Origin of the sequence: Rhizobium zaerense, from assembly GCF_051810725.1 — a bacterium.
GTDB classification, from domain to species: Bacteria; Pseudomonadota; Alphaproteobacteria; order Rhizobiales; family Rhizobiaceae; genus Rhizobium; species Rhizobium leguminosarum_I.
In genome coordinates this window covers 1,130,032-1,186,060 of sequence record NZ_CM132690.1, presented here as the reverse complement: position 1 = coordinate 1,186,060, position 56,029 = coordinate 1,130,032, and the positions used below count along the sequence as shown (strand labels likewise).

Sequence of the window (56,029 nt, the reverse complement as noted above, 5' to 3'; positions counted from 1 at the left end):
CCGTTCCGATGGCATAGGTCGGGTCCTTGCCGACGAAATAATAGGAGGTGGTGTGGGCTGCTTCGACCGTACCGGCGGCGACGGCATCGACGGCCTGCAGGCCGGGGACGATTTCACCGGCAGCGAAGGGCTGGATCGTGAAATTGCCGTCTGTCGCGGCGGCAACATGCTTGGCAATATCCTCGGCGCCGCCATAGATCGTATCCAAGCTCTTCGGAAACGACGACGTCATGCGCCACGCGATCTTCGGATTCTCTTGCGCGATCGCAGGCGCTGCCAATGCCGTTGCGGCGACCGCACCGGCGCTGGCGGTTCCCGCCTTCTTGAAAAACGAACGACGATCCATCAAAAACCTCCCAAATAGATGACACTGCGCGGCCAATCTCACCCCTACCCGCAGCAAGGGCAAAGCTAAGCATGGCGCCAGCCGCGGTTCAAGCTTTAGTCTATTAGCCTTTGGCATCAAGACGGCAATAAGGCAACGTGCACGTATCCATCAGAATCAGCGGCTTAGCGGTAAACCGCAAAGGCGGGGTGCCTCTTCCGTCGCAATTTGGCCGCCTGATACAGCCAAGCGTTGACTTGGCGGCCGTTCAGGCGGAAGAAACGACGAGAAGAAAGATTTTGACCGGGGCTGATATGACGAAACCGATCGTTGCCATTCCTGCCGATATCCGCAGCTTCGACGGCGCGACCTGGCATGCCGTACAGCATCAATATCTGCGCGCCGCATTGAACGCATCCGGTGTCATGGCCTTCATGATCCCCGCTTTCGAGGAGGGCTACGATACCGACGCGATTCTCGACCGCGTCGACGGCCTTCTGGTTTCCGGTTCGGCCAGCAACGTGCATCCCTCGCACTACGGTGCCGAGGCGAATGACAAGGACGGCCCATTCGATCCCGCCCGCGACGCCACCAGCCTGCCGCTCATCCGCCGCGCCATCGACCGCGCCATCCCGCTGCTCGCCATCTGCCGCGGCATCCAGGAGCTGAATGTCGCCCTCGGCGGCTCGCTGGCAAGCGAGATCCAGGAACAGCCCGGCAACTGGGACCATCGCCGACCGGAAGGTGTCGACCGGGACGGCATGTACGCCATTCGCCAGACCGTCCATGTCAAGGAAGGCTCCTGCATCGCAGGCATTCTCGGCCCGGGCGAGATCCGCGTGAATTCACTGCATCGCCAGGCAATCGCCAGGACCGCCCCGGGCCTGCAGGTGGAAGCGATCGCCGAGGATGGCACGGTGGAGGCCGTTTCCGTCATCGACGCCAAGGCCTTTGCCGTCGGCGTGCAATGGCATCCGGAATATTGGGCTGAAACCGACAAGTCTTCGAACCAGTTGTTCGCCGCTTTCGGCGACGCCGTCCGCAGCTATGCCGCGGCCAAGCTACCGTTCATGTCAGCACAGGCGATCGCATGACGGCGCGGCGCCCGCGAAGCGCTATGCCTGTTACTCGGTAACTACCGTCCGCCTAGCCAACCCGCTTAAGCCTTCTGCGGTGTCTCTGGCACCGGTGTCAAAGCCGCACCCTTCTCGAACCAGGCGATGAGATTGTCGGCGACGAGATCGGCCATCGCATTGCGTGTCGGCACGGACGCGGAGGCGACGTGCGGCAGCAGTACGGCATTGGCCGGCTCAAACAGGTCGGCCGGCACCGTGGGCTCTTCATAGAAGACGTCCAGACCGGCAGCACCGAGCGCGCCGGAAGCAAGCGCGGCACTCAGCGCCTCCTCGTCCACCGTCCAGCCGCGGCCGACATTGACGAGGATGCCGTCAGGGCCGAGTGCTGCCAGAATATCGGCATCGATCGTCTTGTGCGTCTGCGCCGTCTTCGGAACGATGGCGATCAGCGTATCCACCGCTTCCGCCAGCCCCTTCAACGTCGAGTGATAATCGTAGGATACATCGGCATGGCGTGAACGCGTGTGATAACTGATCTTCACCTTGAACGGCTCCAGCCGCTTGGCGATTTCGAGCCCGATGCGGCCAAGGCCATAAAGCCCGACATGGCGGCCCTTGAGCGAGAAGCGCGACAGCGGATAGGCCGTGCCCGGCTTCCAGTTGCCCGCACGCAGCCAAGCTTCGGCCCGCGGCAATTCGCGAACCGTGTTCAGCAGCAGGCCGATCGCCGTATCGGCGACCTCGTCATTCAGCACATCAGGCGTATTGGTGACGACGATGCCTTTCTCTGCGGCGTGTTTCACATCGATGCCGTCATAACCGACCCCGAAATTGGCGATCACTTCAGCATGCGGCAGTTGCTCCATCCAGGCGCCCGGGAAGGAACCGGAAACGGCGACGCCGCGGATACGGCCGGCGGTCTCGCTGTCCAGCGCAAGCTTCTCCTCGCGTGCGACCGCAATAATCTCAAAACGATCCTTCAACCTTTCGAGAACACGCTCGTGTATCTTCCCAGGAACGAGAATGGCGATGCGGGACATGGCTTTTCCTCTTGGATGGCGGTCTTGATTCAGGCGCGGGGCCGATGGGGACTGGTGGACTGGCGGATGCGCATTTCCGGCTTGATCAGATGCATGCCGTCAGGCTCATGGCTGCCGGCAAGGCGATCGAGCAGCGCCCGGGCTGCCAGGCGCCCGACCTCGGCCTGACCGTTCCAGACAGTCGTCAGCGCCGGCGTAGCGATCGAGGCCTCCTCGAGATCGTCGTAGCCGGTGACGGAAATATCGCCTCCCGGCACGAGGCCGGCGCGCGCAATGCCGTTCATCAGGCCGATCGCCACGAGATCGTTCCAGCACACGGCTGCCGTCGGCTTCTGCGGTAGCGAAAGGAAATGCACTGCAGCCTCGAAACCGCCCTGTTTCGAGCGCGGACCGGGAATACGCAGGTTCGGATCAACTTCGATGCCGGCCTTGCGCAGCGAATTGACATAGCCCTGGTAGCGATCGCGGCCGGTGGATGTCTGGTCCGTGCCGCCGATCATGGCGATCGAGCGATGACCGAGGCCGATCAGGTGGTTGGTGGCGAGCGAAATGCCGTAGCTGTCGTCGCCGCGATAGGTCGGCAGGTCCTGCCCTTCCATCGAGCGGGCGACCAGGATCGCCGGCATGCCGTTCTCTTCCGCCAGCTGCACGTCCTCAGGCGGCGTACCGATCGCCGGCGACATGATGACGCCGTCACCGCCGAGCTGCAGCAGCGTCTCGATAAATGTGCGCTGCTTTTCGACATTGTCGTAATGGTTGGAAAGGATGAAGGTGTGGCGGCTGCGGTCGAGTTCGCTTTCGATCGCCTTCAGGATCTCGCCATAGAAGGGGTTCATGATGTCGTGCACGACGACGCCGATGATGCCGGAGCGCGAGGTACGGAGGCTGGCGGCACGGCGATTGTAGATATAGCCGAGCGCGCGCGCCTGTTCCTTGATCTTCTCCCTGGTATTGCCGGCAACGAGCGGACTGTCGCGTAAGGCAAGCGATACGGTCGCCGTTGAAATGCCGAGCGTTTCGGCGATTGTCGAAAGCTTGATCTTCTGGACCACGTGTCCTCCTCCAGGCAGCACGCAAGCGACAAGACCCCGCCGTCAAACCGGCGCGGCCCTTAAAATGTTTAATTAAAAGATTTAATCGGTGGAAGCAATTCGTCTTTCGGGGAAATTTCAGTCTTCGTCCGGTTCTTCGACAGGAATGGCTTCGGCTTGCAGATTGGCATCGATCGCCTTCAGCAGGCGGACCAGATTGCGGATTTCCTTCTCAGAGAACTCTTGCGTCGCCAGCCTGTCGCAGGCCGAAGCCGCCATCTCGATCCCCTGCACGCTGCCTCGGCCGAGGTCGGTGAGATAGACCTTGGTCAGGCGTGCATCCTCGGCATCGGGCTTGCGCTCGAGAAAGCCCTGCGCCTCCATGCGGCCGATCGTGCGCGTCATCGTCGGCGCCTTGACGCCGAGCTTCTGGGCAAGGCCGCCTGCCGTCATGCCGTCACTTTCGGCAAGCGAGAGGATGACACCATCCTGGCCGGCATAGAGGCCGCTTTCAAGCAGGTTGCGCGAGAGCACCGTCCGCATGGAACGCGCCGCCTGGGTCAGAGCCGGGGAGAGATCGACGAGCGTATACTCGGTCTGGTCCTTCTTCTTGGACTTGTTCTTTTTGCCGTCCTTGTGCTTCTTTCCCATAGCCATCCCTTTGATCTTTAAGCCCCGACGCCGCTGCGATATGACATTGCCCAGGATCTCGTCATAAACAAGAGGCAACGACCGGATGATGACACCTTCGCCGCGCTTCGAGGACAGCAGTCCGGCCTTTGCACCTGACGGGCGTCATCCGATCGCCGTGTTGCCGCTCGGTGCACATGAACAGCACGGCCCCCACCTGCCCTTCGAAACCGACACTCTGATTGCCGAAGGCATCGCCGGGCGATTGAAGATAGCCTTGCCCGCCGGCCTGCCGGTCACCTTCCTGCCCGCCGAATCCATCGGCTATTCCATAGAGCATATGGATGTTGAAGGAACGAAGACGCTTGCGTTCGACGAAGCTGTAATCCGCTGGCTCGGCATCGCCGAAGGTCTGGCGAAGCAGGGCATCCGCAAATTCGTGATGCTGAACGCCCATGGCGGCAATTCGCCGGTCATATCGGTCGTCGCGACCGAGGCGCGGGTCCGCTTTGCCATGCTGGCGGTGGCGACGAGCTGGACCCGTTTCGGCGTGCCGGATGGCGCGGTCACGCCGGAGGAAAAGGCGATCGGAATCCATGGCGGCGAAATCGAGACCTCGGTGATGCTGGCGTTTCATCCCGATAAGGTTGATATGGCGAAGGCGGCGGACTTCTCCTCGCGACAGACGGAATTCGCCGAGCGTTTCAAGCATCTGCGCGCCTACGGGCCGCACGCCTTCGGCTGGAAGATGTCGGACCTTAATGCCGAAGGTGTGGCAGGCAATGCCGCGGCCGCAACGGCAGAGAAAGGTGAGGCGCTGATTGCCCATGCGGTAAAAGGGCTGGTGGAATTGCTGAGCGATGTCGATGCATTCGACGTCACGCAACTCCGGTGAATACGGGTCATCTGCACTGGCCAGACAATGTGATCTTATAACATTATAAAACCCTTTGAACTGCCACGCTCAAGCCATTATATGAGACCAACCGTTCAAGCAGCCGATCCCAAGCCGCTCGGCCGCACGCCTAATCCTAGAGGTTCTCATGACCGACGCGATCTCCACCCTGAAGCCTATTCCCGTTACCGTGCTCACCGGTTATCTCGGCGCCGGCAAGACGACGTTGCTCAACCGCATTCTCTCCGAAAATCACGGCAAGAAATATGCGGTCATCGTCAACGAGTTCGGCGAAATCGGTATCGACAACGACCTGATCGTCGAGTCGGACGAAGAAATCTACGAGATGAACAATGGCTGTGTCTGTTGCACGGTGCGCGGCGACCTGATCCGCGTCGTCGAAGGCCTGATGCGCCGTCCCGGCCGCTTCGACGGCATCATCGTCGAAACGACGGGCCTTGCCGATCCGGTGCCGGTCGCCCAGACCTTCTTCATGGATGACGACGTGCGCGCCAAGACCGAGCTCGATGCCGTCGTCGCCCTCGTCGATGCCAAGCACCTGCCGCTGCGCTTGAAGGACAGCCGCGAGGCCGAAGACCAGATCGCCTTCGCCGACGTCGTCATCATCAACAAGAGCGACCTCGTGACCCCGGAAGAACTTGATGTAATCGAGGATATCGTCCGCGCCATCAACCCGGCCGCCCGCGTCTACAAGACCAGCCGCTCGGGCGTCGACCTCGCCCGCGTGCTCGATCAGGGCGCCTTCAACCTGGAACGCGCGCTCGAAAACGATCCGCATTTCCTTGAGCACGGCCACGATGACCATGTCTGCGGCCCCGATTGCGATCATGACCATCATGACCATGACCATGATCATCACGGTCATCACGACCATCATCACCGTGGCGCCCATAACCATGGCGCAATGTCGGCGATCCACGATGTAACGGTGCAGTCGGTGTCGCTGCGCGGCGGCGAGATGAATCCGGAGCGCTTCTTCCCGTGGATCCAGAAGATCACCCAGACGCAGGGGCCGAATATTCTGCGCCTCAAGGGCATCATCGCCTTCAAGGACGATCCCGAGCGTTACGTCGTTCAGGGCGTGCACATGATCATCGAGGGTGATCACCAGCGGCCCTGGAAGGAAGGCGAGAAGCACGAGAGCCGTCTCGTCTTTATCGGCCGCGAACTCGACCGCGAGAAGCTCGAAGCCTCCTTCAAGGCCTGCGGGGCAGCCGCCTGATGCCGACAGTTGCACCGCTTGATCTCGACGGCCACGTTCTGGCCGTCGAATTTTTAGGTGATGTTCCCTTCTTCGCAAGCGCAAACGGTACATTCCACCGGCTGGATGGCGGCGACAGGGTTTCCGAAGCCCACCAGGGCATGCTCACCGCCATCCGCGACCCCTACAGCGAGAGCCTGATCTCAGGCGGCGAGGATGGCAAGGTACTGCGCATTGCCGCCGACGGCAGCGTCAGCGAGATCGCGACCGCGCCGCGCAAGTGGATTTCGCAGGTCGCAGCCGGGCCTCAGGGTGCCGTTGCCTATTCCTACGGCAAGAGTGCGCTCGTGCGCCTGGCCGATGGCACGACCAAGGAATTCCCCGAGGAGCGCACGGTCGAAGGCCTTGCCTTTGCACCGAAGGGCCTGCGCATCGCAGCGGCGCGCTACAACGGCGTGTCGCTGCATTGGATCGGCATGAACGCCAAGCCGGTCGATCTGGAATGGAAGGGTGCGCATACCGGCGTCACCTTCTCGCCGGATGGTAATTTCCTCGTCACCTCGATGCAGGAAAACGCACTGCACGGCTGGAAGCTAGACATCAAGCCCGGGACCGAGGCCCGCCATATGCGCATGACCGGCTACCCCTCCAAGGTGAAATCACTCTCCTGGTCGGTCAAGGGCAAGTGGCTCGCGTCTTCAGGCGCGCCTGCGGCAATCGTCTGGCCCTTCCAGGGCAAGGACGGGCCGATGGGCAAGGCGCCGCTGGAGCTCGGCACTCGCGCCAATATCATGGCGACCGCGGTGAAATTCCATCCGCTCGAGGACATCCTCGCCATCGGCTTCATCGACGGCATGATTCTGGCCGTGCGCATCGCCGACAGCAAGGAAGCGCTGCTGCGCCGACCTGGTAAGGGCGCGATCACGGCGATGAGCTGGAGCAAAAACGGCAAGCTGCTCGCCTTCGGCTCCGAAGCCGGCGACTGCGGCGTCATCGATATTTCGGCCTGAGCCCCGCTGCCGGCAATGGACGACGCCCTGGCGAAACCTGAAATCGTGACGCTGACGACCGACCACATGCAAGCCGCAGCCGATATCAGACGTGTCGCCCTTTGGCAGCGGCTGCCCAGGCTGCCGAATGTGCATACGCCCGAGGAAGAGGAGCAGTACTGGCGCATGCATCTGCTGCCGAATTGCTCGATCCTCGGCGCAGCCATGGGCAACCGGCTCGTCGGTGTCATCGCCTATGGCGACAACTGGATAGAGCAGCTTTACGTTCTCCCCGATTTCCAGGGCATGGGCATCGGCTCTTCACTCCTCGGCTGCGCCAAGGAGGAGATGAACGAGATCAGGCTCTGGACGTTCCAGCGTAATGCGGGCGCTCGCGCTTTCTACGAACGGCACGGTTTTGCCGCCGAGGAGGAGACCGATGGCGCCGACAACGAAGAACGGGAGCCCGATGTGCTCTATCACTGGCGCCGGCTTCCGAAGCTGACACCGGACCTGCAACCGTCGGACGGCTAGACTGTAATCAGGGCTTGCCAAATGCCTTGCCCAGGCGAAACATGAAACGCACGCAGGACGCGCCTTGCGCGCCGCCCTGGCTGACGGAGGAAACGGGAATGTCGAAATCGACCGGCCTCGGTTTGACCGAGCAACAGCCGCGGCCTTTGGGCGATGCATCGGTCTGGACCGTGATCCGCGCCGAGGCGGCCGAGCTCGCCGCACGCGAGCCGATATTGCAGCGGCGGCTTGCCGCTGAGGTAACGGACACTGCCGGCAATGATGAGATCATCGCCCGCGTGCTGGCCGCGCGGCTCTCCGTTGCGCAGGTGGAGACGGGTGATCTGTTTGATCTCATCCGGTCCACATTGACCACAGACATCATGCGGAAGGTCGAGGCCGATCTCGTTGCCGTGCGCGAACGCGATCCGGCCTGCACCACATTTCTGCACGCGCTTCTCAACCTCAAGGGCTTTCATGCGCTGCAGACGCACCGCATCGCCCATGCGCTCTGGGTCGCCGGCCGTCCGGAGATCGCCAGCTGGCTCGCCAATCTCGTTTCGCTGGTCTTCGGCCCGGATATCCATCCGGCGGCGCGGATCGGCGCGTCCATCATGCTCGACCACGGTTCGGGCATCGTCATCGGCGAAACGGCTGTCATCGAGGATGAAGTTTCGATCCTGCAGAACGTAACGCTCGGCGGCACCGGCAAGGAGACTGGCGACCGCCACCCGAAGATCCGCCACGGCGTTATGATCGGCGCCGGCGCCAAGATCCTCGGCAATATCGAAATCGGCGCCTTCAGCAAAGTCGCCGCCGGCAGCGTCGTGCTGAAATCGGTGCCCGAGCATTGCACGGTCGCCGGCGTGCCAGCCGCCGTCGTACGCATCCATCGCGCCGATGAAATCCCGGCCGAGACGATGGACCAGAACATCTAGAGCGGGATTGTTTTATGTCCGTTCATATCCGGCTTCCTTGAAGTAGTTTTGGCACTCTTTCGGCGAGACGGTTTGAAGGGTGGCTGCCAGCGCGTCGTCGATGGCCTGTCGGGTTCGAGCCTGCGCCTTGCGCAGCTCGTGCTTGATCTTGGCGAAGAGTTTTTCGATCGGATTGAGATCGGGGGAATACTGCGGCAGGAAGAACAATCTGGCGCCGGCCTTGCGGATGGCGGCACGGATAGCGCCGGCCTTGTGCGAGCCGAGATTATCCATGACGACGATGTCGCCGGGTTTGAGCTCCGGTACCAGCACCCTCTCGACATAGATGCGAAAGCGTTCGCCATTGATCGGGCCGTCGATGATCCACGGTGCGCTGACGCGGTCGGCCCTGAGGGCTGCGACAAAAGTCATGGTATTCCAGTGGCCGAAGGGCGCATGGCCCAACAGCCGTTCGCCGCGCGGCGCCCAGCCCCTGAGCGGCGTCATATTCGTCTTCGTCCAGGTTTCGTCGATAAAGACAAGGCGAGATGGATCGATGCGATGGCGATGCTTCAGCCAGCGCGCCCGCCGGGCGGCAACATCGGGCCGCTCGCGCTCGCTGGCGACCAACGTCTTTTTTTATAACTCAGCCCTTCCTCATGCACGAAGGTCCGGACGGCGCTGTAATCCATTTTCAGGCCGCGCTCTCCGAGTTCCGCCACCAACCCGCGCAAGGTGAACGCCTGCATGTGGCAGCGATCGATCAACCAGACCCGATGTTTACCTGAGATCGCCCGTGGCTTGTGCCCGCCCATCTGGCCGGGAGCCGCGCTGCCCGTCTCACGCAAGCGCCGGACCCAGTCGATCGCGGTGCTGATGCCAATGCCGAAGCGCTTTGCCGCCGCTCGACACGACAGGCCCTCGCGCGTTACTGCGCCAACAACGCGTTCCCGAAGATCATCCGAAAAAGGTTTCGCCATCCAGACCGGCCTCCTGCACCGGCCAGAATGGTGAATCTGATTTGCACCAGAAAGGGAATCCCTGTTCCGATTCCGACTAAAACAATCCCGCTCTAGGATCGCTCCGAGATAAAGAGTTCGGCCCTTTTCGCTAAGCGGCCTGCTGATTTTCGCAGAAGGCTTCGGCCCGGTTGCGGCCTTCGCGCTTCGAACGATAGAGCGCCTCGTCTGCCTTCGGCATCAGTCGTTCAAATCTCCGCCGCTTTCCGCACGCGCGGCAACGCCGATGCTCAGCGTTGGAAAGACGGCCAGATCCGGCAGTTGCATGACGGCAGCGGCGAAAGTGAAACGGATGCGCTCGGCAATCGCCACCGCATCTTCGCAGGAAACATTTCTCAGTACCGCCAGGAATTCATCGCCACCTTGGCGGGCAAGCAGGTCGTCGGAGCGCATGATGCCTCTCGAAACGCTGGCGAAAAGCCGCAGCATGTTGTCGCCCGCGGCATCGCTTCGCTACGAATTTAACGATAGCGGGGTTTTTCTGCTGCATAATGCAGCAATTCAAGCGTTGCAGCGTCCTTTGCGCGTCTGCAAAGCCACGCGGCCTGTCTTCAGGCGGCCCGCACGGTGCCGATAATGTCCGCCAACAGACCGTGCAGCAAGTCCCTGTAGCCATTCCGGGCAGACGGGCCGCTCTCTTCCGAAGTCATGACGACGGTGAGATCGAGCGACGGCACGATGTAGAGCATCTGCCCGCCAAAACCCCAGGCGAAATGCACCTGCTCGCCGCCGATCAGTCGCGTGAACCAGCCATAGCCATATTCATCGCCCGCGAAGCGCGAGTTTGTGCGCGGCTGCCACGACTGGGAGATCCAGTCGGCAGGGACGATCTGGCGACCGTCGGCGGTCTTGCCGCCGTTGCGGTAGAGTTCGCCGAAGGCAAGCAGCGACCGGGCGCTCATCGCCATCTGATTGCCGCCGAGATAGATGCCCTGCGGGTCACGCTCCCATGCGCCGATGTGGAAACCCTCGACCGGGCCGAGCCATTCGCGCGCCAGCGCCAGGGTCGACCGGCCGCTGACCTTGGTCAAAATGGCCGAAAGCAGATGCGTGGATGCGGTGGAATAAAGCATCTCGCCACCGGGCTGATCGACGAAAGGCTGCGAGAGCGCAAAACGCACCCAGTTGCGCGAGGAGACCCAGCGGCCGTAGTTCGGCCCCGACATGCGATCGAGCCCAGCCTGCATGGAGAGAAGATTACCGATGGTGATGTCGTTGATGCGCGGGTCGGGCGTTGCAGGGAGATCGGCCTTCAAGATCGGTGCGATCTTCTGATCCGGCCCGTTGAGCAGACCTTTGTCGATGGCGATACCAACCAGCGCCGAAATGATCGACTTCGAAGCGGATTTGATATTGGTCGATTCCGACGGCGAATGACCATGGAACGCGCGTTCGCTGAGCACGCGTCCGTCGCGAGCGACGATCACCGTCTTGAGAGGCCCCATCGCAGGGTCGCTCGCCGCGTGATCGAGACGCGGACCAAGCGCGCCGACGGCGGAAGCCGTGCTCTGAGCAGTCGCCGGCCCCGTTGCGGCAAGCGGCAGGTAGAAGAAAAGCAGAAGGGAAAGAACGCGGATCATGCGGCGCAAGATAGGATATCGCCGCAATATGTTCGCGTGCCGGCGACCCATTTCACGCAATCGTGTTTCCGTGTGTCGGGGAGCTAGCGACCGCGCAGCTTCATCCGCCAGAAAGACAACCGCCGCAACCACACCAGACCCGCCTGCCTGCGTGATTAAACGGCGCGAATATTACCAGCCGGGGGAAGAATTCCCAACCTGGCCGGCCGGTCAGCGCAGCCTTACAGCGCCGCGCGTCTTTTCAAGCCGACCCGGCCCAATCCCGTTCTAGGCTGCGCGGCGAACCGGCGCACTGGCTAGCATACGTCCCGAGGGGACGATCATGCCGGCCGCGCCGTCAAGCCAGCCTTCGGTGAGCTCGAGCGCAAGAAAGCGCGAGCGTTCGAACGGACCCGGCATGACGAGATGGCGGGCCTTTTCGGCAAAGAAGCCGAAACGCTCGTAATAGGCCACATCGCCGACGAGCAGGACGGCGCCATGCCCGCGATTCTTCGCTTCAAGGATTGCCGCGCGCATCAACGCCGCACCGATGCCCTTGCCGCCATGCTGCGAGGCAACAGCGAGCGGCCCGAGCAGCAGTGCATTGATCGGCGTGCCTTCATCATTGACGCCGGCTTCGATGTTCCAGAGCCGCACCGTACCGATAACACGGCCGTCGCGATCGCGCGCGACGAGCGCAAGACCCTCGGCCGGAACGCGGTTGCGGCGGATCTTCTCCGACGACTTCTTGCGGCGACCCGCGCCCATGACGCGGTCGAGCAGATTTTCACGAGCAACGACATCCGAGGGATTTTCGGCGTCGATGGTGAAAGTGGTGGGCGCAAAGAATGCGCGGACAGAATCAAGAACAGCGGCCATCTTGGCCTCCCGTACCCAATACCGTTATCAGCGGCGATGAAGGAAAATTGTGAATTTGCCGCCCCGGCTGGTTACGGGGCCGGCGGAAACGACCTCAGATGACGTAGGCCTTCAGCGGGTCGAAACCGTTGAAAGCGACCGCCGAATAGGTCGTCGTATAGGCGCCGGTGCCTTCGATCAGGACCTCGTCGCCGATCGAAAGGGAGATCGGCAGCGGATAGAGGTTCTTCTCGTAGAGCACGTCGGCCGAATCGCAGGTCGGACCGGCAATGACGCAGGGCTCCATCTCGTCGCCGTCGTGTTCCGTGCGGATCGGATAGCGGATGGCTTCGTCCATCGTCTCGGCGAGACCGCCGAACTTGCCGATGTCGAGGAAAACCCAGCGGGCATCGTCATTGTCCGACTTCTTCGAAATCAGCACGACTTCCGCCTTGATGACACCGGCATTGCCGACCATGCCGCGGCCCGGCTCGATGATCGTCTGCGGAATCTGGTTGCCGAAATGCGTGCGCAGCGCCTGGTAAATCGACTTGCCGTAAGCTTCTGCGGACGGTACGTCACGCAGGTACTTGGTCGGGAAGCCGCCGCCCATGTTGACCATCTGCAGGTGGATGCCCTGCTTGGCGAGCGATACGAAGACGCGCTTGGCATCGGCAAGCGCCAGATCCCAGGCGTCGACCTTGGTCATCTGCGAACCGACATGAAACGAGACGCCATAGGACTGCAGGCCAAGCTGATGGGCGTAGACGAGAACGTCGACAGCCATCTGCGGAACGCAGCCGAACTTGCGCGACAGCGGCCATTCGGCGCCTTCGCCATCCGTGAGCACGCGGCAGAAGACACGGGCGCCGGGAGCGGCGCGCGAAATCTTCTCGACTTCCTCATGGCTGTCGACGGCAAAGAGGCTGACGCCGAGCGCATGCGCGCGGGCAACGTCACGCTCCTTCTTGATCGTGTTGCCATAGGAGATACGGGCGGCGGTCGCACCAGCGTCGAGCGCCATTTCGATTTCGGCAACGGATGCACAATCGAAATTGGAGCCGAGGCCTGCGAGCAGCTTCAGCACTTCCGGGGCCGGGTTGGCCTTGACGGCATAATAGATGGCGCTGTCCGGCATGGCGTGACGGAAGGCGTGGAAATTGTCGCGAACGACGTCGAGGTCAACCACAAGGCAGGGACCATCGGGACGTCGGGTTGCGAGAAAGTCGCGGATGCGCTGGGTGGTCATATCGATTCCCTCTTCCAATTCCAGAGCTCCGGCATGAACCGGAGGACAAAGGGCATACGATAGCTCGCATTGGAACCAGCCGGTGGAGACCCCGGAACCATAGCTAGCGCTCGATGCGCGAATAGTGAACCAACGCCGCGGTGCGGTGTAAGTTCGGCTTTGTCTGCCATGGATTGGAGGGAGAATCCCAACCGCACTTCCGGCAATGATGGTGTGCCTCTTCAGTAACCCCCGCTGATGGAAAGCAGGGAGAGAACAAAAAGGCCCGCACCGTCGTTGCTTCAGGCGTCCTCGCATTTTCCGGTTGGCCGGAATAGCGACTGGAGGGGTTAATTCCAGGTACCTTACCGATTTCCTCACCAATTCGAGGGTTCGGCGGACACCCATGGGCACGTGCGACTTTGGGCTGAGTGGGAAATAAGAATATTCGCCTTCATAATCAAGCGATTTTTTGATCCTTGGGCTAAAAAAATAATTGAACAAAACAAGCCAATTTGTTCAACATTCCGAAACAGCCCGAAGGGTGCCATGGATACCTTGACCCGCATACGCGCCTTCATCGATGTCGTCGAGGCCGAAGGCTTCTCCGCCGCCGCACGGCGCACCGGCCGCTCCAAGGCGCTGCTCTCCAAATATGTGCGTGAACTGGAGGATGAACTCGGCGCGCTGCTGCTCAACCGTACAACCCGGCAGTTCTCCATGACCGAAGCCGGCCACACCTATTATCGCACCGCTTCCGATATCCTCAAGGAGATCGACAACCTCGCCGATCTCGTGCGTGAGAACAATGCACAGCTAAAGGGACGGCTGCGCATCTCGGTGCCGCGCACCTTCGTCGATGCCGAGGTCGGCCAGTCGCTGATTGATTTCGCCAAGGAGAACCCGGATCTTACGCTGGAGATTGCCGCCGACGACCGGTTCGTCGATCTGATCGAGGAAAGCTTCGACGTGGCGATCCGCATCACTAAACTCGAGGATTCCGGCATGATCGCCCGCAAGATCTCGGATTTCCGCATCCATATCTGCGCTACCCCCGATTTTCTCGAGCGTTATCCCGATCTCGATCACCCGACGGCCCTTTCCAACGTCCCTTTCATCGTCGATACCAATGCGCGCACCCAGGCGAGCATCCGCTTCCACAACCCCGACAACACCTCGTTCGCCGTCGCCGTTTCCGGACCGATAGAGGTGAACAGCCCGCATGCGACGTTACGCGCGGCACTTGCCGGCATCGGCGTAGCCTTCATCCCGGATTTCATCGCCCGCAAGCCGATCGAGAGCGGCGAACTGGTCACGCTGTTCAACGATTACATCCCCACCGACCGCGGCATTTATGCCGTCTACCCGCACCGGCGCTACCTGCCGGCCAAGGTGAGGATCTTCGTCGATTACCTGCACAACTGGTTCAAGAAGCACCCATGATGCGACAACAGGTTCCATGTTGATCCACCTGGCTGAGACGATCGGACGGCGACGATCGGGGATCCACCAGTGAAGCCGGTCCCAATTCCGTCCCAATTTCTGGCAAGAAGTCAGGGTCACCGAACAGAGCAGCGGAATAAATGAAACATTCGACGATACTGATCGCCGCGCTTCTTTCGCTGGCGCCGGCCGCCGCCTTTGCCCATCCGCACATCTTCGTGGAAGCCCGCCTCGAAGTCGTGGCCGGCAAGGACGGCAGTGTCGAGGAACTGCGCAATGTCTGGCGCTTCGACGAGGTCTTTTCGTCCTCCGTCGTCATGGATTTCGACAAGAACACCGACCTGAAGCTGGAGCCGAACGAACTCGCTGAGGTCGGAAAGACGGTGAAGCAATCGCTTGCCGACTACGATTACTATATGAACCTGACGATCAACGGGAAGAATATCACCGTCCAGAAGCCCGACATCATCCATGTCGACTACAAGGATGGCCAGCTGCTGATGTTCTTCGCGGTAAAGCCGGTCGAGAAGATGCCGCTCAAGGGCAGGCTCACCTTCGGCGTCTATGACCCGACGCTCTACACCTCGATCGATTTTCCCACCGACACCGAGCTGGCGATCGTCGGAGACGGCTTCAAATCCTGCAAACATCAGGTGGTGCGGCCGGATGCCGACGAGGTGATCTCGCAAAACAAACAGTCGCTGACGGACGCTTTCTTCAACGATCCGACCGGCACCAACATGTCCAAACTCTTCGCCACCCGGCTGGAGGTTACATGCTGACGAAACGCCTGTCCCTCATCCTTTCCGCTGCAATCCTTGCGCTGGTAACGGCTGCAAGCCTCGCCCATGCGCAGTCGCCGCTCGGCATCGGCACTGCAGAGCCGAGCTTCCAACCGACCGGCGGGCCGCTCGCACCGCTTTTGCTCTATGTGAATTATGAACAGCAGACCTTCTATCGGGCACTGACCGGCGCCTTGAAGGCGATGCGCCAAGACCCATGGCAACTGGCATCGCTGATCGGCCTGTCCTTCGCCTACGGCGTCTTCCATGCCGCCGGCCCAGGCCACGGCAAGGCGGTCATCTCCTCCTACATGATCGCCAACGAGGTCGAGCTGAAGCGCGGCGTGGTGATTTCCTTCATTTCTGCCTTCATCCAGGGCTTGGTGGCGGTGGCGCTGGTCGGCGGCGCCTGGCTGGTGTTGCGCGGCACCGGCATCACGCTGACGGAGGCGACCCACGCAATGGAGATCTCAAGCTTCGTCATGGTCATCCTGTTCGGCGGCTGGCTGCTGTTTCGAAAACTGCGCTCGATGGCGGGCAATATGCCGCGCCGCCGGCTGATGGCGACGCCTGCCGGCCCGGTCAGCATGATGCTCGACTGGAAGGACAATGCCGTCGAACGCCAGGCCTATGCCTTCAACGGCAAGGCGCAGGCTGTGGAAGCCGGCCACACTTTCGTTCCCGGCATGGTCTGCGAGACTTGCGGCAATGCCCATGTGCCCGACCCGGCCCTGCTTGGCGGCGACAGATTCAGCGCCCGCGAGGCCTGGTCGGCTATCGTTGCCGTTGGTCTGCGCCCCTGCTCCGGCGCACTTCTGGTCATGACCTTCTCGCTCTTGAACGGGCTCTATCTCGGCGGCGTGCTTTCGGTCGCCGCCATGTCGCTCGGCACGGCGATCACCGTTTCCCTGCTTGCCACACTTGCCGTCACCGCCAAGAGTGCAGCCGTCCGTCTCTCCGGACGCGGCTCGACCGCCTCGATCTGGATCGGCAACGCCATCGAAATCCTCGGGGCCGTGCTCGTCATTCTGATGGGCGCCCTGCTGCTCGGGGCCTCGCTGCAGGGCTAGAGCAATTCCAGCAAAAGTGCGCAGCGGTTTTGCGTCCGGAATTGCGCAATGCTGGAGACTTACTTTCCCCGGCCGCGCTGATAGCGTGCCCGCAGCCAGAAGACCGCAAAAAACGCCATGATCAGGCAGACGCCGACGACGATCGCCAGCGTCGGCGAGAAATTGCCGATCCACAGCACGATGGTCGGCAGGAAATAGATGACGAGGGCGGCGCTGAGCAGGATGATGCCGGCGGCGGTCGCCTGCGAGCGGCTTTCCGGGCTCATACGAGCCTTTCCTTTTCGAGATCGGCGCGGATATCCTGCAGGCGACGGATCTGGTTGCCCTCGGCGTCGAAATTCTCCGGCGAAAGCCATGCTTCGAAGGCATCGTTGATCATCGGCCATTCGGCATCGATCATCGAGAACCAGGCGGTGTCGCGGTTGCGATGCTTGGAGATCATATGCTGGCGGAAGACCCCTTCGAAGCTGAAGCCGTAACGCGCGGCCGTCGTCTTGCTCGCCTCGTTGTTATTGTCGCATTTCCATTCGTAGCGGCGGTAGCCGAGATCCTCGAAGACGTGCTTGGCCATCAGGTAATGCGTCTCGGTCGACAGCGGCGACCGCTTCATCTCGGCCCCGTGCGCCACCCCTCCGATCTCGACGACGCCGTTTGCCGGGTCGGCGCGCATGTAATTCGCCATGCCGACAATCTTGCCGGTGGCGTTGTCGCGGAAGATGTGGGTGAGCCAGCCGGACTTGGTATTGACGGTTTCCAGCCAGTTAGCGAAATCGTCGATACCGGAGAAATCATCCTGTGCGAAATAGAGAAGCAGCGGGTTGATGCCCATGCCGCCGAGCCCGTCCCACAGCGCCTCGAGATGTTCCGCGCGCCGATAGGGCCCGACGGTAACGAAGCGGCCCTTCAGCGTGACCGGCTTCGGCGCCGGGCAGCCCTTGAAATTTGCAAGATCGCGCATGTTCACTCCTCTTTTCCGAAGAGTGGATAGGCCAGCCGCCCAGCAAAGGCAACCGGCCTAGATGTCACTGTGACAAGGTCGTCTTGGCCGACGACACCGTCGCCTCGATATGGTCGACCAGCTGGTCGGCAAGGCCGAGGCGGCCGGCAAGCAAATCGAGATAACCGCGCTCGGCGCGCGAATCCGGCTCGATGGTGAGCCGCGAGGCGGTGTAGAGCTCGACGCGCTGTTCTTCCGTCGTCGCGGCGGCAACGAGCGCATCGATATCCGTCGGCGAAGCGAGTTCATTCTCGATGAAGGCCGCAGCCTCGCCGCTGACGTCGGCGGCCTTGACCTTCTCCATGATGAGGGCGCGTTCGGCATCGTCGATATGGCCGTCGGCCTTGGCGGCGGCGATCATCGCGCGGATCAGCACCAGGACGAATTCATTGCTGCCGGCAGGCGACGTCGGCCCGAAACCGGATTCGGCAGGCGGCGGAAGGAGAACCGGATTATTTGCCGAGGGTGCATCCGAGGGGGCTGCGGGCGCCTGCCCCGCCTGGTAATTCTTGTAGGCCTGGTAGCCGAGGCCGGCAATGGCGGCAAGACCGCCAACCGCCAGCGCATTGCCGGCAAGACCACGACCGGTCTTGGTGCCGAGGAGCACCGCAGCAATGGCGCCGGTCGCCAGCGGATTGTTCCTGGCCGTCTGCATAGCATCGCCCGCCCTGTCGCGGACCGAGCCGCCGAGACCCGGCACCTGCGAACCCAAGAACTGGTCGAGAAGCTTCTTTGCGTCGAACATTCCTCGTCGTCTCCCTGTTTGAAGCTGGAGGAGAACATAGGTTTGCGACGGCTGAAATACAAATGCGACGTGCCGAGTTGCCACCCCCCTCTGCCCTGCCGGGCATCTCCCCCACGAGGAGGGAGATTGGCTGGGCGTGAGGGTTTCCTCAAACAATTGGCTCAAGCGGCGGATCGGGAGAAAGAGCTGGTCTCTTGCCGATCTCCCCCCTCGTGGGGGAGATGTCCGGCAGGACAGAGGGGGGTGTCCCCCCACCGAACAAAGGTTTAGGCCTTCAGCGCCGCCGCTTCTGCCGCGAGTTTGGTAATGCCAGCCCAGTCGCCGGCCGCGACCAGTTCTTTCGGCGCCACCCACGAGCCGCCGACGCAGATAACGTTCGGCAGCGAGAGATAATCATTGGCGTTCTTCAGCGAAATGCCGCCGGTCGGGCAGAACAGCGTGCCTGCAAGCGGTGAGGACAGCGCCTTGAGATAGGCGGCGCCACCGGCCTGCTCCGCTGGGAAGAACTTCAGCACCTGGTAGCCTTCCTCGCGCAGCGCCATGACTTCGCTGGCGGTCGCAGCCCCTGGAAGCAGCGGCACGTCGGAATCGGCGGCGGCATCGAGCAGTTCCTGCGTCGTACCCGGGCTAACGATGAACTTCGAACCGGCCGCGACGGCGGCTTCCCAATGAGCGACATTGAGGATCGTGCCGGCGCCGACTTCGGCGCCCTCGACCTCTGCGGCGACGGCGCGCACGGCCTCGAGTGCCGCCGGGGTGCGCATGGTGATCTCGATCGCCTTCAGACCGCCTGCGACGAGCGCGCGAGCCAGCGGCACCGCCGTCTTCGCATCGTCGACGATCAAGACCGGAACGACAGGCTGGAGTTTCAGGATGGAAAGGAGTTTCTCTGTTTTCTCGCCCATGGTCACGCGACCTCCTTGAAACGATTGAATTCGGACCCCGAATAACGCCCCTGCGGAACCTTGTCGAGATAAAACCGGACCGCATGCCGAGAAGGGTATGAAATGCGTGGAAATTGGGCTACCGTGCCGCAATCGTCACAAAAGGTTCACCGGTATGGCGAAAGAGATCGAGCGGAAGTTTCTTGTACGCAGCGATGGATGGCGTTCCGCCGTCGAGACGAAGTCTGTCCTCAGACAGGGTTACATCGCGTCGATGGACGATCGTTCCGTGCGGGTGCGCATCCTCGACGGCAGGAAAGCGAAACTGACGATCAAGATCGGCCGCAGCGCCATCACCCGTGACGAATTCGAATACGACATCCCGATCGCCGACGCCGAGGAGCTGTTGCAGGCAGCCATCGGCGTCGTCATCGAGAAGACGCGCCACCGCGTTCCACATGAGGGCTTCGTCTGGGAGGTTGACGTTTTTGCCGGCGAGCACCGCGGATTGGTGATCGCCGAGGTGGAGATGACGGCCGAGACCGACAGTCCGGCGCTGCCCACCTGGCTCGGCCGCGAGGTGACCGGCGATTTCCGATATTCCAATCAGGCCCTTGCCACAGAATACGGGCACGACAGGCATGGCCTATCGCATTCGGCCTGACGCCGATTTTACCGAGGCGTTTCGCAAGGTCGCCATCGAGCAGCTGGAACACGCCGTCACGGTTCTCGAGAAGCGGCCGGACGGCGCGCACGAGGCAATCCATTCCTTCCGCAAGAACCTGAAACGACTACGGTCGCTCTACCGCCTCGTGGCCCGCGAGGTTCCGGATTTCCAGACCCATGAAAATGCAAGGCTGCGCGATGCCGCACATTCGCTTTCGGCGATCCGCGACGCTGCCGCCCTGATCGGCACCGGGCAATATCTGCAGCACTCGGCACGCGGGAACGAGGAGAACGAGGCGCTCGGCCGCATCGTCAACATTCTCGAAGGACGCCGTGAATGGATGGCGGAAGCCGAAAGCGGCCTGGAACAGCGGCTGACGGAAACATCCGACGCTCTGAAGGAGGCGATCGCCGCACTGGATGAAGTCTCGTTCAATGGCGGCCATCGCAAGAATGCCCGCATGCTGGCGAAGAGCTGGCGCCGCACTGCGCGCAAGGCCAAAGCCGCGCTTGCGGCTTGCCACGGCGAGGCATCGGCCGATGATTTCCATACTTTGCGCAAACGCACCTACGACTATCGGCTCTACCATGCCCTTTTGCGTGACGTCTGGCCGGGCGCGATGAAGGCCAAACGCGATGCGGCCAAGGAGCTCGTCGAGGATCTCGGCCACATCCACGATCTCACCGTGCTCTCCGAACTGGTCGAGTCCGAACCGCAGCTCTTCACCCGCAATGATGATCTTGCGCATCTGCTCGACATCATCATCTTCCGCCAGCAGGAAGACCGACGGCAAGCGCTGATCAAAGCCGAAGCAGTCTTCGCCGACGATGCCGACGAGGAAGCCCAACGCATCGAGCTTCTCTGGCTGATGGCCGGGAGTTGAGAGGCGGCGAAACCGGAAGTGCTTCTGCGCTGCTCTGCATTTCCGATTGCTTCAGCATCTGAAGATTTCGCGAGGAAACCCGTTGACCTCAACCAAACTTGAGGTCCTAGCCTGCGGTGGTCGAACAAGCTAAGACTTGATCCGCGAGGAAAAAATGACCGCCGAAAATACCACGATGCCGAAGGTGCTCGGGCTCTACGAGACCCATCTGACCGTTGCCGATCTCAAGACCTCCGCGGATTTCTACCGCGATGTCGTCGGGCTCGAAACTGCCGCCTCATTCGAGGAGCGTAAAGTTGCTTTCCTCTGGGTGGACGACAGGAAGACCGGCATGCTCGGCCTTTGGGAAACAGGAACCGGACCGATGAAGATGCGGCTGCATATCGCCTTCCGCATGACCGCCAGCGGCGTGCTGCAAGCGCCCGCCATTCTCAGGGCAAAAGGTGTGGAACCTCTCGGCTTTGCCGGTGAACCGGTGACGGAACCGGTGGTTCTCGGCTGGATGCCGGCGCTGTCGATCTATTTCAAGGATCCGGACGGGCACTCGATCGAGTTCATCAACGTTCTCGACGACATCCCCGACCGGAGCTTCGGCGTGCGGCCGTTTTCCGCGTGGCAGGCGCGAGCGTAATCGGTCAGGGATCAAGGCCGCCGCTGGTGAAGGCAATTGCGCGGCCCGCCGATTTTCTGTATTTCCGGCCCATGACCGACAGCCTGACACACACCAGCCCGTTTCTCGTGGCCGCACTTTACCATTTCGTTTCCGTGCCGCGCTTTGCCAGCCTGCAAGCGCCGCTGCAGACGCTTTGCGAGGAGAACGGCGTCAAGGGAACGCTGCTTCTGGCGCATGAAGGCATTAACGGCACGATCGCAGGCCCGGATGCCGGCATTCACGCCGCGCTCGCCTTCCTGCGCGTCCAGCCGGAATTTTCGGGCCTGGAGCACAAGGAAAGCCGCGCCTCGAAAATGCCCTTCCTGCGCATGAAGGTGAAGCTCAAGAAGGAAATCGTCACCATGGGCGTCGAGGACATCGACCCCAACAAGGTGGTCGGCACCTATGTGGCGGCCAAGGACTGGAACGCTTTGATTTCCGATCCTGATACCATCGTCATCGACACCCGCAACGATTACGAGACGGCAATCGGCATCTTTCGCGGCGCGCTCGACCCGAAGACCAAGACTTTCCGTGAATTTCCCGATTGGGTGCGCAACAATACCAGCCTGCACAACAAGCCGAAGGTCGCCATGTACTGCACCGGCGGCATACGTTGCGAGAAGGCCACCGCTTTCATGAAGGCTGAGGGTTTCGACGAGGTCTATCATCTGAAGGGCGGCATCCTGAAATATCTCGAAGAAGTGCCGCAGGAGGAAAGTCTCTGGGACGGCGCCTGCTTCGTTTTCGACGAGCGCGTCTCCGTCGAGCACGGGCTGAAGCAAGGCGAACACCGGCTGTGCCACGCCTGCCGGAACCCGATCACCGCGGAAGAAATCACCTCCCCGCTTTACGAAGAGGGGGTTTCCTGCAGTCACTGCTATCATACGCGCACGGAAGAAGACCGGCTGCGTTACCGTCAGCGGCAGCACCAGATAGCCCTCGCGAAAAAGCGCGGCCAGCGACATATCGGCAGTTGAGCCGGGATTCTGTTGGGGTCAGCCTTGCTGTTTGAGGGTCGGGGCCGCCGGTCAGGCTGCGCCGATGCATCGCCGAGCTTCCGGCTGCGCTGCACGTTGCTCATTCAGCATCTCGGTGATGAGATCTGATGTCATAGGCTTTCCGAACCAATAGCCCTGCAGGCAGTCGCAGCCGAAAAGGCGCATGGCTATCGCCTGCTCCTCGGTCTCGATGCCTTCGGCCGTCACCGGAATATCGAGCGAGCGGGCGAGCGCCACCGTCGCCTGCAGCATCTCGCGCTGGCGTTTGTCGTTCACGCCCAAGACCAGCGAGCGGTCGATCTTGATGCGGTCGAAACCGAACTGCCTGAGATAACCGATCGAGGAGAAGCCGGAACCGAAATCGTCGAGCGCCACCTTGACCCCCAGCCCCTTCAACCGTTCGATCGACTGGCGGGTGCGCTGCGGGTTCTGGATCATGTAGCCTTCGGTGATCTCCAGCGTGATGCGACCGGCCTCGATCTCCGTCTGCTTCAGCACGTAGCGCACATAGTCGGTAAACGCGGGATTGCGGAACTGGCCGGGCGAGACGTTGACCGAGACGTTGAGGTTCGGCCATTGTTTGGCCGTCTCGCAGGCTTTGCGCAACACGAACAAGCCAAGCGATTCGATGAGGCCGCTGGTCTCGGCGATCGGGATGAACAGCTCAGGCGAGACGGGACCATGGCCCGGACGGTTCCAGCGCACCAATGCCTCGACGCCGGTCATCGCATGCGTCGCCGCATCGATCAGCGGCTGGTAGGCGAGCGTCAGGTCGCCGCTTTCGATAGCGATCCGGAGATCGAGTTCCAGCGCATTGCGCTGCTCCCGATCCGCATCCATCGACGGATCGTAGAGCATCATGCGCGCGCGGCCGGCCTCCTTCGCCTTGTACATGGCAAGGTCGGAGCGGCGCACCAGTTCCTCACGCCCAATCGCGCCGGAAGGCGACATGGCGATGCCGATGCTTGCCCCGACGACGACGACACGGCGACCGATCTCCAGCGGCTCGACAAGAAAATCGAGGATCTGCTCGGCCAACTGCAGAGCGGCGGCATTCTCGCTGTCGGAGAGAAAGGCGATCGCAAATTCGTCGCCGCCGATGCGGGCGAGAACCGCACCCTGCGGAATGAGCACAGCGAGCCCGGCCGCGACCGCCCGGATTAGCTGGTCGCCGGTGCCGTGGCCATAGCTGTCGTTGACCTCCTTGAAGCCATCGAGGTCGAGGTAGAGGAGCAGCACGTTGCGCTTGGTCTGGCGTGCCTCGACGACAAAACGATCGACGGCGAGCCCGAGGCCGTCGCGATTGGAAAGACCACTCAGTCTGTCGCGCAGCGCTTCCTTGCGAGCGCTGTTTTCCTCCGCTTTCAGGCGGCGGCCGGCAAGCCAGCCGATGACCAGCAGCACCACGAAGAACAATCCGACGAGGCCGAGCGCCTGGATGACCATCGGCCGCACTTGCGCATAGGCGATATCGCCGGGTGAACGCGAAGTCCAGACGAGCTTGCCGAGCGTTGCCCCCATCGGATCAACGATGGGTACGCGATAGTCGGCAGCAAAACTCGGCGGCGCCAGCCTCAGCCCGCCGATGACATAGGTCTGGCCGAGCGCGGTCACTCTGTCGTCATCGAGATGGCGGGCGAAAATAAGATAGCGGTGCTGGCCGGCGGGCGCATCCAGCGCACCGGACTTTTCCCGCACCAATGCCACGCCGACAGCGGCAATGCCCCGTTTGGTGGTAACGAAACCCACCGCTTGAGGACGATCGGCCGGGCCGACCGCCTTCACTCTGTCGAGCAGGATCCAGAGCGACGGCGCGAAGAAATCCGTGAGCGGCTCCTCCATCGGTTTGCCGTCGCGATAGGTCATGATCGCCTTCTTCTCGCCATCGACGACGATCGCCATGTCAAACAGCGAGCTATTGACCGACATCTCGCCGTAATTGCTCACCGTCCAGGCCATACCGTCCGGCGCGTAGACGTTGGCGGCGGCATCGTCCCAGGCGGCATAATCGTCCAGCGTCGCGCCGAGCTGATCCTCGAATGTCTTCACCGCGCCGATCGTCGTTTCGCGCGAGCGCTCGTCATCGAGGAGATTGGCGTTTTCGGTCACGCGTTCGAGCGCAGTCAGCACCATGACGGTGACGACGGCGACGATGACCGCGAAGGAGAAAAGCACGCCGGTAACGGTGATGTGACGGCCTATTCCCAATCCCTTGCTCTGCGACTTTCCGACTGTCTGCATTACGGCTCCCTGACCGTCGGACTTTGCCAGTCAACGGTTCAAAAACGTTTAAGCAACCGCCTGTTGCAGCTTTCTGACGCGCTATTTTTGTGCCTGCAGCCGTCGGAAGGCGCGCCCCTAACCCGGCGTGTGATTGCCCTTCGGAAATTGGGCCGCAAGTTCGCGGTACCATTTGCCGCTCTTCTTCACCGTGCGTACCTGGGTCTGATAGTCGACATGCACGAGGCCGAAGCGCATGCGATAGCCTTCCGCCCATTCGAAATTGTCCATCAGACTCCAGGCGAAGTAGCCGCGTAGGGGATAGCCGTCCTTGATGAGACCGGCAACGATGTCGAGGTGATCGCCGACATAGTCGAGGCGCATCGTGTCGTCGACCTCGCCGTCGACGACATCGGTGTTGTCGCAGGCGCCGTTCTCTGTGATGTAGCATTCCGGCAGTTCGTAGCGACGGTAGAGATCCTCTATCGAGAGTTTCAGGCCAGGCGCATAGATTTCCCAGCCGATATCAGTCTTGACGTCGCTTGCCGGCGCCGCTTCCACCGTCCAGGGGAAATCGCCCTTGCGTTCGGCGTCGTCGGTGACGCGCTCGGGCTTGTAGTAGTTCAGGCCCCACCAATCGAGTTTCTGGCTGATCAGCTTCAGGTCGCCATCCTCGACGACGGGCATGCGGTCGCCGAGCGCCTCGACGAATTCCTTCGGATATTCGCCCTTGAAGACAGGATCGAAGAACGCGCCGTTGTGGAACTGATGCGCACGCTCGCCGGCGGCAAGATCGGCCGGGCTGTCGGAGCCGTGAATGATCGAGGCGGCGTTGAGCACAAGCCCGACGGGCACGCCAGGGGCTTCCGAGCGAACCGCCTCGACGCCGAGGCCGTGGGCGAGGTTCATGTAATGCATGGCGTGAAGGGCGGCCTGCATGTTGCGCTCGCCCGGAGCATGGATGCCATAGAGGTGGCTGAGCCAGACGATGCACCAGGGTTCGTTGAAGGTCGCGACCCGGTCGAGGCGGTCGCCAAGGCGGTTCATCACCGTCTTGGCATAACGCTGAAACGCATAGGCGGTCGAGCGCGCCGTCCAGCCGCCTTCGCCGGCGAGCAACAGAGGCAGATCCCAGTGGTAGAGCGTCGCGAAGGTCTTGATGCCGCGCGCCTTGCAGCCGTCGACCAGCCGATCGTAGAAATCGAGGCCGGCCTCGTTCACCGGACCCGTGCCGTCGGGGATAATGCGCGGCCAGGCAATCGAGAACCGGTAGGCTTCGACACCCATCTCCTTGATGAGATCGAGGTCCTGTTCCAGGCGATTGTAGTGATCGCAGGCGATATCGCCGTTATCGCGATTGTGGACGCGGCCGGGCATATTGCAGAAAGCATCCCAGATGGATGGCTTGCGGCCATCGGCTTTGCTGGCGCCTTCAATCTGGAAGGCAGCGGTGGCAACGCCGAAAGTGAAGTCGCCGGGAAAGCGTTCCGCGAGTTTCTTCGGATCGATCATCTGCAAGTCCTATCTCTCAGGTTGAGCCGTTTGCGCCGGATTTAGCCAAGCCTGAAGGCAAAGTACAGGCTGACGGCGAGAAAAACTGCAACGTTGCAGGAGGGAAGCCAGAACAGCTGCAACCGCCCTTCCTTTACCGCGCAGCCGACATCATAACGGCAATGTCAGCAGTCGTGACTTGGCCGTTGAGACCGAGATCCTTACACGGGAAATGGCATCACAAATGTGAAAGCAATCCAATGCTCTCTTCGGTCCATTCGCTGCAGCCTCATCTGCTGAGCCTGTTGCGCATCGTCTCGTCACTCGTGCTTTTCAGCTACGGAACACAGAAGATCCTGCATTTTCCGGCTGCGGCAAGCGTGCCGCCGGCGGGATCGCTCTCCTGGATTGCCGGACTGCTCGAACTCACCTTCGGCTTCCTGGTGCTCGTCGGATTCCAGACCCGTATCGCAGCCTTCGTGCTCTCGGGCCTGATGGCCTTCGCCTATTTCATCGGGCATGCATCGAAGGGCATCTACCCTGCGCAGAACGGCGGCGTCGCGGCGATCCTGTTCTGCTTCGTGTTTCTCTATCTGGTGGCGGCGGGAGCCGGACCGTTGAGCGTAGACAGCCTGCTCAAGCGCGGCCGCACTGCTACTGCCTGACCAAATAAGCAAATGCCGAGGCGGCTTGACCCCGCCTCGGCGCTTTCATGGCGCAATCCAGATCGGCAATTCAGACCTTGACCCAGGCGCCGTTCTTCTTGGAAGACGCGACGCAGGCTTCGACGAAAGCCACACCCTTCACGCCGTCATCGACTGTGGGATAGACCACTACCTTGTCGACGGCCTTACCCTTCTTGCGGGCGTTGATTGCATGCGCGGCTTCCGTATAGATCGTCGCAAAGGCTTCGAGATAACCTTCCGGATGCCCTGATGGCACGCGCGTGACACGGCCGGCAGCCGCGCCTGAACCGGCGCCGCCGCGAGTGATCAGCCGCTTCGGCTCGCCGAAAGGCGTGTACCACAAGTAGTTCGGGTCCTTCTGAGTCCATTCCAGCCCGCCCTTGGTGCCGTAGACACGCACCATCAGGCCGTTTTCATGGCCGGGCGCCACCTGGCTGCACCAGAGCATGCCCTTGGCCGGCTTCTCCGAGCCCTTCGCCTTGAAGCGCAGCATGACATGCGCATTATCGTCCAGCCGGCGGCCGGGAACGAAGCTATCGAGATCGGCGGCGAGGCTGTCGAGTTCCAGGCCCGATATGAAGGAGGCGAGATTATAGGCATGCGTGCCGATATCGCCGGTCGAGCCGCCGACGCCGGACTGCGCCGGATCGGTGCGCCATGCGGCCTGTTTCTGGCCGGTTTGCTCCACCGCTTCCGTCAGCCAGTCCTGCGGATATTCGGCCTGGACGACTCTTATATCGCCGAGTTCGCCATTCGCGATCATCTCGCGCGCCTGGCGGACCATCGGATAACCGGTGTAATTATGCGTCAGCACGAAGAGTGCGCCGCTCTCGTCGGCGATCTTCTTCAGCTTCTTCGCATCGGCAAGGTTTGACGTCAGCGGCTTGTCGCAGATGACATGGATGCCGCGCTTCAGGAATTCCTTGGCTGCATCGTAGTGCACATGGTTCGGCGTGACGATCGCCACCGCCTCGATACCGTTCTTCAGCTTCGCCTCGCGGATCGCCATCTCGCGATAGCTGGAATAGGTCCGCGACGGATCGAGGCCGAGGTCGCGGCCGGATGCGATCGCCTTATCAGGCGTCGACGACAGCGCGCCGGCGATGAGATCGTACTGATCGTCGATGCGTGCCGCGATACGGTGCACCGCGCCGATGAACGCGCCCGCGCCGCCGCCCACCATACCGAGCCGGATGCGCGGCTCGCGGGTCTGTTCGGATGATGCTTCGATTGCCATGATTCCTCCTGAAATTTAATTTGGTGCGGACGCGGCCCCTCATCCGGCTGCCGCCACCTTCTCCCCGCCAAAGGGGAGAAGGGATATGCCGCGATGTCTATGCCCATCTCTGCCGTCTGGTGTGGCAAGTCCCCTCTCCCCGCCAAACGGGGAGAGGGTTAGGGTGAGGGGCAGCATCACGGTACCCCTATGCGTTAGAGCCCCAGCATCCGCCGGTTCCCCGCTTGGTCCGTACCGCTGCCGGCGAAATCGTCGAACGCTTTCTCGGTGACGCGGATGATATGGGCGGCAACGAATTCGGCGCCTTCGCGGGCGCCATCCTCCGGATGCTTCAGCGCACATTCCCACTCGACCACGGCCCAGCCGTCGAAATTATTCGCTGTCATCTTCGAGAACACCGCGCCAAAATCGACCTGACCGTCACCGAGCGAGCGGAAGCGGCCGGCGCGTTCCACCCAGCCCTGATAGCCGCCATAAACGCCCTGGCGCCCGGTCGGATTGAACTCCGCATCCTTGACGTGGAACATCTTGATGCGGTCCTTGTAGATGTCGATATTGTCGAGATAATCGAGGCACTGCAGGACGTAGTGAGAGGGATCGTAGAGCATGTTGGCGCGCGGATGGTTCTTCACGCGCGCGAGGAACATCTCGAAGGTGATACCGTCATGCAGGTCTTCGCCCGGATGGATCTCGTAGCAGACGTCGACGCCGTTCTCATCCGCATGATTGAGGATCGGCGTCCAGCGGCGGGCGAGTTCGTCGAAGGCCGTCTCGACCAGACCGGCAGGGCGCTGCGGCCAGGGATAGATGAAGGGCCAGGCAAGCGCGCCGGAAAAGGTCGCATGCGCCTTGAGACCGAGGTTTTTGGATGCCGTCAGCGCCATCTTGACCTGCTCGACCGCCCATTCCTGACGCGCCTTCGGATTGCCCCGCACCTCGGGTGCCGCAAACCCGTCGAAGGCTTCGTCATAGGCCGGGTGAACGGCGACGAGCTGACCTTGCAGATGGGTAGAGAGTTCGGTGATCTCGATGCCGTTTTCGCGGGCCTTGCCGGCGAATTCGTCGCAATAATCCTTGGACGTGGCGGCCTTCTTGAGATCGATCAGCCGGCTGGCCCATGTCGGCACCTGGACGCCCTTATAACCGATGTCGGCCGCCCATTTGGTGATCGCGTCCCACGAGTTGAACGGCGCGGTATCGCCCGCGAACTGGCCAAGGAAAAGGCCGGGGCCCTTGATCGCCTTCATGTCAGATTCCTCCCTGAATATCGACCGTAAACGTTTCTGAAGTGTTGTAGCACGCTATTTAGCGGGAGCAAGGCGCCTCCTCGCCCTTGCGTCGAATTTGGCGCGAGGCCAAATGCGATATGGCTGCGAGCTAATCATGATGGGCTTTGACGGGCAAGAGGTACGTGCAGCATTTTCGGCTAGCCGCTGTAGTGGAAGCATATAAAATGCGCCCATCCTTTCGAATGGGCGCATATCTCCAGTCAATCGATCAGAACGGCGAATCCGGGAAATAGAAGTCCTTGGCATTCTCCTTAGTGACGAGCGTCGCATCGAGAATGTAGCTGCCATGAACCGGAACCTGATCGTAGAGGGCCGCAGCCGTCAGCTCCATTGCCGTGCCGACCATTGCCGGCGGATAGAGAACGTCGACCGGGATCAGCTTGTCGCCGTCCATGACCTTCTTGACCATGTCCTTGGAGCCGGCGCCGGCGACGACATACTTGATATCGGTGCGCTTGGCCTGCTCGATCGCCTGCAGAACGCCGACGGCCATGTCGTCGTCCTGGCACCAGACGACGTCGATCTTCTGGTACTTGGTCAGGTAGTCCTGCATGACCTTGAAGGCATCGTCGCGGTTCCAGTTGCCGTACTGGCGGTCGAGAACCTTGACGTTCGAGCCGGCAATGCCCTTGTCGAAGCCGTCCTGGCGCTGCTGGTCGATCGGGATCGGCAGACCGCGGATGACCACCACTTCGGCGTCCGGCGTGGTGTCCTTGATGTACTTGCCTGCGACTTCGCCGAGAGCCGGATTGTTGCCGGCGACATAGAGGTCGCGCACGGAATTATCGTTGTTGCTCGGCGCGCGGTCGACGAGGGCGACGAACTTGCCCTTGCCCTTGACTTCCTTGATGGCGTTGACGAGCGGATCCGGATCCGACGGCAGGATGACGAGGGCGTCGATGCCCTGCGTATCGAGATCCTGCACGGCGTTGGCCTGGCTTGCGGCGTCCGGCGAAGTTTTGACGATGACGTTGAGACCGGGATGTTCGGCCATCAGCAGCTTGGCGACGCGTTCGGCATGGAACACCACGCCCGACGTCCAGCCGTGGTCGGCGGCCGGAATGGAGACGCCGATCGTGAATTTCTTGTCCTGGGCGTGAGCGGCGCCGGCGAACGTCACCGCCGCAACCGCCAGGCCCAACATTAATTTACGCATGCTATTTCCTCCCAATAACTTCAGGGACTTTTCCATATCGGGACCGGACGCCCTGTAAGCCCGATCAATTGCAAGCCCGGTCAACTCATGATTTGCGCACCAGCGAGCGCTGAACGAACATGGCGATAATGATGATCGCACCCTGGATGGCGCCGATCAGATACTCGCTGATGAAATTCGAAAGCAGCATGATGTTGCCGACCAGTTCGAGAATGAAGGCGCCGCAGATCGTGCCCCAGACCCTGCCCGCGCCGCCCTTGAGCGCCGTACCGCCGACGACGACGGCCGTGATCGCCTGCAGCTCCCACAGGATGCCCGTCGTCGCCGATGTCGACCCAAGCCTGGGAACATAGAGCAGCACGGCAATGGCAACGCACAGTCCCTGGATGACGAACGCGATCGTGCGCACGCGGTTGACCGCAATACCGGAATAGCGGGCAACGTCGCTGTTTGATCCCACAGCCACGACATGGCGCCCGTAGCGGGTGCGATAGAGGATGAAGGCCGCGACTGCCGTCACCGCCAGGATCACCACGATCGGCACTGGTATGCCGGCGACATTGCCGAAATAAGCAGGGCGATAGAGCGTCTGGATATCGGCGGAGCGAAGCGTGATCGCGCCGCCTTGCGACAGCCATGTCGTCAGGCCGCGATAGATGCCCATTGTGCCGAGCGTTGCGATGAACGGCTCGATCTTGCCGACGGTCGTGATCAGGCCGTTCGCCAGGCCGCACAGCGAACCGGCGACGATGGTGAAGACGACCGCGACCACGAGCATCAAAGCCGGGTTTGCGATGGCGCCCGAATTCATCAGCAGGATCATCAGGCTGGCGACGAAGGCCACCATCGAGCCGACCGACAGATCGAGATCCCCTGCTGATATTACGAAGGTCGCACCGACCGCGATGATGGCGATGAAGGCACTGCGCGTCGCGACATTGGCAAGGTTGGTGATGCCGATGAAATTGGGATTGACCAGGGCTCCGACGATCAGCAGCAGCGCCAGGGCGACGAAGGGCGCGACCGCACGCAGGTCGACATCCCGCCAGGATCGGCGCCGGATTTCCCTGGTCTCCTCGTTGACACTCATTTCCAAAACCAACCTCCCGTCCCATATTTTCTGGGAATCTTATCTATCGTTCTGATCGGCAAAGCCCTGCTTCAGCCCTCAGGCGGCCGCCTTCCTCTTGAGCCCGGCGGCGTATCGCATGATCTCCTGTTCGGAAATCTCGTCTCCTTCGAGCACGCCGACGATACGCCCTTCGCGCATCACCGCCACTCTGGTGCAGAGGCCGATGACCTCCGGCATCTCCGACGACACGACGATGATCGACCGGCCGTCCCGGGCGAGCGCCGAGATGAAATGATAGATCTGCTGCTTGGTGCCGACATCGATGCCGCGCGTCGGCTCGTCGATGATGATGATATCAGGATCGGTCTCCATGACCTTGGCGAGCAGCAGCTTCTGCTGGTTTCCCCCCGACATCCGGCCGGCGACGATATTGCCGTCGCGAACCCTGATATCGAAACGACGCTTGGCCTTTGCCATCGCGGCCGCCTCGCTGCCCGGGCTGAGATAGCCGTGACGCGCGTGCCTGCCGAGCGATTGCAATGTCAGATTGGTGACCATGCCGGAGCGCAGCAAGAGGCCCTTCGACTTGCGGTCCTTGGTCATGTAGGCGAGCCCGCAGCGATTGGCGGCATGCACGTCGCCGGAGGGAACCGTTTCCCCCTTGATGACCACCTCGCCCTCGAGACGGGTTCGCAACCCGGCGATCGCTTCCATCAGCTCGGTGCGGCCGGAGCCGATCATGCCTGAGAAACCGATGATCTCACCCTTGCGCACCTCGAAGCTCGCATCATTCACATAACCCGTCGACACCGAGGCGACGCTGAGGACGACCTCCTCGTCGACATCGGGCTCGACCTTAGCGGGATAGAGGCTGGAGAGTTCGCGGCCGACCATCAGCTGCGCGATCGATTCCCCGTCCAGAATGGACGTCGGCGAAGTCTTGATCCATTGGCCGTCGCGCAGCACCGTGACGCGGTCGGTCAATTCCATCACCTCGTCGAGTTTGTGGGACACGAAGACGAAGCTGGTACCCTGGTCGCGAAGCTTGCGAACCTGCTTGAACAGCATATTGGTCTCTTCTCGCGACAGCACCGCGGTCGGCTCGTCCATGAACACCACCCGCGCGTCGCGGCTGATCGCTTTGGCGATTTCGACCATTTGCTTGTCGGCGATGGAAAGCGTGCTGACCAGCGCGTTCTCATCGACATGCGAACCGAGCACGTCGAGAACCTTGCGTGTCTCCGACCGCATATATTTGCGGTCGAGCATGCCGAAGCGCGTGACTTCGCGCCCGAGAAAGAGGCTCTCCGTCACGGTCAGATGTTCGGCGAGGTTGAATTCCTGGTGAATGATGACGATGCCGAGCGCCTCGGCGGCGCCATTAGGCGGCAGCACGACGGGCTTGCCGTCGAGCAGGATTTCACCGGAACTCGGCTGCTCGAAACCGGACAAAACCTTGACGAGCGTGGATTTGCCGGCGCCATTTTCACCCATAAGGGCATGGATTTCGCCGGCGCGGAGATCGAAGTTCACGCTGAAGAGGACCTGCACTCCACTGAAGGATTTGCATATGCGCCTGGCGGACAGCACCACAGGTGCGGTGTCGGCAGCTTCCACAGTCATCTGACCCTCCCCAAAGCGGCATCCCATCCGCTCTGAAGCCTTATGTAAACCTTTACATAGATCGTGTAAAGGTTTACATCGTTGATTTACACAGATCAGTTGAAGCCTGCCTTTGACCTCTCGACAAGTCTGTGTAGTGTCGCGGCGAAGACAGCCCCAAGGCAGAGCCAAGTGTCGAATTCCACGCCCGCAACCATCGAAGACGTCGCCCGGATCGCCGAGGTCTCTATCGCGACGGTTTCCCGGGCAATCCACATGCCGGAGAAGGTCGCCAACTCCACCCGCCTAAAGGTCAACCAGGCGATCGCCATCACCGGCTATACGACCAATGCCATGGCGCGTAGCCTGAGGCTCGGCCGCTCCAACATGATCCTCGTCGTGGCGCCCGATATCGGCGATCCGAATTTCTCCAACATTCTCGTCGGCCTGGAGAACGAAGCGCGCGCGCATGGCTACGGCATCCTGATCGGCCACACCCAGAACGATGCCCAGCGCGGCCTGGAATATTTGAAATTCTTCAATTCCAACCAAGCGGCCGGATTGATTCTCTTCACCGGCATCCTGCCCTTTGGTCATCAGACCATGACCGCGCGGCTGCCGCCGAGCGTCGGCGTTTTCGAGCCCGTCTTCAACGGCGGCATTCCCTATGTCGGCGTCGACGATACCGAGGGTGCTCGCAAAGCGGTGGACCTGCTGCTGGCCGAAGGGCATCGCAAGATCGCTTTCATCGGCGATTCGCGCACTCGGCTTGCCTACACCAGACGGCGCATGGGTTACGATGCCGGCCTCGACGCCGCCGGCATCCCACCCGACACCAGGATCGTGCTCGAAGGTGACGGCACGATCGAAAGCGGGCGGCATGCGGTCGAACAGCTTTTCATGCGCGACACGCTTCCGACCGCCTTCATGTGCGTCAACGACCAGACGGCAATCGGCGTCATGGTCGGCCTCCGCGCGCGAGGCTACGACATTCCACGGGATTTCTCGGTGACCGGTTTCGACGACGTGCCGCAGGCCGTCTTCATATCCCCACCGTTGACCACCATCCGCCAGCCGAGAACGGCAATCGGCAAGCAGGCAATGGCGCTGCTGCTGGAACTTCTGTCCGATGGCCGGCCGACCGAAACGGAAATCCTGCTGAGGCCGGATCTGGTGGTTCGGAACTCCGTCTCGGCGCCGTCGCGCAACTGGTTGAAACGGTAAGCCCATATAGGCTGAAAGCTTCCGGCCGGAGAGGGTTGCGCCGGCGGCCGATGACCCCCGGCGCGCTTTATCAGACGTAGCGGTTGACGACGTTCTCGAGCAATTCCTGCTTGCCCGACCTTGGCTGCGGGTTGACGTCGTGGCTCTCGACATAGTGGGTGATCTCATCCAGCGAATACTCGCCGCGGAAGAGCTTCTGCGCCTCGGCGGATTCCCAGCCGGCATAACGATCGGCGAGCGGCTGCGACAGAGCCTTGTCCTCGATCATCTTGGCAGCGGCCTTCAGGCCGCGGGCGCAGCAATCCATGCCGCCGATATGGCCGATCAGCAGATCCGCCGGGTCGAGAGACTGACGGCGAAGCTTCGAGTCGAAGTTGGTGCCGCCGGTCTTGAAGCCGCCGCCTACCAGAACATGGTAATAGGCGAGCGCCATTTCGGGAACATTGTTCGGGAACTGGTCTGTATCCCAGCCGGACTGGTAGTCGTTGCGGTTCATGTCGATCGAGCCGAAGATACCGAGCGCATTGGCAAGCGCCAGTTCGTGCTCGAAGGAATGGCCGGCAAGGATCGCGTGGCCCTGCTCGATATTGAGCTTCACCTCGTTTTCAAGGCCGTGCTTCTTGAGGAAGCCATAGACGGTCGCGACATCATAGTCGTACTGGTGCTTGGTCGGCTCCTGCGGCTTCGGCTCGATCAGGATTGTGCCCTTGTAGCCGATCTTGTGCTTGTATTCGACGACGAGGTTGAGGAAGCGTCCGAGCTGGTCGAGCTCGCGGCCGATATCGGTGTTGAGCAGCGTCTCGTAACCTTCGCGCCCGCCCCAGAGCACGTAGTTTTCGCCGCCGAGCTTCTGCGTGGCATCGATGCAGGTCTTGACCGTCGCGGCTGCGAAAGCGAAGACGTCGGGATCCGGATTGGTCGCAGCGCCCGACATATAGCGACGGTGGGAGAAGAGGTTCGCCGTGCCCCAGAGCAGCTTGGTGCCGGTTGCCGCCTGCTTCTCGGCGAAATAATCGACGATTTCGTTGAGGTTTTTGGTGTTCTCGGCGAAATTCTTGCCTTCGGGACGTACGTCGGCGTCATGGAAGCAGTAATAGGGCGAGCCGAGCAGCGAAAAGAATTCGAAGGCGACGTCGGCCTTGAGCTTGGCGGCCGTCATCGAGTCCTCGAACCAGGGACGCAGGAAGGTCTGGCCGCCGAACGGGTCGCCGCCTGGCCACGTGAAGGTATGCCAATAGGCCACTGCAAAGCGCAGATGGTCTTTCATGCGTTTGCCCATGACGATCTCGTCCGGCTGGTAATAGCGGAAGGCCAGCGGATTGGTGCTGTCCGGGCCTTCGTATTTTACTTTCTGGATATCGCCGAAAAATCCGGTGCTCATGTTGGTTCTCCTTGGGTTCGTAATTCAGTCTTATCGTTCGTGCCGTGCAGCCCCCTCATCCGACCCTTCGGGCCACCTTCTCCCCCAGGGGAGAAGGGGAATGAGGCGCCGCTGCGAACCTCTTCTCCCCTCGGGGGTCCGAAGGACGGGTTGAGACCCGTGGCTCGACCCCGGTCGGTGCCGGCAGGCGGATGAGGGGGCCGCCGGCTCCAGTTCTCAGTGCGCCAGCGATTTGATCGCCGGATAAAGCGCGCGGTAGCGCTTGTAAGCATCCTCATAAGCGCCGCTCAGTGCGGACACCGGCTCGATCGTTCCGGCTGTTATTGGCGGCGTGCAGACGGCAATGGGATCCGCCCCTGTTGCCGCAATCAGGCCGAGACGGGCGGCGCCGAAGGCCGCACCGAAATCGCCGTCGGCCGGGAGGTCGACCGGAACGCCGAGGGCGGTCGCGATCGACGCCAGCCAGTAACGCGAGCGCGAACCGCCGCCGATTGCCGTGACCCGGGATATGCCGGTGCCGGCCGAGCGCAACGCTTCGAGATTGTCGCGGATGGCGAAGGCGACGCCTTCGAGTACCGCCTGGGTGAGAACGACACGGCTGCTTTCATGTTCGAGGCCGATGAAGGCGCCGCGGATGACGGCATCATTGTGCGGCGTGCGCTCGCCGGAGAGATAGGGCAGGAAGGTAACGCCGGTGGGAGCCTTCAGGGTCTCGCCGACTTCGCCGGTGAGATCGGCGGCCGACTTGCCGGTGACACCGGAATGCCAGTTGAGCGCATCGGTGGCCGACAGGATGACACCCATCTGGTGCCAGGTGTTCGGCAACGCGTGGCAGAAGGCATGCACGGCACTTTCCGGCTTCGGAAGATAGGAAGCGTTGGCGGCAAAAAGCACGCCCGAGGTGCCGAGCGAGACGAAGGCTGCACCATCGCTGACCGTGCCCATGCCGCAGGCAGAGGCCGCATTGTCGCCTGCGCCACCGGCCACGACGACATCGCCTGATATGCCCCATTGCGCCGCCAGTTCGGACCGCAGCTTGCCGGCCTGCTCGGTGCCTTCGACAAGCGCCGGCATCTGCTCCTTAGAAAGCTTGGTGGTGGCGAGCAGTTCGGACGACCAGGCGCGTTTGCCGGCGTCGAGCCAGGAAGTGCCGGCCGAATCCGACATTTCCGAGATATATTCGCCGGTCAGCCAAAGACGCAGATAGTCCTTCGGCAAGAGCACCTTGGCGATCTTGACGAAAACATCGGGCTCATGCTTTTCGACCCAGGCGAGCTTCGGCGCCGTGAAACCGGGAAAGACGATGTTGCCCGTGAGCGCGCGAAAGCGCGGATCGGCATCGAGTGCCGCGGCCTCGACGTAGCTGCGCGTGTCGTTCCAGAGGATGCAGGGGCGCAGGACCTTGTCGGTGGCATCGATGAGCGTCGCGCCGTGCATCTGTCCGGAAAGCCCGATGCCCTTGACCGCGGCAAGCTCCTTCGGATGCTTCGCCTTGAGGCCGGCGACCGCCTCTTCCGTGGCGCGCACCCAGTGGGCCGGCTCCTGCTCCGACCAACCGGAATGCGCACGCGACACGTCGAGCGAACCATTGGCCGAGCCGACGATCTTCTGATCGCCGTCGATCAGCATCGCCTTGACGCCGGAGGTTCCGAGATCGAGACCCAGGTACATGTGGCATTTCTCCCTTTGCCGTTACGGCAGATTGTCTTTCAGGAATATGTCGAGGCGGATGCGCTCCTGCGCTTCGATGACGGCAAGCCCGTCCGCCTTGGCTTTCAGCACGCGGATGGCGCTCCGCACCTCATGGCCGGCGTCCTGGTTGAGGATCGCATCGATCGTATTGTCGATCAGTGCCGCGCGCGTATGGGCAGTCAGTTCGTGGGCAATGACAGTCAGTACGCGGTCGACGGCCTTCTCCTTCAACGCCCGGATCAGGCCGCGATTGCCGGCGCCGAGGCTGTAGACGCCGATGATGCCGGCATTCCCGAGCGCGTCGGCGACGAGCCTATGGGCGACCTCCGGGTCGTCGCGGCCTTCGAGAACCGGCAGGATCGCAAGATCGGGAAATTCCTCGGCCATGACAGCGGTGAAGCCCTCCAGCCGCTCGCGATGGTCACGCACCAGCATGGAGCCGGCGAGCACGGCGATTTCGCCCTTTCGCGGCCCGAGGAATCGCCCGAGCAGGCGGGCGGCAGTGCGGCCGGCTGCGATATTGTCGACACCAGCATAGTGATGGCGTAGCGACCCCGTGAGATCGGAAACCAGGGTGACGACGGGAAAGCGCTCGCGAACCAACCTGTCGACGGCGGCGCGTACTTCGGGCGCATCGGTCGCAACCAGCGCAATGCCGCATGGCTTTTCCCGGGAAAGCCCTTCAAGCACGGAGACCAGGGCGGCGGGATCGAAGGCCGGCACCTCGATGGTGCGGATATCGGTGCGTTCGGCCGACGAGCGGACGATCGCCTGGCGGATCTCGGCATTGAGCCCGTGCATGAAGGAATTGTCGCTGGCCGGAAGGATGAAGACCAAGGGATAGGTGCGCCCCTTGGCAAGATTGGCGGCGGCGACGTCTCTGATATAACCGAGCTCGCGGATCGCGGTCTCGACCTTTTCCCGCGTGACGTGGCGCACACCGGGGCGCTGGTTGAGGACCCGGTCGACAGTCGCGAGACTGACACCGGCGGCAGCAGCGATATCGTGAACGGTTGGCCTCATCATTCCTCCTGACGAGACCATTAGCGCCAATTTTGATGTACGTAAATCAAAAAATCGAGCGACCCGATTCCCGCTTCGTTTTCCCGGCATTGCCTACCCGAGTCGCACCGATCCAGCCGACGATCATCCGCCTGATGACACAGCGGCCGGAGAACAGCAACAAAAAGGCCCTCCGAAGAGGGCCTTTTCAAGGGGCGGCTGGCCGGAGGTCAGTGGCCGCCACCGCCTCCCCCGCCTTGCGGCGCGGGTTTCTTGATCATGGCGACACCGAGGATCATGGCAAGGAAGAGTGCGGTCAGGATCAGGAACACGTCGCTGAAGGAAAGGATGATCGCCTGCTTGGTGGCAAGCCCGACCATCTGCTTGATCGCCACAGAGGCGCCGTCCATGCCGTAAGTGTTGAACTTGGCGGCCATGTTGTTCATCTGGTCGATCGCCGCCGGATTGCCCCAGTCCATATTCTCCCGCAGCCGCTCGTAATGCACGTCCTGGCGGCTGGTGAGCACGGTGTTGATGACGGCAAGGCCGACAGCGCCGCCGAGGTTTCTGGTCAAATTGAAAAGGCCGGACGCGCCGCGAATGCGCGAGGGCGGCATTGTGCCGAGCGCGATATTGTTGATCGGCACCATGCACATCATCAGTCCGAAACCGCGCAAGATCTGCGGAATGAACAGCTCGTAGAAATCCCAATCCGCGGTCAGATGCATCATGATGAAAGTGCCGGCGGCGAAACTGACGAAGCCGATCGCCATCATCAGGCGCAGGTCCATCTTGGTCGACAATCGTCCAGCGATCGGCGCGGTGAAGAACATCGCCAGCCCGGAGACGAACATCGTCTCGCCGATCATCAGTGAATCATAGCCACGGATGCGCCCGAGATAGACCGGATAGATATAGGTGAGGCCATAGAGACCGATGCCCATGACGAAAGAAAACACCGAACCGAACGAGAAATTCCGATTCGCGAAAGCCTTCAGGTCGACGACGGGGAAATCCACCGTAAAGGCGCGGTAGAAGAAGACGATGGCTGCAACGCTGGAGGCAATCGCTGCGATGGTGATGGAACTGTCGTTGAACCAATCGTTCGAATTGCCCTCTTCGAGCACATATTCCAGCGCGCCGAGGAACACCCCCATCGAAATCAGCCCCCACCAGTCGAATTTCTTGAAGAGCGACAGTTCCGGTTTGTCGAAATCGATGAAGTTCCAGGTGACGATCGTGACGATGATGCCGGGAACGATGTTGACGAGGAACAGCCAATGCCAGGAGAAGGCGTGGCTGAGATAACCGCCGACCGTCGGGCCGATGGTCGGTGCCAGCGTCGCGATCAGGCCGATGATCGGCGAGACGATGCTGCGCTTCGAAGGCGGGAAGATGGTAAAGGCAGCCGCGAAAACCGACGGGATCATGCCGCCGCCGATGAAGCCCTGGATGACGCGGTAGACGATCATCTGGTCGATATTCGTCGCCGTCGCCGCAAGCGCGCTCGCCATGGTGAAGCCGGCGGCCGAGATCGCGAAGAGATAACGCGTCGAGATAATGCGCGCCAACGTGCCGGAAAGCGGGATCATGATTACTTCGGCGATCAGATAAGCCGTCTGCACCCAGCCGACCTCGTCGCTGCCTGCCGAAAGGCCGGCCTGGATTTCGGCAAGAGAGGCCGAGACGATCTGGATGTCGAGGATCGACATGAACATGCCGAGCACCATCGCGAAGAAGGCGATGAGCTTCTTCGGATCCATGCGCTCGTCGGCATGGGCAGGCGCTGCTGGAATCGTTCCCGCTGTTGCTGCCGCGCTCCCGGCCATCAGATCACCTCCGCCTTTTCCGGAGCAATTCCGTTTTTTTTCGAGTCACGGAATTGCTCTATCTCTTTGTTTTCACGCAATTCCGGACGCAAAACCGCTGCACACTTTTGCTGGAATTGCTCTGAAGGCTTACTTGCTCGGCGCCGTACGGGTGTCGACGTCGACGACGACGCTCAGGCCCGCGCGCAGACGCCCGCTGTCGAGCGCATCCTGCGGCAGCGCGATGCGCACTGGTACCCGCTGGATCACCTTGGTGAAATTGCCCGTGGCGTTTTCCGGCGGCAGCATCGAAAAGACCGACCCGGAAGCCGGCGAGATCGATGCGACGGTGCCGACGATCGGATGATCGCTATAGGCATCGACATGGACGTTGACCTTCGAGCCCGGCACCAGATGCTGGATCTGCGTTTCCTTGAAATTGGCATCGATATAGAGCTGGCGCACCGGAACGAGCGCCATCAGGCGCTGGCCGGGAGAGACGAGGTCGCCTTCCTGGACGGAGCGGTTGCCGACAATGCCGTCATAAGGCGCCTTGAGCACTGTGAAAGAAAGGTCGCGGACGGCCTTGTCGCGCGAGATCTCAAGCGAACGGACCGAGCCTTCGGCTTCCTTGCGCTGGGCCTGGAGAATGGTGATGTTGGCCTGCGCAGCGGTGATGTTGGCGTCGCCGCCGGCAAGATTGGCCTTGGCCTGGTCGAGGGCGATATTGGCGTTGTCGAGATCGGCGGCGGTCCCGACCGACTTCGCATGAAGGTCGCTCTGGCGCTTCTGGGTGATCTCGGCACCGCGAACGGCCGCTTCGAGTGCCACCTTCTGCGCCTGCGCCTGCACGAGGCTCGCATTCGCGCCTTCGATCTGCGCGTCGATACGCTGTAGCGAAAGCTGTTCGGTGACGATCTGGGCCTGCGCCAAGTCGAGGGCGTTCTGATAGTCGCCATTATCAAGCGTGGCAAGCACGTCGCCCGCTTTGACTTCCTGGTTGGCGACGACGTTCACCTTCGCGACGTAGCCCGTGACCTTCGGCGAAATCGTTGCGATATCGCCTTCGATATAGGCGTCGTCGGTCGACACCATGAAGCGGCCGTTCGTCCACCATTCGTAACCATACCAGCCGCCGCCTGCGAGAAGGGCGAGCACGACGATCGGTAGCACCGGGCTACGGCGCTTCTTCGCAGTTGCGGGTGCGGCGACCGAAGCCGGCGCCAACTGCGCGGGGGCAGACGGCACTTCGCGAGCTTCCGCCACTGGAGCTTCTGCAACGGCAGCGACCTCGGACTTTAGCTCTTCGGTCTCGGCGTTTTCGCTGACGATCCGCGCGACATTGCCCTTCTGGTTGCTCGACATGGCCACTTTACCGATCTTGGAGTAAATAATCGAACTGAACGGTTCGGTTCAGTTGACTTAAACCTGTTTTATCGTCATATCAAGATGTATAGAACCAATCGGTTCGATTTCTTTAAAGAAAATGCGAAACCGTCAACACGGTTAAGAGGACATGACGCTGAAACCCGACCACGCCGCCGTATTCAGTCCTCCCGCTGCCGGAGGCCGATTTGCCGCAGGCGAAGATCCGGCCAAGCGCCAGCAGATCCTCGCCGGCGCCAAGCGTGTCTTCATGAAGATGGGTTTCGACGCCGCCAGCATGAACGACGTGACGCGCGAGGCCGGAGTCTCGAAGGGAACGCTCTACGTCTATTTCACCAACAAGGAAGAACTGTTTTCGGCGATGATCGAGACCGAGCGCGCCGCCTTCGTGGCGGCCGTGCGCACGGCGCTTGCCGAACATGACGATCCCGAGGCCGGCCTGTACGAATTTGGGATAAGCTTCGTCACTCATATGACCGATGAAAAGGTCATCAGCGCGATGCGCACCGTTCTCGGCGTTCGCGACCGTATGCCGGTGCTCTGTCAACGCTTCTTCAGGGGCCCGGAAAACCTGCGCACCATCATGCGCGACTTCCTGAAACGGCACATCGCCGAAGGCGCACTCGAGATCGACGACATCGATCTTGCCGCCGGCCAGTTCCTCGATCTCGCCAGCGGCAGTTTCTTCAAACTCCGCCTGTTCGGAAGCATGGAAGAGCCGCCGCCGCGCGACGAAATCGAGCGCGTTATCCGCGGCGCGATCCGGGTCTTCATGGCCGCCTACGGCGCGCCCCGGCACCAGGCCGCCCGACCGCACTCTTGACCGTCGCGCTTCATCGGCCGAAATCCCGCAACAGCGATCAAATCCGGCTGCCGGCCTTCCTCTAAGAAAGAAGCTGCAATCAGGAGAATGAGGATGACCGCCGTTGGACGGGCGATCTGGTTCATCGAGAGCCATTTCGAAAGCGATATATCGCTGGAAGAGATATCGGAAGCAGCCGGATTGTCGCGCTACCATCTGTCGCGCGTCTTCGGGCTCGTCACCGGCCACTCGATCAGCAGCTATATAAGAGGGCGCCGCCTCAGCCGCGCCGTGCCCACACTGGTCGGCGGTTCATCCACCATTCTCGAGGTTGCGCTTTGTGCGGGCTACGGCTCGCACGAGGCTTTCACCCGTGCCTTCCGCGACCAGTTCGGCATGACGCCGGATGCGGTGCGCAGACAGGGGCACGCTCGTAACCTTGTCTTGCTGGAGCCGATCAGAATGGACCCCGCCCACCTCAGCGACCTCGAACCGCCCCGCTTCGAAACCCTCCAGCCGATGCTGTTTGCCGGCTTGCAGGAGACCTACCCCTATGGCGGCAATGCCGCCATCCCCTCTCTTTGGCAGAAATTCAATGCCCATTTCGGACATATCTCCGGCCAGAAAGGCAATGTCGCCTACGGCATCTGTACCCATATCGACGGCGAAGTGGAGAAATTCCGCTATATGGCTGCGGTCGGAATTTCCGATGCCGGCGATCTGCCGGCGGATTTTGCAACGCTCAAGCTACCGGGCCAGCGCTACGTCGTCTTTGCTCATCGCGGCCATGTCTCCGGCATTCCGGCGACGATGAACCGGATTTTTGGCGCATGGTGGCCGACCTCAGGCCTGGAGCACGGCGAGACACCCGACATGTTCGAACGCTACGACGAGCGCTTCGACCCCTATACCGGCATGGGCGTCACCGAAATCTGGTTGCCGATCACAGCATGATGCCGAAAAGTGCGAGCGGTTTTCGGACGACATCATGCTCTAACTCTTTAATTTAGAACAGGATTCAAATTTAAGGCCGACCCGGCCTTAAATCATCCTGTTGTAGGGAATAAAAGTCACATCGGTTTCGTATACCCCCTTGCGGCGCTTGCCTGGCAGGCCGGCAACATTACATTGCGAGCGTCATTCACGTATGTGACGCGAAGGGGATATACGCTGATGCAGGAAATCATGACGCTCATTCAGGATCCGGCCGCCTGGGTGGCGCTCATCACGCTGGTGGTGATGGAAGTCGTTCTCGGGATCGACAACCTGATCTTCATTTCCATTCTCACCAACAAACTGCCGCCTGAGCACCGGGAGAAGGCGCGCAAGACCGGCATCGGTCTTGCGCTCGTCATGCGCCTCGCCCTGCTCGGCACCGTCGCCTGGATCGTGCAACTGACCGAACCGCTGTTTGAAGCCTTCGGCCACGGCTTCTCCTGGAAGGATCTGATCCTGATTGCCGGTGGTCTGTTCCTCGTCTGGAAGGCCACCAAGGAAATCCATCACACCGTCGATCCGATCGATCATCAGGAGGATTTCATCGCGAAATCCGTCACGACAGGCTTTGCATCGGCCATCGGCCAGATCCTGTTGCTCGACCTCGTCTTCTCCGTCGACAGCATCATCACCGCCGTCGGCATGACGCCGCATCTGCCGATCATGGTGGTCGCCGTCGTCGCCGCCGTCACCGTCATGCTTGTTGCCGCGACCCCGCTTGCCAACTTCATCGAGAGGAACCCGACGATTGTCATGCTGGCGCTCGCCTTCCTGCTGATGATCGGCACGACGCTGATCGCCGAAGGCATGGGCTTCCATGTGCCGAAGGGCTACGTTTACGCCGCCATGGCCTTCTCGGCGCTGGTCGAGGTGCTGAACATGTTCGCGCGCAACGCCCGCAAACGTAAACGCGACGCCGCGCATTGAGGCTTGGGCAGGAGGGCGCGGCGGAACCGGCGCGCCCTCACACACCGCCATCAGGCCTTTGCAGGCATGGTTTTTCTTGACGCGACCGGTTGAATATGGCCTAAGGCCAGCCGAACGGACGATCGGCGGATGGTGCGGGCGCATGCCCTTTTCCGGCCGGTTTGCCGATGAAGATATCTGCATCCTTCCGGCCGCACGTCGCTTTCCCCATGAAAGCCGTCCGGTACTTATTGACGGGCACACACAATGACAGTTTCCGGGACAGCTACCGGCGTCCGCGTCCGCATCGCTCCCTCGCCGACAGGCGAGCCGCATGTCGGCACCGCTTACATCGCTCTTTTCAACTACCTTTTCGCCAAGAAGCACGGTGGCGAGTTCATCCTTCGCATCGAGGATACCGATGCGACGCGCTCGACCCCGGAATTCGAAACGAAGGTGTTGGACGCACTGAAATGGTGCGGGCTGGAATGGAAGGAAGGCCCTGATATCGGCGGCCCCTACGGCCCATATCGCCAATCCGACCGCAAGGAAATGTACCATCCTTACGGGCAAGAATTGCTGGACAAGGGCCATGCCTTCCGCTGTTTCTGCACGCCCGCGCGGCTGGAGCAGATGCGCGAAACTCAGCGCGCCGCCGGCAAGCCGCCGAAGTATGATGGTCTCTGCCTCAACCTCACGGCCGAGGAAGTCACCTCGCGCATGGCCGCCGGCGAGACGACCGTCATCCGCATGAAGATCCCGGCCGAAGGCTCCTGCGACTTCACGGACGGCGTCTACGGCGACGTCAGCATCCCCTGGGATTCCGTCGACATGCAAGTGCTCGTCAAGGCTGATGGCATGCCGACTTATCACATGGCCAACGTCATCGACGACCATCTGATGAAGATCACCCATGTGGCGCGCGGCGAGGAATGGCTGGCTTCGGTGCCGAAGCACATCCTGCTCTATCGCTATTTCGGCTGGGACGAGCCGGTCTTCATGCATCTGTCGCTGATGCGCAACTCCGACAAGTCGAAGCTGTCGAAGCGCAAGAACCCGACCTCGATTTCCTATTACTCCGCGCTCGGCTATATCCCGGAAGCGCTGATGAACTTCCTCGGTCTGTTCTTCATCCAGATCGCCGAAGGCGAAGAGCTGCTTGATATCAACGAGCTCTCCGAGAAGTTCGATCCGGAAAACCTCTCCAAGGCCGGTGCGATCTTCGACATTCAGAAGCTCGATTGGCTGAATGGCCGCTGGATCCGCGAGAAGCTCTCAGAAGAGGAATTCCAAGCACGTGTACTGACCTGGGCGATGGAAAACGACCGCCTGAAGGAAGGTCTGCGCCTGTCGCAGACGCGCATTTCCAAGCTCGGCGAGTTGCCCGATCTCGCCGGTTTCCTGCTGAAATCCGATCTTGGCCTGCAGCCTTCCGACTTCGCCAAGATCAAGTCACCGCCGGAAGAGATTCTGGAGATCCTCAACACCGTTCAGCCGGATCTCGAAAAGATCCTGGAATGGAAGGTCGAGACGATCGAGGCGGAGCTGCGCGCGATCGCCGACCGTATGGGCAAGAAGCTGAAGGTCGTGGTCTCGCCGCTCTTCGTCGCCGTATCCGGCTCGTCGCGTTCCCTGCCGCTCTTCGATTCCATGGCGATCCTTGGCCGGTCCGTCGTGCGTCAGCGCCTGAAGCTCGCCTCGCAGGCGGTCGCCGCCCTCGTCGGCTCGAAGTAAGAACAGTCAGAGGATTTCGACAGTGGCTGACAACAAGACCGAAAACACCCTTTCCTCCGACGCCACGGAAGTGCGCGCCCAGAAGCTGAAGCTGCTGCGCGAGCAGATCGGCGAGGTCTATCCGGCGCATTTCCACCGCACGATGACCAATGCCGAGCTGATCGCGAAATACGAGAACCTGGAACCTGACGTCGAGACGCAGGATGTCGTCACCGTCGCCGGCCGCGTATACTCGTCGCGCAACTCCGGCATGTTCATGGACATCCACGATGCCGGCGGCAAGATCCAGATTTTCAGTCACAAGGACACGACCCCGGAAGAAGCCCGCGCCCTGCTGCCGATGATCGACATCGGCGACATCATCGGCGTCACCGGTATCGTGCGCCGCACCAAGCGGGGCGAGCTGACGATCAACGCGCAGACGATCACCATGCTAACGAAGTCGCTCTTACCGATGCCCGAGAAGTGGCACGGTCTCTCCGACATCGAACTGCGTTATCGCAAGCGCCATCTCGACATCATGACCAACGAGGATTCGAAGCTCCGCTTCCAGCAGCGCTCGAAGATCCTGTCCGGCATCCGCCGCTTCATGGAAAATGACGGCTTCATGGAAGTCGAGACGCCGATGCTGCATTCGGTCTATGGCGGCGCCACCGCCGAGCCGTTCAAGACCCATCACAACACGCTGAAACTCGACATGTACCTGCGCATCGCGCCGGAACTGTTCCTCAAGCGCACGCTGGTCTCGGGGCTGACCGACAAGGTCTTCGAGATCAACCGCAACTTCCGCAACGAAGGCGTTTCCACCCGGCACAATCCCGAATTCACCATGATGGAGTGTTACTGGGCCTATGCCGATTACGAGGACATCATGGACCTCGTCGAGCGGCTGTTCGAGAATTTAGCGCTCTCCATTCACGGTGCGACGGAATTCCCCTTCGGCGACAAGACCATGTCCTTCAAGGGTCCGTTCAAGCGCGTTCCGATGCCGGATGCCGTCAAGGAAGCGACCGGCATCGACTTCCTCGCCATCAAGACCGATGAAGAGGCGCGCGCCGCCGCCAAGGCTGCCGGCTTTGCGGTCGAGAAGGATTGGACCTGGGGCGAATGCCTCGCCTTCATCTTCGAGGAAAAGGTCGAATCCACGCTGATCCAGCCGTCGCATGTCACGCATTTCCCGAAGGACATATCGCCCTTCGCCAAGGAAGTGCCGGGCGAGCCGCGCCTGGTCGAGCGATTCGAGACCTATTGCAACGCCTGGGAACTCGGCAACGCCTTCTCGGAGCTGAACGATCCCGAGGAGCAGCGCCGCCGCATGGTCGAGCAGCTCGAACTGGCGCATGCCCGCGGCGAAAAGGAAAAGCAGCTGGACGAGGAATTCCTCGACGCCATCGACCAGGGCATGCCGCCAGCAGGTGGCCTCGGCATTGGCGTCGACCGTCTCATCATGCTTCTGACCAATGCGCCGTCTATCCGCGACGTCATTCTCTTCCCGGCCCGCCGCAACAAAGCCGACTGAGAACCACATTTTTTAACTGAAAAAACGGAGCGCCCGAAAGGACGCTCCGTTTTGTTTTAGGCAGGCTAGAGCAATTTCAGCAAAAGTGCGCAGCGGTCTTGCGTCCGGAATTGCGTGAACACAAAGAGATAGAGCACTTCCGTGATTCGAAGAAAAACGGAAGTGCTCTAGCGAAAACTCAGCCGACGGACGAAGACACAGTGGATTGGTCGATGACGGAGTGACCTTATTTCGTTGGCTTGTGAATGACCGCGTTCGTCGTCACACTTAGATCATGTAGCCGCCGGCGACTTCGATTGTCTGCGCATTGATCCATGCACTGTCGTCGGACGCGAGCATGGCGATGACGCGGCCGACATCCTCGGCTTCGCCGATACGGCCGAGAGCCGTCTGTGAGGCAAGCAACGCGGCGAACTCCGGGTTCTTGTCCAGCGCAGCGTCGGCAAGATTGGTGCGGATGGGACCGGGCGAGATAGCATTGGCGCGGATCCTGCGATTGCCGAACTCCTTCGCCTGATAGCGGGTCAACGTTTCAAGTCCGGACTTGAGGGCTGCATAGGGCGCGACACCAGCTGTTGCGACGCGAACCGAAGCGCTCGTTACATTGAGGATCACGCCGCCGTCGACCATCAGCGGCAGCAAGGCCTGCGTCAGGAAGAACGGCCCTTTCAGGTGGACATTCATCAGAGCGTCGAAGTGGCCTGTCGTCACCGTCTCCATGAGATTGAACATGCCGAAACCGGCATTGTTGACGAGGCAGTCAAACGTATTCCGGCCCCAATAAGTGGAAAGCAGCCGTTTCACCTCCGTCACGAAGGCCGGAAAGCTGTCGGCATCACCGACATCGAGGGCAAGCGCAACGGCTTGACTACCTTCTGTCTTGATCTCGGCGATGACGTCATCCGCACCTGGCTTGTGGCTGTTGTAGGTGAGGATGACACCCATGCCGCGCCTTGCGCATTCCTGCGCTGCCGATTGACCAATGCCACGGCTGCCGCCGGTAATGATTGCGATTTTCATCTCTGTCTCCTTTGCTTCGATGGCCGGAAGCTATGGGAAACAGCCGGCCTGCACTCCGCCGGAAACTGCCTCGTTCTTGCCTATTCCTGCTTTTGCCTTGCGTCCCACCATTTGCTGGTCCAGGATTTCGCCATGCAAACGATGCTCGAAGAGATGCGCCGCCTGACGGCCCATGCTGAAAACCGCCCGACGGAAACCGGCATCCCCGGCATCCTGATGGTCAAGGGGGAGATCCCCGAACACAAGCTCGGCGCCGTTTATGAGCCGATGGTCAACCTGATCCTTGATGGCAGCAAGACGCTGACGATCGCCGGGCAGGACTATTATTACGATCCAGCGAGCTACTTCGTGATATCGATCGATGTGCCGGCGACGGGCATGGTGCAACAGGCAGGTCCCGACCGGCCCTATATCGGCGTCAGCCTATCGCTCGATCCGGCAAGGGTCGCAGCGCTTCTTCTGGATCTTCCGCCGCAATCCTATCAGGAGGGACAAACCGGCGGCTATTCCGTCTGTCGCATGACGCCGGAACTTCTGGGTGCCTGGCTGAGGATGCTGCAGCTCATGGAGCGCCCACAGGATGTCCCTGCCCTTGCCCCGGCCTACGAACGCGAAATCCTCTATCGCGTGCTGCAGGGACCGCAGGGCTGGATGCTGCGCGATATCGCAGCACCTGATAGCGCCCTGTCGCGGATACGGCTCGCCATCCGCTGGGTTCGCGAACACTATTCGGAAGCGGTCGAGGTCGAAAAACTCGCCGCCCTCACCGCCATGAGCGTCTCGGCCTTTCATCGCCATTTCAAAGCTGTGACGGCGATGAGCCCGATCCAGTTCCAAAAGCGCATCCGCCTGTTGCAGGCCCGCCAGCTTCTGATTTCCCAATCCGGAAATGCATCCTCCGTCGCCTATTCCGTGGGCTACGAAAGCGCTTCCCAATTCACCAGGGAATATGCACGCTTCTTTGGCCAGCCGCCGGCGCGCGACGCCTCGCTGATAAGAGAAAATATCAGGCCTGCCGCCTGATGCTTTTTGGGTCTAGTGCCCGCTCTTGGCTGGCGGCGCCTCTTCGGCAGCGGCTTTTGCTGGAGTGGCTGCATCCTTGGGCGCTACGCCGTGCCCGCCGGCTGCCTTGCCCTCACCCTTTGTGGAAGCAACCGCGACCGGGTCGACGCAATCCTCGGGATCCTTGAAAGCGGCGCTGATCATGGCGATCTCGTCAAACGGCATCTCTATCCGCTCGCCAAAGAACAGTCCGTTTTCGCTGGCCTTGCCGTCATAGTAGCGCGCTGTATAGGACTTGTCGTCGAGGCCGGGAACGGTCTTGTCGGGATGCGGGATATAGACGACATCGGCGCCGATCGCGCGGCCGCGAATGTCGGCACGCAACGTCGGGCCGTTGTCGTCGAGCACCACCACCTGGACCAGATCCGGCTTCTGCGCGGCATAAACGGCTTGGGCGACCCGAAGCGCGGTCTTGACGCGGGTCATCCCATCGGTCGGTTCGGTCTTGATGTATTTGCGTACCCAGACGTGGTCCTGCTTCCGGATCGTCACCAGGTTGACGTCGCTGCATTCGAGCCCGTAGCTACCACCAGCTGCACCGATCAGCCTGTCCTTGCCGACATAGACCGCCGCACCGCCGGACACGCCCATGAGAAGAGCGACTCCACCGATGATGATTGCCAATTTCCGGGAAGGCCGGAAGATGCGCAGTAAGGCCTTCACGCCAACTGCTCCGCCATCTGAAACTCCAACGCAGGACAAGTGCTAAGAACGCTAAGGAAATGACGTTTCCGAAAGTTTAAGTGGGCATGCGAAGCCTGACCCATTTTGGGAAAACACCAAAAAAGGTCCGCTTTTTCCGGCCGCTTGCCACGGCCTGTTCCGCCATGCTCTAAACGCCCATGGCCTTCACGCTTCGCCAGGTTCAATATTTCGTCGCCGTCGCCGAACAGGGTTCGGTGACGCGAGCCGCGCAGAATCTTTCGATCTCGCAATCCTCGGTGACGGAAGCACTGAAGGAGCTCGAAACCGACCTCGGCGTCGAGCTCTTCGAGCGCCATCCGCGCGGCCTGACGATCACCCATAACGGCCACCAATTCCTGCGTCACGCGACGAAGATCCTGGCCTCTGTCTCCGATGCTCGGACCAGCTTTTCCGGCCAGCAAAGCGCTCTTTCCGGCACGCTGAACATCGGCGTTACCTCGCTTGTCGCCGGCTACGTGCTCTCCGACCTGCTGGCGCGATACCGCCGCGCCTGCCCGGGCATCGAGGTCAGCGCCATCGAGGACAATGGCGGTTATCTCGAACATCTGCTGGTCGGCGGCGAATTGGATGTCGCCGTCATGGTGATATCAAACCTGCGCGACCGCATGGCGCTGCAGGCGGAAATCCTCGAGACCTCGCCCTATCGACTATGGCTGCCGATGGGCCACCCACTGGTGTCGGCCGACATCATCTCGGTCGCCGATATCGCCCGCGAACCGCTGATCATGCTGACGGTCGACGAAATCGAGGAGAACACCGGCAAGCTGCTCTCAGCCCTCGGCGCCCGCCCGCATGTCGCCTTCCGCACCCGCTCGGTGGAAGCGGTGCGAAGCCTGGTTGCGACAGGCGCCGGCGTAGCCCTGCTTCCCGATCTCGTTTACCGACCATGGTCGCTGGAAGGCGACCGCATCGAAAGCCGCGATGTCTCGGGCTCGCTGCCGGTCGTTCAGGTCGGCATGGTCTGGCGCAAGGGTTCCAGCCTGCCGCAGGCAGCACGCGATTTTGTCGGCATCGCCGAAAGCATGCGCTCTGGCCGCGTCCGCTGATATCGGAATTTCCGATATCGCCTTTCTGATAAATGAATTTGCGAAAGCGAACTTTTCACGTCACCTTTTCAAGCGGGAACAAAGCGCCACAGAAGTGGCACCAAACCGGGAGACGGATGATGACGAATCTCTTGAAATCCTGCACGGCAGCCATCGCCTGCTTGAGTTTCGCCACGCAGGTGATCGCCGCAGAACCGCTCAAGTCACTCGGCAAGGGCGAAGGTGCGGTCAGCATCGTGGCCTGGGCCGGCTATATCGAGCGCGGCGAAACCGATAAGAATTACGACTGGGTCACCGATTTCGAAAAGGAGACCGGCTGCAAGGTCTCCGTCAAGACCGCCGCCACCTCCGATGAAATGGTATCGCTGATGAACGAGGGTGGCTTCGATCTCGTCACCGCATCGGGCGACGCCTCGCTCCGCCTCATCGCCGGCAAACGTGTCCAGCCGATCAACACCGATCTGATCCCGAGCTTCAAGACCGTCGACGAGCGCCTGCAGAACGGCCCGTGGTACACGGTCGGCGGCGTGCATTACGGCGTGCCCTATCTCTGGGGGCCGAACGTGCTGATGTACAATACCGACGCCTTCAAGGACAAGGCGCCGACGAGCTGGAATGTCGTCTTCGAAGAGCAGACGCTGCCCGACGGCAAGTCGAATAAGGGCCGCGTCCAGGCCTATGACGGTGCGATCTACATCGCCGACGCCGCGATGTATCTGATGGCCCATAAGCCGGATCTCGGCATCAAGGACCCCTATGAGCTGAACGAGGACCAGTACAAGGCCGCCCTCGACCTCTTGCGCGGGCAGCGCAAGCTCGTCTCGCGCTACTGGCACGACGCGATGATCCAGATCGACGATTTCAAGAACGAAGGCGTCGTCGCTTCCGGCTCCTGGCCCTTCCAGGTGAACCTGCTGCAGGCCGACAAGCAGAAGATCGCCTCCACCTTCCCGGATGAAGGCGTGACCGGCTGGGCCGATACCACCATGCTGCACGCCGACAGCGAGCATCCGAACTGCGCCTATATGTGGATGGAACATTCGCTGAAGGCCAAGGTCCAGGGCGACGCCGCCGCCTGGTTCGGCGCCGTTCCCTCCGTTCCCGCCGCCTGCAAGGGCAACGAACTGATGGGCGATGCCGGCTGCGCCACCAACGGCTTCGATCACTTCGACAAGATCAAGTTCTGGAAGACCCCGGTCGCCAAATGCGCCACCCAGAGCGAATGCGTGCCGTACCATCGTTGGGTGTCGGATTATATCGGCGTGATCGGCGGGCGGTAATTTACGTCCTCACCGAGATGACCGTTGTAGCGTGAGACCCCTTCCCAACCCCTCCCCACAAGCGGGAGGGGCTCCGAGTGGCACCGCCGAATTCCTGCCGAAACACCAAGGTATTTGCGAAAGGGGTACGGCAGATTAAGCCCCTTCCCCTCGTGGGGAGGGGTTTGGGGCGGGGTCATATGAACCAAGACCGCAGCCTCTCTAAAAGCAAAGAAGCCGGAGCCCCCAATGACGTCAGCCGTTCGTTTCCAGCAGGTATCGCGCCATTTCGGTCAGGTTCGCGCCGTCGACGGCGTCGATCTCGAGATCGCGCCGGGCGAGTTCTTCGCGATGCTTGGCCCCTCCGGCTCGGGCAAGACGACGTGCCTGCGATTGATAGCCGGCTTCGAACAGCCGACATCGGGCCATATCCAGATCTTCGGCGAGACGGCCGAGGGCGTCCCGCCCTATCGCCGCAACGTCAACACTGTATTCCAGGACTACGCGCTCTTCCCGCATCTGAACATCCTCGACAATGTCGCCTACGGGCTGATGGTCAAGGGCATCGGCAAGGCGGAGCGGATGAAGGCAGCAGGCGACGCCCTCGAGCTCGTCAAGCTGCCGGGTTACGGCGCCCGCCGCCCCGGCCAGCTGTCCGGTGGCCAGCGCCAGCGCGTGGCCCTGGCCCGCGCGCTCGTCAACAAGCCGAAGGTGCTGCTGCTCGACGAGCCGCTCGGCGCCCTGGACTTGAAACTGCGCGAACAGATGCAGGAGGAGTTGAAGAGCCTCCAGCGCGCGCTCGGCATCACCTTCATCTTTGTCACTCACGATCAGGGCGAGGCCCTGTCCATGGCCGACCGCGTCGCCGTCTTCAACGATGGCAACATCGTGCAGGAGGGCACGCCGCAGGATATCTACCGCCGCCCGAAGAACCGCTTCGTCGCCGATTTCGTCGGCTCGTCGAATGTCATCGCGCCTGATCTGATGGCCTCGTTCGGCGGCGAAAGACGCTGGGCAAGCCTTCGTCCCGAAGCAATCCGGCTGGCAGGCGACGGCGTCGAGGCGCAGGTCGACAATGCGAGCTTCCTCGGCGCAGCCACGCGCCTCACCGTTGGCCTCCGGGGGGCGCGGCTGCATGTGATGCTGCCGGCGGGCGCAGATGTGCCTGTCGTCGGCGCCGGCATACGCCTTGCCTGGCAGCCCGGCGATATCCACTACATGGATGACGCGGCATGACGGCGATCTTCATCACCTCCAATGAGGCGACATCGATTCTTCCGGGGCGCGGCGGCCTCTTCGGCCGGCTGTCCGATGTCTTCTGGCGGCACCCGAAACTGCTGCTCTTCCTGATGCTGACGCCGCCGCTGCTTTGGCTCGCCATCATCTATATCGGTTCGCTGCTCGCCCTGCTTCTGCAGAGTTTCTTTTCGATCGACGATTTCTCAGGCCTGGTGAATTACGAATTCACCCTTTCGACCTATGCGCAGCTTCTAAACCCGACGAATTTCGACATCATCATCCGCACTTTCGTCATGGCAGCGCTGGTGACCATCGCTTCCGCCTTGATCGCTTTCCCGATCGCCTACTACACAGCGCGTTATGCGCAAGGCAAATGGAAGGCGCTTTTCTATCTCGGCATCATGCTGCCGCTCTGGTCGAGCTATCTCGTCAAGATCTACGCCTGGAAGCTCATCCTCGCCAAGGAAGGCATACTCACCTGGATCTTCGAGAAGGTGCATCTCTCTTGGCTGCTGGACGGCATCCTGAACCTGCCTGTTATCGGCGGCAATTCGCTTTCGGTGAGCTACCTCGGCACCTTCATCGTCTTCGTCTATATCTGGCTGCCTTATATGATCCTGCCGACACAGGCAGCCCTCGAGCGTGTGCCCGGCAACCTGATCGAGGCCTCGTCCGATCTCGGCGCCACGCCGCGCCAAACCTTCCGCACCGTGCTGCTGCCGCTGGCATTGCCCGGCATCGTCGCCGGCTCGATCTTCACCTTCTCGCTGACATTGGGCGATTATATCATCCCGCAGATCATCGGCTCGTCCAGGCTCTTCATCGGCCAGGCGGTCTATACCCAGCAGGGAACGGCCGGCAACGTGCCCCTGGCGGCCGCCTTCTCCGTCGTGCCGATCGTCATCATGGCGCTCTATCTCTGGCTCGCCAAGAAACAGGGGGCCTTCGATGCGCTCTGACCTCAAGACATCGCCGCTTCCCCTGAAGATCGCAGCCGCCGGCGGGCTGCTCTTCCTGCACCTGCCGATCCTCTTGATCTTCGTCTACGCCTTCACGACGGAGGAGAAGAGCTATCAGTGGCCGCCGCCTGGCCTGACGCTGCAATGGTTCGCGGTTGCCTGGAACCGGTCTGATGTCTGGTCGGCGCTTGGGCTTTCCGTGCAGGTCGCCGTCATCGCCACGGCGATCGCGCTGGTGCTCGGCACGCTCTCTGCGGCAGCCGTCAGCCAGACGAAATTCTTCGGCCGCGAGGCGATCTCACTGCTCGTCATCCTGCCGATCGCCCTTCCCGGCATCATCACCGGCATTGCGCTGCGTTCCGCCTTCAGCCTGTTCGATATTCCGTTTTCGGTCTGGACCATCGTACTCGGTCACGCCACCTTCTGCGTCGTGGTCGTCTACAACAATGCGGTCGCCCGCTTCCGCCGCACCTCAGGCTCGCTGATCGAGGCCTCGATGGATCTCGGCGCCGACGGCTTTCAGACCTTCCGCCATATCATCCTGCCGAATATCGGCACCGCACTTCTTGCCGGCGGCATGCTCGCCTTCGCGCTGTCCTTCGACGAGGTCATCGTCACCACCTTCACCGGCGGCCAGCAATCGACCTTGCCGATCTGGATGCTCGAAGAGCTCATCCGCCCGCGCCAGCGCCCGGTCACCAACGTGGTCGCCATGGTCGTTGTGCTGGTTACCTTCCTGCCGATCCTGGCAGCCTATTACCTCACCCGCGACGGCGACCAGATCGCCGGCGGCGGCAAATAACAGGGAGAACATCATGGATATCCAAATGTTGATCGGTTCCCGCTTTGAAAAAGGCACGGAAACTGAAGAGCACGTCCTGAACCCAAAGACGGGCGAAACGGTGTTGGACCTTGCCGAAGCGTCGCTTTCCCAGGTCGACGCTGCCGTCGATGCCGCCGAAAAGGCCTTCAAGAGCTGGTCGCAGACAACGCCCGGTGAGCGCTCCGGCTACCTGCTGAAGATCGCCGATGCAATCGAAAAGGATGCCGTCGGCTTCGCCACGCTGGAAGCGCTGAACTGCGGAAAGCCGATCAATGCGGTGTTGAACG

At 61.4% G+C, this 56,029-nt stretch carries 53 protein-coding genes and 1 pseudogene (2 of these 54 running past the window's edge); 27 read left to right on the top strand and 27 right to left on the bottom strand.

The window, feature by feature from the left end:
* Window positions 1-346 carry the 5' portion of a TRAP transporter substrate-binding protein gene (locus ACS4RR_RS05710; protein ID WP_017967915.1) on the bottom strand. It extends 761 nt beyond the left edge of the window, so 346 of the gene's 1,107 nt are visible here — the first part of the coding sequence; its start codon is at window positions 344-346; its stop codon lies beyond the left edge, outside the window.
* A gap of 293 nt (window positions 347-639) precedes the next feature.
* Here ACS4RR_RS05710 and ACS4RR_RS05705 point away from each other — a divergent pair, with 293 nt between their 5' ends.
* The gene (locus ACS4RR_RS05705) at window positions 640-1,419 is read left to right on the top strand and encodes a gamma-glutamyl-gamma-aminobutyrate hydrolase family protein (RefSeq protein ID WP_017967916.1); all 780 of its coding nucleotides are present in this window, start codon (window positions 640-642) and stop codon (window positions 1,417-1,419) included.
* A 65-nt stretch (window positions 1,420-1,484) separates the two neighbouring features.
* Here the strand turns inward: ACS4RR_RS05705 and ACS4RR_RS05700 are convergent, their stop codons facing one another.
* From ACS4RR_RS05700 to ACS4RR_RS05690, 3 genes are all read right to left on the bottom strand, one after another.
* A complete protein-coding gene (locus tag ACS4RR_RS05700; protein WP_017967917.1) occupies window positions 1,485-2,441 on the bottom strand; it encodes a 2-hydroxyacid dehydrogenase in 957 nt (318 codons plus the stop codon).
* 29 nt (window positions 2,442-2,470) lie between these two features.
* On the bottom strand, window positions 2,471-3,493 hold the full coding sequence (locus ACS4RR_RS05695; RefSeq protein WP_017967918.1) for a LacI family DNA-binding transcriptional regulator: 1,023 nt from the start codon (window positions 3,491-3,493) through the stop codon (window positions 2,471-2,473).
* Between the two features lie 117 nt (window positions 3,494-3,610).
* On the bottom strand, window positions 3,611-4,123 hold the full coding sequence (locus ACS4RR_RS05690; protein WP_017967919.1) for a MarR family winged helix-turn-helix transcriptional regulator: 513 nt from the start codon (window positions 4,121-4,123) through the stop codon (window positions 3,611-3,613).
* Window positions 4,124-4,208: 85 nt separating this feature from the next.
* On the opposite strand from ACS4RR_RS05690, the gene ACS4RR_RS05685 reads away from it, so the two are divergent.
* From ACS4RR_RS05685 to cysE, 5 genes are all read left to right on the top strand, one after another.
* Window positions 4,209-4,997: a creatininase family protein gene (locus ACS4RR_RS05685; protein ID WP_017967920.1), complete on the top strand. Its 789-nt coding sequence runs from the start codon at window positions 4,209-4,211 to the stop codon at window positions 4,995-4,997.
* Window positions 4,998-5,145: 148 nt separating this feature from the next.
* Entirely contained in the window at window positions 5,146-6,240 is a 1,095-nt protein-coding gene (locus tag ACS4RR_RS05680; protein ID WP_260109447.1) for a CobW family GTP-binding protein, read from the top strand.
* Window positions 6,240-7,229 (top strand): WD40 repeat domain-containing protein, encoded by a 990-nt coding sequence (locus tag ACS4RR_RS05675; protein ID WP_018072749.1) that lies wholly within the window; start codon window positions 6,240-6,242, stop codon window positions 7,227-7,229. The genes ACS4RR_RS05680 and ACS4RR_RS05675 overlap by 1 nt, the downstream gene beginning before the upstream one ends.
* Window positions 7,230-7,244: 15 nt before the next feature.
* Window positions 7,245-7,742 (top strand): GNAT family N-acetyltransferase, encoded by a 498-nt coding sequence (locus tag ACS4RR_RS05670; protein WP_260109448.1) that lies wholly within the window; start codon window positions 7,245-7,247, stop codon window positions 7,740-7,742.
* A 98-nt stretch (window positions 7,743-7,840) separates the two neighbouring features.
* Window positions 7,841-8,659 (top strand): serine O-acetyltransferase, encoded by an 819-nt coding sequence (gene cysE / locus ACS4RR_RS05665; protein ID WP_260109449.1) that lies wholly within the window; start codon window positions 7,841-7,843, stop codon window positions 8,657-8,659.
* A gap of 12 nt (window positions 8,660-8,671) precedes the next feature.
* Here the strand turns inward: cysE and ACS4RR_RS05660 are convergent.
* From ACS4RR_RS05660 to odc2, 5 genes and pseudogenes are all read right to left on the bottom strand, one after another.
* Window positions 8,672-9,618 (bottom strand): IS630 family transposase gene (locus tag ACS4RR_RS05660; RefSeq protein WP_456189809.1). Its coding sequence is split into 2 segments (ribosomal slippage): window positions 8,672-9,277 and window positions 9,280-9,618, totalling 945 coding nucleotides; the frame shifts between segments, so codons are not numbered across the junction.
* Window positions 9,619-9,748: 130 nt separating this feature from the next.
* Window positions 9,749-10,101, bottom strand: a pseudogene (locus tag ACS4RR_RS05655) (GGDEF domain-containing protein); the annotation flags it as partial.
* A 107-nt stretch (window positions 10,102-10,208) separates the two neighbouring features.
* Window positions 10,209-11,237 carry a serine hydrolase domain-containing protein gene (locus ACS4RR_RS05650; RefSeq protein ID WP_026154545.1) on the bottom strand — a complete coding sequence of 343 codons (1,029 nt, stop codon included), beginning with the start codon at window positions 11,235-11,237 and terminating at the stop codon, window positions 10,209-10,211.
* Between the two features lie 267 nt (window positions 11,238-11,504).
* A complete protein-coding gene (locus tag ACS4RR_RS05645; protein ID WP_017967926.1) occupies window positions 11,505-12,095 on the bottom strand; it encodes a GNAT family N-acetyltransferase in 591 nt (196 codons plus the stop codon).
* 94 nt (window positions 12,096-12,189) lie between these two features.
* Complete coding sequence (gene odc2 / locus ACS4RR_RS05640) at window positions 12,190-13,323, bottom strand: ornithine/lysine decarboxylase (protein ID WP_456189808.1); 1,134 nt, start codon at window positions 13,321-13,323, stop codon at window positions 12,190-12,192.
* 528 nt (window positions 13,324-13,851) lie between these two features.
* Here odc2 and ACS4RR_RS05635 point away from each other — a divergent pair.
* The 3 genes from ACS4RR_RS05635 (at window position 13,852) to ACS4RR_RS05625 (ending at window position 16,597) form a co-directional block, all read left to right on the top strand.
* Window positions 13,852-14,745, top strand: coding sequence for a LysR family transcriptional regulator (locus ACS4RR_RS05635; RefSeq protein ID WP_017967928.1), 894 nt, complete (start codon window positions 13,852-13,854; stop codon window positions 14,743-14,745).
* A gap of 140 nt (window positions 14,746-14,885) precedes the next feature.
* Window positions 14,886-15,527: a DUF1007 family protein gene (locus tag ACS4RR_RS05630; RefSeq protein ID WP_170259854.1), complete on the top strand. Its 642-nt coding sequence runs from the start codon at window positions 14,886-14,888 to the stop codon at window positions 15,525-15,527.
* A complete protein-coding gene (locus tag ACS4RR_RS05625) occupies window positions 15,521-16,597 on the top strand; it encodes a nickel/cobalt transporter (protein ID WP_260109450.1) in 1,077 nt (358 codons plus the stop codon). The genes ACS4RR_RS05630 and ACS4RR_RS05625 overlap by 7 nt, the downstream gene beginning before the upstream one ends.
* Before the next feature lie 59 nt (window positions 16,598-16,656).
* Here the strand turns inward: ACS4RR_RS05625 and ACS4RR_RS05620 are convergent, their stop codons facing one another.
* The 4 genes from ACS4RR_RS05620 to ACS4RR_RS05605 form a co-directional block, all read right to left on the bottom strand.
* Window positions 16,657-16,863, bottom strand: a complete 207-nt coding sequence (locus tag ACS4RR_RS05620; protein ID WP_017967931.1) for a hypothetical protein — start codon at window positions 16,861-16,863, stop codon at window positions 16,657-16,659.
* Complete coding sequence (locus ACS4RR_RS05615) at window positions 16,860-17,555, bottom strand: GNAT family N-acetyltransferase (RefSeq protein ID WP_170259855.1); 696 nt, start codon at window positions 17,553-17,555, stop codon at window positions 16,860-16,862. The genes ACS4RR_RS05620 and ACS4RR_RS05615 overlap by 4 nt, the downstream gene beginning before the upstream one ends.
* A gap of 64 nt (window positions 17,556-17,619) precedes the next feature.
* The gene (locus ACS4RR_RS05610) at window positions 17,620-18,339 is read right to left on the bottom strand and encodes a tellurite resistance TerB family protein (protein WP_170259856.1); all 720 of its coding nucleotides are present in this window, start codon (window positions 18,337-18,339) and stop codon (window positions 17,620-17,622) included.
* A gap of 266 nt (window positions 18,340-18,605) precedes the next feature.
* Window positions 18,606-19,244 carry a 2-dehydro-3-deoxy-phosphogluconate aldolase gene (locus ACS4RR_RS05605; protein WP_018483505.1) on the bottom strand — a complete coding sequence of 213 codons (639 nt, stop codon included), beginning with the start codon at window positions 19,242-19,244 and terminating at the stop codon, window positions 18,606-18,608.
* Between the two features lie 154 nt (window positions 19,245-19,398).
* Here ACS4RR_RS05605 and ACS4RR_RS05600 point away from each other — a divergent pair, with 154 nt between their 5' ends.
* The 4 genes from ACS4RR_RS05600 to trhO all read left to right on the top strand — a co-directional run bounded on the left by ACS4RR_RS05600 (window position 19,399) and on the right by trhO (window position 22,405).
* Window positions 19,399-19,887: a CYTH domain-containing protein gene (locus ACS4RR_RS05600; protein ID WP_170257572.1), complete on the top strand. Its 489-nt coding sequence runs from the start codon at window positions 19,399-19,401 to the stop codon at window positions 19,885-19,887.
* Complete coding sequence (locus tag ACS4RR_RS05595) at window positions 19,865-20,773, top strand: CHAD domain-containing protein (protein ID WP_170259857.1); 909 nt, start codon at window positions 19,865-19,867, stop codon at window positions 20,771-20,773. The genes ACS4RR_RS05600 and ACS4RR_RS05595 overlap by 23 nt, the downstream gene beginning before the upstream one ends.
* A gap of 154 nt (window positions 20,774-20,927) precedes the next feature.
* The gene (locus ACS4RR_RS05590; protein WP_170259858.1) at window positions 20,928-21,404 is read left to right on the top strand and encodes a VOC family protein; all 477 of its coding nucleotides are present in this window, start codon (window positions 20,928-20,930) and stop codon (window positions 21,402-21,404) included.
* A gap of 71 nt (window positions 21,405-21,475) precedes the next feature.
* Window positions 21,476-22,405 carry an oxygen-dependent tRNA uridine(34) hydroxylase TrhO gene (gene trhO / locus ACS4RR_RS05585; RefSeq protein ID WP_170259859.1) on the top strand — a complete coding sequence of 310 codons (930 nt, stop codon included), beginning with the start codon at window positions 21,476-21,478 and terminating at the stop codon, window positions 22,403-22,405.
* Window positions 22,406-22,456: 51 nt separating this feature from the next.
* Here trhO and ACS4RR_RS05580 read toward each other — a convergent pair whose 3' ends face one another.
* Together ACS4RR_RS05580 and ACS4RR_RS05575 are read right to left on the bottom strand one after the other, a co-directional pair.
* Entirely contained in the window at window positions 22,457-24,667 is a 2,211-nt protein-coding gene (locus ACS4RR_RS05580; RefSeq protein WP_170259860.1) for a bifunctional diguanylate cyclase/phosphodiesterase, read from the bottom strand.
* 117 nt (window positions 24,668-24,784) lie between these two features.
* Window positions 24,785-26,158, bottom strand: coding sequence for a GH1 family beta-glucosidase (locus ACS4RR_RS05575; RefSeq protein WP_170259861.1), 1,374 nt, complete (start codon window positions 26,156-26,158; stop codon window positions 24,785-24,787).
* 239 nt (window positions 26,159-26,397) lie between these two features.
* Between ACS4RR_RS05575 and ACS4RR_RS05570 the strand changes: the two genes are divergently transcribed.
* The gene (locus ACS4RR_RS05570; protein WP_260056761.1) at window positions 26,398-26,802 is read left to right on the top strand and encodes a DoxX family protein; all 405 of its coding nucleotides are present in this window, start codon (window positions 26,398-26,400) and stop codon (window positions 26,800-26,802) included.
* A 70-nt stretch (window positions 26,803-26,872) separates the two neighbouring features.
* Here the strand turns inward: ACS4RR_RS05570 and ACS4RR_RS05565 are convergent, their stop codons facing one another.
* The 5 genes from ACS4RR_RS05565 to ACS4RR_RS05545 form a co-directional block, all read right to left on the bottom strand.
* Entirely contained in the window at window positions 26,873-28,060 is a 1,188-nt protein-coding gene (locus ACS4RR_RS05565; RefSeq protein ID WP_170259862.1) for a Gfo/Idh/MocA family protein, read from the bottom strand.
* A gap of 194 nt (window positions 28,061-28,254) precedes the next feature.
* Window positions 28,255-29,307, bottom strand: coding sequence for a sugar phosphate isomerase/epimerase family protein (locus ACS4RR_RS05560; RefSeq protein WP_456189807.1), 1,053 nt, complete (start codon window positions 29,305-29,307; stop codon window positions 28,255-28,257).
* Window positions 29,308-29,557: 250 nt separating this feature from the next.
* Window positions 29,558-30,505 (bottom strand): substrate-binding domain-containing protein, encoded by a 948-nt coding sequence (locus tag ACS4RR_RS05555; RefSeq protein WP_017967943.1) that lies wholly within the window; start codon window positions 30,503-30,505, stop codon window positions 29,558-29,560.
* An 85-nt stretch (window positions 30,506-30,590) separates the two neighbouring features.
* Window positions 30,591-31,595: an ABC transporter permease gene (locus ACS4RR_RS05550; protein ID WP_162119369.1), complete on the bottom strand. Its 1,005-nt coding sequence runs from the start codon at window positions 31,593-31,595 to the stop codon at window positions 30,591-30,593.
* 78 nt (window positions 31,596-31,673) lie between these two features.
* Window positions 31,674-33,200 carry a sugar ABC transporter ATP-binding protein gene (locus ACS4RR_RS05545; RefSeq protein WP_170259864.1) on the bottom strand — a complete coding sequence of 509 codons (1,527 nt, stop codon included), beginning with the start codon at window positions 33,198-33,200 and terminating at the stop codon, window positions 31,674-31,676.
* Window positions 33,201-33,371: 171 nt separating this feature from the next.
* Here ACS4RR_RS05545 and ACS4RR_RS05540 point away from each other — a divergent pair, with 171 nt between their 5' ends.
* Complete coding sequence (locus tag ACS4RR_RS05540; protein WP_260109452.1) at window positions 33,372-34,403, top strand: LacI family DNA-binding transcriptional regulator; 1,032 nt, start codon at window positions 33,372-33,374, stop codon at window positions 34,401-34,403.
* Window positions 34,404-34,473: 70 nt separating this feature from the next.
* Here the strand turns inward: ACS4RR_RS05540 and xylA are convergent, their stop codons facing one another.
* From xylA to ACS4RR_RS05515, 5 genes are all read right to left on the bottom strand, one after another.
* On the bottom strand, window positions 34,474-35,784 hold the full coding sequence (gene xylA / locus ACS4RR_RS05535; RefSeq protein WP_260109453.1) for a xylose isomerase: 1,311 nt from the start codon (window positions 35,782-35,784) through the stop codon (window positions 34,474-34,476).
* Between the two features lie 216 nt (window positions 35,785-36,000).
* Window positions 36,001-37,455 carry a xylulokinase gene (gene xylB, locus ACS4RR_RS05530; protein WP_260109454.1) on the bottom strand — a complete coding sequence of 485 codons (1,455 nt, stop codon included), beginning with the start codon at window positions 37,453-37,455 and terminating at the stop codon, window positions 36,001-36,003.
* Between the two features lie 21 nt (window positions 37,456-37,476).
* Complete coding sequence (locus ACS4RR_RS05525) at window positions 37,477-38,499, bottom strand: LacI family DNA-binding transcriptional regulator (RefSeq protein WP_032985740.1); 1,023 nt, start codon at window positions 38,497-38,499, stop codon at window positions 37,477-37,479.
* Window positions 38,500-38,708: 209 nt separating this feature from the next.
* Window positions 38,709-40,307 carry a DHA2 family efflux MFS transporter permease subunit gene (locus ACS4RR_RS05520; RefSeq protein ID WP_162119373.1) on the bottom strand — a complete coding sequence of 533 codons (1,599 nt, stop codon included), beginning with the start codon at window positions 40,305-40,307 and terminating at the stop codon, window positions 38,709-38,711.
* Between the two features lie 129 nt (window positions 40,308-40,436).
* Window positions 40,437-41,651: an HlyD family secretion protein gene (locus ACS4RR_RS05515; RefSeq protein WP_260109455.1), complete on the bottom strand. Its 1,215-nt coding sequence runs from the start codon at window positions 41,649-41,651 to the stop codon at window positions 40,437-40,439.
* Window positions 41,652-41,802: 151 nt separating this feature from the next.
* Between ACS4RR_RS05515 and ACS4RR_RS05510 the strand changes: the two genes are divergently transcribed.
* The 5 genes from ACS4RR_RS05510 (at window position 41,803) to lysS (ending at window position 47,629) form a co-directional block, all read left to right on the top strand.
* On the top strand, window positions 41,803-42,495 hold the full coding sequence (locus tag ACS4RR_RS05510; protein ID WP_170259867.1) for a TetR/AcrR family transcriptional regulator: 693 nt from the start codon (window positions 41,803-41,805) through the stop codon (window positions 42,493-42,495).
* Between the two features lie 93 nt (window positions 42,496-42,588).
* Entirely contained in the window at window positions 42,589-43,428 is an 840-nt protein-coding gene (locus tag ACS4RR_RS05505; RefSeq protein WP_456189806.1) for an AraC family transcriptional regulator, read from the top strand.
* A gap of 219 nt (window positions 43,429-43,647) precedes the next feature.
* Window positions 43,648-44,397, top strand: coding sequence for a TerC family protein (locus ACS4RR_RS05500; RefSeq protein ID WP_017967954.1), 750 nt, complete (start codon window positions 43,648-43,650; stop codon window positions 44,395-44,397).
* A 246-nt stretch (window positions 44,398-44,643) separates the two neighbouring features.
* A complete protein-coding gene (gene gltX, locus ACS4RR_RS05495) occupies window positions 44,644-46,110 on the top strand; it encodes a glutamate--tRNA ligase (protein ID WP_170259869.1) in 1,467 nt (488 codons plus the stop codon).
* Between the two features lie 22 nt (window positions 46,111-46,132).
* Window positions 46,133-47,629: a lysine--tRNA ligase gene (gene lysS, locus ACS4RR_RS05490; RefSeq protein WP_170279884.1), complete on the top strand. Its 1,497-nt coding sequence runs from the start codon at window positions 46,133-46,135 to the stop codon at window positions 47,627-47,629.
* 267 nt (window positions 47,630-47,896) lie between these two features.
* Here the strand turns inward: lysS and ACS4RR_RS05485 are convergent, their stop codons facing one another.
* A complete protein-coding gene (locus ACS4RR_RS05485; RefSeq protein ID WP_260109457.1) occupies window positions 47,897-48,649 on the bottom strand; it encodes an SDR family NAD(P)-dependent oxidoreductase in 753 nt (250 codons plus the stop codon).
* Between the two features lie 132 nt (window positions 48,650-48,781).
* Between ACS4RR_RS05485 and ACS4RR_RS05480 the strand changes: the two genes are divergently transcribed.
* Entirely contained in the window at window positions 48,782-49,672 is an 891-nt protein-coding gene (locus ACS4RR_RS05480; protein WP_162119380.1) for an AraC family transcriptional regulator, read from the top strand.
* Window positions 49,673-49,684: 12 nt separating this feature from the next.
* On the opposite strand, the gene ACS4RR_RS05475 is transcribed toward ACS4RR_RS05480, so the two are convergent.
* Window positions 49,685-50,374, bottom strand: coding sequence for a hypothetical protein (locus ACS4RR_RS05475; protein WP_260109458.1), 690 nt, complete (start codon window positions 50,372-50,374; stop codon window positions 49,685-49,687).
* Between the two features lie 179 nt (window positions 50,375-50,553).
* On the opposite strand from ACS4RR_RS05475, the gene ACS4RR_RS05470 reads away from it, so the two are divergent.
* From ACS4RR_RS05470 to ACS4RR_RS05445, 6 genes are all read left to right on the top strand, one after another.
* Window positions 50,554-51,462, top strand: a complete 909-nt coding sequence (locus ACS4RR_RS05470) for a LysR family transcriptional regulator (protein ID WP_017967962.1) — start codon at window positions 50,554-50,556, stop codon at window positions 51,460-51,462.
* 119 nt (window positions 51,463-51,581) lie between these two features.
* Window positions 51,582-52,742 (top strand): ABC transporter substrate-binding protein, encoded by a 1,161-nt coding sequence (locus tag ACS4RR_RS05465; RefSeq protein WP_260111072.1) that lies wholly within the window; start codon window positions 51,582-51,584, stop codon window positions 52,740-52,742.
* Between the two features lie 228 nt (window positions 52,743-52,970).
* Window positions 52,971-53,957: an ABC transporter ATP-binding protein gene (locus ACS4RR_RS05460; protein WP_260109459.1), complete on the top strand. Its 987-nt coding sequence runs from the start codon at window positions 52,971-52,973 to the stop codon at window positions 53,955-53,957.
* Window positions 53,954-54,919 (top strand): ABC transporter permease, encoded by a 966-nt coding sequence (locus tag ACS4RR_RS05455; protein WP_162119101.1) that lies wholly within the window; start codon window positions 53,954-53,956, stop codon window positions 54,917-54,919. The genes ACS4RR_RS05460 and ACS4RR_RS05455 overlap by 4 nt, the downstream gene beginning before the upstream one ends.
* Window positions 54,909-55,721 carry an ABC transporter permease gene (locus tag ACS4RR_RS05450; protein ID WP_260109460.1) on the top strand — a complete coding sequence of 271 codons (813 nt, stop codon included), beginning with the start codon at window positions 54,909-54,911 and terminating at the stop codon, window positions 55,719-55,721. Before ACS4RR_RS05455 ends, ACS4RR_RS05450 begins: the two co-directional genes overlap by 11 nt.
* A 13-nt stretch (window positions 55,722-55,734) precedes the next feature.
* Window positions 55,735-56,029, top strand: partial view of a gamma-aminobutyraldehyde dehydrogenase gene (locus ACS4RR_RS05445; protein WP_260297151.1) — the beginning only. It continues 1,133 nt past the right edge of the window; only the first 295 of its 1,428 coding nucleotides appear in the window; it begins with the start codon at window positions 55,735-55,737; its stop codon lies off the right edge, out of view.

Excerpts from the sequence above, each read along its gene's own strand:
- ACS4RR_RS05455 (WP_162119101.1), top strand. The coding sequence starts at position 53,954 with ATGACGGCGATCTTCATCACCTCCAATGAGGCGACATCGATTCTTCCG.
- trhO (WP_170259859.1), top strand. The coding sequence starts at position 21,476 with ATGACCGACAGCCTGACACACACCAGCCCGTTTCTCGTGGCCGCACTT.
- ACS4RR_RS05505 (WP_456189806.1), top strand. The coding sequence starts at position 42,589 with ATGACCGCCGTTGGACGGGCGATCTGGTTCATCGAGAGCCATTTCGAA.
- ACS4RR_RS05590 (WP_170259858.1), top strand. The coding sequence starts at position 20,928 with ATGACCGCCGAAAATACCACGATGCCGAAGGTGCTCGGGCTCTACGAG.
- ACS4RR_RS05480 (WP_162119380.1), top strand. The coding sequence starts at position 48,782 with ATGCAAACGATGCTCGAAGAGATGCGCCGCCTGACGGCCCATGCTGAA.
- ACS4RR_RS05670 (WP_260109448.1), top strand. The coding sequence starts at position 7,245 with ATGGACGACGCCCTGGCGAAACCTGAAATCGTGACGCTGACGACCGAC.
- ACS4RR_RS05575 (WP_170259861.1), bottom strand. The coding sequence starts at position 26,158 with ATGATCGATCCGAAGAAACTCGCGGAACGCTTTCCCGGCGACTTCACT.
- xylA (WP_260109453.1), bottom strand. The coding sequence starts at position 35,784 with ATGAGCACCGGATTTTTCGGCGATATCCAGAAAGTAAAATACGAAGGC.
- ACS4RR_RS05610 (WP_170259856.1), bottom strand. The coding sequence starts at position 18,339 with ATGTTCGACGCAAAGAAGCTTCTCGACCAGTTCTTGGGTTCGCAGGTG.
- ACS4RR_RS05465 (WP_260111072.1), top strand. The coding sequence starts at position 51,582 with ATGACGAATCTCTTGAAATCCTGCACGGCAGCCATCGCCTGCTTGAGT.
- ACS4RR_RS05550 (WP_162119369.1), bottom strand. The coding sequence starts at position 31,595 with ATGAGTGTCAACGAGGAGACCAGGGAAATCCGGCGCCGATCCTGGCGG.
- ACS4RR_RS05630 (WP_170259854.1), top strand. The coding sequence starts at position 14,886 with ATGAAACATTCGACGATACTGATCGCCGCGCTTCTTTCGCTGGCGCCG.
- ACS4RR_RS05685 (WP_017967920.1), top strand. The coding sequence starts at position 4,209 with ATGATGACACCTTCGCCGCGCTTCGAGGACAGCAGTCCGGCCTTTGCA.
- ACS4RR_RS05545 (WP_170259864.1), bottom strand. The coding sequence starts at position 33,200 with ATGACTGTGGAAGCTGCCGACACCGCACCTGTGGTGCTGTCCGCCAGG.
- ACS4RR_RS05600 (WP_170257572.1), top strand. The coding sequence starts at position 19,399 with ATGGCGAAAGAGATCGAGCGGAAGTTTCTTGTACGCAGCGATGGATGG.
- ACS4RR_RS05615 (WP_170259855.1), bottom strand. The coding sequence starts at position 17,555 with ATGCGCGATCTTGCAAATTTCAAGGGCTGCCCGGCGCCGAAGCCGGTC.
- ACS4RR_RS05520 (WP_162119373.1), bottom strand. The coding sequence starts at position 40,307 with ATGGCCGGGAGCGCGGCAGCAACAGCGGGAACGATTCCAGCAGCGCCT.
- ACS4RR_RS05510 (WP_170259867.1), top strand. The coding sequence starts at position 41,803 with ATGACGCTGAAACCCGACCACGCCGCCGTATTCAGTCCTCCCGCTGCC.
- ACS4RR_RS05605 (WP_018483505.1), bottom strand. The coding sequence starts at position 19,244 with ATGGGCGAGAAAACAGAGAAACTCCTTTCCATCCTGAAACTCCAGCCT.
- ACS4RR_RS05560 (WP_456189807.1), bottom strand. The coding sequence starts at position 29,307 with ATGAAGGCGATCAAGGGCCCCGGCCTTTTCCTTGGCCAGTTCGCGGGC.
- ACS4RR_RS05580 (WP_170259860.1), bottom strand. The coding sequence starts at position 24,667 with ATGCAGACAGTCGGAAAGTCGCAGAGCAAGGGATTGGGAATAGGCCGT.
- ACS4RR_RS05690 (WP_017967919.1), bottom strand. The coding sequence starts at position 4,123 with ATGGGAAAGAAGCACAAGGACGGCAAAAAGAACAAGTCCAAGAAGAAG.
- odc2 (WP_456189808.1), bottom strand. The coding sequence starts at position 13,323 with ATGACCACCCAGCGCATCCGCGACTTTCTCGCAACCCGACGTCCCGAT.
- ACS4RR_RS05635 (WP_017967928.1), top strand. The coding sequence starts at position 13,852 with ATGGATACCTTGACCCGCATACGCGCCTTCATCGATGTCGTCGAGGCC.
- ACS4RR_RS05555 (WP_017967943.1), bottom strand. The coding sequence starts at position 30,505 with ATGCGTAAATTAATGTTGGGCCTGGCGGTTGCGGCGGTGACGTTCGCC.
- cysE (WP_260109449.1), top strand. The coding sequence starts at position 7,841 with ATGTCGAAATCGACCGGCCTCGGTTTGACCGAGCAACAGCCGCGGCCT.
- ACS4RR_RS05700 (WP_017967917.1), bottom strand. The coding sequence starts at position 2,441 with ATGTCCCGCATCGCCATTCTCGTTCCTGGGAAGATACACGAGCGTGTT.
- ACS4RR_RS05460 (WP_260109459.1), top strand. The coding sequence starts at position 52,971 with ATGACGTCAGCCGTTCGTTTCCAGCAGGTATCGCGCCATTTCGGTCAG.
- ACS4RR_RS05595 (WP_170259857.1), top strand. The coding sequence starts at position 19,865 with ATGGCCTATCGCATTCGGCCTGACGCCGATTTTACCGAGGCGTTTCGC.
- ACS4RR_RS05500 (WP_017967954.1), top strand. The coding sequence starts at position 43,648 with ATGCAGGAAATCATGACGCTCATTCAGGATCCGGCCGCCTGGGTGGCG.
- ACS4RR_RS05525 (WP_032985740.1), bottom strand. The coding sequence starts at position 38,499 with ATGAGGCCAACCGTTCACGATATCGCTGCTGCCGCCGGTGTCAGTCTC.
- ACS4RR_RS05565 (WP_170259862.1), bottom strand. The coding sequence starts at position 28,060 with ATGGCAATCGAAGCATCATCCGAACAGACCCGCGAGCCGCGCATCCGG.
- ACS4RR_RS05680 (WP_260109447.1), top strand. The coding sequence starts at position 5,146 with ATGACCGACGCGATCTCCACCCTGAAGCCTATTCCCGTTACCGTGCTC.
- ACS4RR_RS05705 (WP_017967916.1), top strand. The coding sequence starts at position 640 with ATGACGAAACCGATCGTTGCCATTCCTGCCGATATCCGCAGCTTCGAC.
- ACS4RR_RS05570 (WP_260056761.1), top strand. The coding sequence starts at position 26,398 with ATGCTCTCTTCGGTCCATTCGCTGCAGCCTCATCTGCTGAGCCTGTTG.
- ACS4RR_RS05645 (WP_017967926.1), bottom strand. The coding sequence starts at position 12,095 with ATGGCCGCTGTTCTTGATTCTGTCCGCGCATTCTTTGCGCCCACCACT.
- ACS4RR_RS05485 (WP_260109457.1), bottom strand. The coding sequence starts at position 48,649 with ATGAAAATCGCAATCATTACCGGCGGCAGCCGTGGCATTGGTCAATCG.
- ACS4RR_RS05470 (WP_017967962.1), top strand. The coding sequence starts at position 50,554 with ATGGCCTTCACGCTTCGCCAGGTTCAATATTTCGTCGCCGTCGCCGAA.
- ACS4RR_RS05650 (WP_026154545.1), bottom strand. The coding sequence starts at position 11,237 with ATGATCCGCGTTCTTTCCCTTCTGCTTTTCTTCTACCTGCCGCTTGCC.
- ACS4RR_RS05675 (WP_018072749.1), top strand. The coding sequence starts at position 6,240 with ATGCCGACAGTTGCACCGCTTGATCTCGACGGCCACGTTCTGGCCGTC.
- xylB (WP_260109454.1), bottom strand. The coding sequence starts at position 37,455 with ATGTACCTGGGTCTCGATCTCGGAACCTCCGGCGTCAAGGCGATGCTG.
- ACS4RR_RS05620 (WP_017967931.1), bottom strand. The coding sequence starts at position 16,863 with ATGAGCCCGGAAAGCCGCTCGCAGGCGACCGCCGCCGGCATCATCCTG.
- ACS4RR_RS05515 (WP_260109455.1), bottom strand. The coding sequence starts at position 41,651 with ATGTCGAGCAACCAGAAGGGCAATGTCGCGCGGATCGTCAGCGAAAAC.
- gltX (WP_170259869.1), top strand. The coding sequence starts at position 44,644 with ATGACAGTTTCCGGGACAGCTACCGGCGTCCGCGTCCGCATCGCTCCC.
- ACS4RR_RS05625 (WP_260109450.1), top strand. The coding sequence starts at position 15,521 with ATGCTGACGAAACGCCTGTCCCTCATCCTTTCCGCTGCAATCCTTGCG.
- ACS4RR_RS05450 (WP_260109460.1), top strand. The coding sequence starts at position 54,909 with ATGCGCTCTGACCTCAAGACATCGCCGCTTCCCCTGAAGATCGCAGCC.